The following is a 54,557-nucleotide window of genomic DNA, read 5'->3' as shown; positions in this document are numbered from 1 at the left end:
GCTTCGACTTCTCGGCGACGGTGTCGCTGGAGTCCGAGCCCGAGAAGTACAAGCGGCCCGAGAAGGTGGCCTCCGCGTTCGCCGACGGCGCCGTCACCGACGGCCGCCGGCAGGTCGGGGTGGGCGACAACGTCATCCGCAAGACCGCGTCGGTGACCGGCCCGGTCGCGCTGATCTCCAAGATCGAGCAGGTCATGGGGTTCCTCGCCGACGGCGTCCCGGACGGCACGATCGCCGTCATCGACGACTCCGGCGGCACGCTCACCGCCCCGATCATCGAGGGCTTCGCGGGCGTCATCTGCCTGGGCGGCTCCGTGCGCTCGCACCTCGGGATCCTCGCCCGCGAGTACGACGTGCCGACGCTCATGAACTGCACGATCGACACCCTCGTCGACGGCGACGTCGTCGAGATCGAGGTGACGGCGGCGCCGCCGGCGGCCGACGCGTACGAGACCGGGAACACCGGGCACGCCCGGATCTGGAAGATCGAGGGCTGAGTGATGGCGGACCTGAGCTACAAGAGCCTGCTGGAGACCAACAACTACCTCCGGCAGCTGAGCGACACGACCTACTGGCTGTGCATCACGCGCACGGTGCAGGAGTCGAAGTTGTTCCCGATGAACCCGTACATGCTGCTCAGTTACCTCAACACGTTCTACCGGCTGCCCACGCAGCTCCGGGAGATCGACGCCGCGACGCCGGCCGAGGAGCTCGGCGACCGGGCCCGCGAGGTGAGCCTCAAGGTCGACACCGTCAACGCCGCCTGGGGCATGCCGGCCTTCTACCTCATCGGCCGCGAGATGCTCATGAACTGGGGCCTGCTGGGCCCGGCCGACGCCGTCGAGGACGTCGTCGACGTGCTCGACTTCTCGCGCCGCTTCAACCTGGCCTACCACCGCAACGACGGCCACATGACGAACAAGGAGTTCGGCGACCGCAGCCAGTTCCTGCCCGAGCGCACGCTGCAGGTGTTCGAGTCCGACCTGCACGGCGTCGTCCCCGGCGACCGGCTGCACACCGCGGCCACCAAGCTCGTCGCGCAGCTGTCGCAGTACGCGTTCCTCGCGCACTGCGAGTGCCGGATCGGGCTGCACAACAGCGGTCCGTACAACTTCGGCGACAACCGCCAGCTCATCGTCCGCGACTTCTTCGAGCTCACCGAGGGCGACTATCCCTGGCTCGACGGCATCGCCACGCAGCTCCCGTTCGGCAACCTCACGATCCCGATCGTCTTCAAGGACACCAACTTCAACCTCATGGACGACTGGGCCTCGTTCGAGGCGGAGCCGTCCTACGACGCGTCCAACATCGCGGCCGTCGGCATGTACACCTCCGACGCCCTCACCGACGGCTACCAGCCCGTCGGGATGGAGAACGCGGAGAAGCTCGCGGAGACGATGGAGTCCTACCGCGAGATCCTCAACGCGGCCACGGCCGACCTGTGGAAGCGCATCGCGGGCTGGTCGCGCGAGCAGATGATCGACGCCGGCGCCCTGGTCTACTCGTCGGTGGCCAAGGACTTCGCGCACCTCGCCGGGACCTACCGCCAGGACGACTGGTTCCAGCTCGACGACCGCGTGCAGCGGTTCAAGCCGCTCATGAACGACGAGTACGGCCGCGACGACCTCGGCGAGATGGTCGGCCTGCTGGGCTTCCCGCACCAGAAGACCAGCGAGTACACGATGGCGCGCTACTCCGGCCTCAACCAGAACATGCTCACCGGCGTGCCGTACTCGGTGCTCACCGACGACGACTTCGCACCGACGGCCGGCTCCAGCCTGTCCGGCTCGTCGAGCCTCGACCCCAAGACCGGGCTGTGGACGACGAGCGCGGGGCGCCTGGAGCTCGACGAGTACAACCGCAGGGCCCGTGGCTTCACCCCGTCCGCGCAGGCGCCGGAGTTCCGCTACCTCGACGAGGAGTGGGTCAAGCGGCACTACACCTCCGACCGCGCGAACGCGCTCTACGAGCTGGCGCAGCGCGACAGCCGGACGCTGCAGGGCAAGGGGGCCGGGCTGCTCCGGGCCGACCTGCAGGGGAACGGCTGACCGTGCAGATCGGCGACCTGATCCGGCGCGCGGGGCGGCAGTTCGGTGCCGCCCCCGCGCTGGTCCACCCGGATGACGACGGCGGGGCCCGGACGGTGAGCTTCGCCGAGTTCGACGCACTCACCGACCGGCTCGGCCACGCCCTGCTGGCCCGGGGGCTGGAGCCGGGGGACCGGGTGGCGGTGCTGCTGCCCAACGGGATCGACGGCGTCGTCGTCTACTACGCGCTGGCCAAGGCGGGGCTCGTGCGCGTGCCGCTCAACACCCGCGAGACGCCCCACGAGCACGCGTTCAAGATCGAGGACTCGCAGGCCAGGGCGCTGGTGCACGCCGGCGACCCGCCCGCCGCCGTCGAGGTCATGATCATCTCCGACGAGCTGCCGGGCATGATCGCCGGCGCGCCCGACGGGCCGTGCGACGTGCGCCGCGACCTGGACGCCCCGCTGCGCCTGGCCTACACCGGCGGCACCACGGGCCGGCCGAAGGCGGTCGTGCTCACGACGCGCAGCGAACTGGCCGAGGTGGCGAACTTCCTCGTCGACCTGCTGCCCAACCTCACGCCGTCGTCGGTGATGCTGCACGCCGCCCCGATCACCCACGGCAGCGGCGCGTTCTTCCTGCCGCACCTGGTGAAGGGGGCGCCGAACGTCCTCGTCACGAAGTTCTCGCCCGCCGCGTTCCTCGAGGCGGCGCAGCGGCACCGCGCCACGTCGACGTTCATGGTGCCGACGATGATCGCGATGCTGCTGGAGGACCCGGCGACCGCGGCGCTCGCGTCGTCGGGCGGGCTCGCCCTGGAGCGCCTCTGCTACGGCGGCGCCCCCATCGCGACGACGGTGCTGCAGCGTGGGATCGACGTGCTCGGGCCGGTGTTCGCCCAGCTCTACGGGCAGGCGGAGGCGCCGCTGGCGATCACCTGCCTCCAGCCGTGGGAGCACACCCCCGAGCGCCTGACCTCGGCGGGCAAGCCGTACACGTTCGTCGAGGTCGACGTGCGCGACGCCGCCGGTCGGTCCCTGGGCCCCGACGAGGTGGGCGAGATCCTCACCCGCGGCCCGCACACCATGCACCACTACTGGCGGCGGCCCGAGGCGACGGCCGAGACCCTCGAGCCCGACGGCTGGCTGCACACCGGCGACATCGGCCGCTGGGACGGCGAGGGCTACCTGCACCTGCTCGACCGGCGCCACGACGTGATCATCAGCGGGGGCTTCAACGTGTACCCGCGCGAGGTCGAGGACGCGCTGCTCAGCCACCCGGCGGTGGCGCAGGCCGCCGTCGTCGGCCTCCCCGACGAGACGTGGGGCGAGCGGGTGGCCGCGGCCGTCGTCCTGCGGGCGGACGTGGAGCCCGCCGAGATCGTCGCCCACTGCGCGGAGCGCCTCGCCGGCTTCAAGCGCCCCCGGGCCGTCGAGATCTGGCCCGACCTGCCCACCAGCCCGGTCGGCAAGTCGCTGCGCCGCGAGGTGCGCGACCGCATGACCGCCGCCGCGACCACCCCCTGAGAGGACCTGCGATGCTCGACCCCCACCTGCTCACCCTGCACACCCTCACGATGAAGCAGCTCGCCACGGCCGAGGAGCTGGCCGGAGTCTCCGGGCAGCCCGCCACCGAGGTGGAGGCGGAGCTGGAGAAGGCGGTCGCGGACGGCGCGGTGATGGCGGCCCGCGGCAAGTTCATGATCACCCCGGCCGGGCGGGAGCAGCTCGACGCGGCCTACCCGGTGGTGTTCGGGGCGCTGCGGTCCGACCCGGCCGTCGCCGCGGCGATGGACGCGTTCGAGAGCGGCGTCAACAAGCAGGTCCTCAAGGTCACCACCGACTGGCAGACCGTCGAGGTCGGCGGGGAGCGCGTCACCAACGACCACTCCGACGCCGACCACGACGCGAAGGTCCTCGACCGCCTCGGACGGATCCTCGACAAGCTGCCCGCGGTCCTCGGGCCCGTCGAGGACCCGCTGGTCGGGCGGTTCGTCGAGCGCCTGGGCACCGCGCTCACCCGCGCCGAGGGCGGCGAGACCGACTACGTCAGCGGGGTGCGGGTCGACTCGTTCCACACCGTCTGGTTCCAGATGCACGAGCACCTGCTGCGGCTGACCGGGCGGGAGCGGGAGGAATGAGCACCACGACCGGGTTCCGGTGGATCGTCGTCCCCGACGACCCGGCGGTCGAGCCGAGCCGGGACCTGGTGGGCGGCAAGGCGTGGAGTCTGTGGCGGATGCGCTCGCTCGGGCTGCGGGTGCCACCGGCGTTCGTCGTCACGACCGAGGCGTGCGCCGCGCACCTGGCCTCGGGCGGGCTGCCCGACGGGCTCGCCGAGGAGCTGGAGGCGGGCATCCGGCTGCTGGAGCGGTCGCTGGGCCGCACCTTCGGCGGGACCGAGCGGCCGCTGCTGGTGTCGGTCCGGTCCGGGGCGGCGGTCAGCATGCCCGGGATGATGGACACGATCCTCGACCTGGGCTGCACCGACGCCGTCGAGACCGCGCTGGCCGCGGAGAGCGGCGACCCGGCGTTCGCGGCCGAGGTGCACCGCCGGTTCACCGGCTTCTACGGGCGGCTCGTGCTCGGCTGCCTCGAGGAGCTCGACGACCTGCCCGACACCGCGGCCGTGCGGGCGGCGATCGCCCAGGACGGCGCCGGTGAGGTGCCCGCCGACCCGCGGGAGCAGCTGCGCGCGGCCGTCGCGGCGGTGTTCGCGTCGAGCCGCTCGCGCCGCGCCGTCGCCTACCGGAACCACCACGGCATCCCCGATCTGGGCACCGCCGTCACCGTGCAGGCCATGGTGTTCGGCAACCTCGACGACGACTCCGGCACCGGCGTGCTGTTCACCCGCAGCCCCGTCGACGGCGCGCGCGAGCCCTACGGCGAGTACCTGCCCCGGGCGCAGGGCGAGGACGTGGTGTCGGGCCGGGTCACCCCGGAGCCGCTGGCGCACCTCGCCGCGTCGCACCCCGACGTGCACGCCGAGCTGCTCGCCGCCGCGGAGTGCCTCGACACCGAGGGCCGCGACGCCCAGGACATCGAGTTCACGGTGCAGGGCGGCGAGCTGTACCTGCTGCAGTCGCGCCCGGCCAAGCGCACCGCCCGTGCCGCCGTCCGGATCGCGGTGGCGCTGGTCGACGAGGGCGCGATCACGCCCGCCGAGGCCGTCGGGCGGGTCACCGCCGAGCAGGTCCGCACGCTGCTGCGGCCCTCGATCGACCCCGCGGCCGCAGACGTGGCCGAGCTGCTCGCCGCCGGCGCCGCGGCCAGCCCGGGCGTCGCCACGGGGCTCGCCGTCGCCACCCCCGAGGAGGCGCGGCCGGGCACCGTCCTCGTCCGGCGGGCGACCAGCCCCGACGACGTCCAGGGCATGATCGCCGCGGACGCCGTCGTCACCGAGCAGGGCGGGGCCACCTCGCACGCCGCTGTCGTCAGCCGGGCGCTCGACACCCCGTGCGTCGTCGGGTGCGGCGCGGGCACCGTCGACGCGCTCGTCGGGCGGACCGTCACCGTCGACGCCACCGCGGGCCGGGTCTACGCAGGCGAGGTGGCGACCACCGCCGTCGACGAGACCGGCGACGACGACCTGCGTCGCCTGTGCGACTGGGCCGAGGCCGCAGCCCCGGTCCGCGTTGTCGCGCCCGGCGCCGACGTTCCCGCGCCGGTGTTCGACGCCGACGCCGCAGCGCCCGAGGAGCTGGGGGAGCGGCTGCCCGATCTCCCTCCCGGCACCCGCACCGTCCGCGGGGCCCTGTTCACCACCGCCGACGGCGTGCGCCACGCCCTGGACGGCGGCGTCGAGGTGATCGTCGCGGCGCACCGGCTCCCGGTGCTGCTGGCGGCCGCCGCCCACGCCGCCGCGCAGTCCGGCGCCGACGAGAGGAGACCGGCATGAGCGGGCCCGACGTGCCCGACGTGCCCGACAGCGTCACCCACCGCGGGGTGCGGGAGGTGCTGCGGACCTTCGCGGCGTCCGACTGGACCGCCATGACCCTGGAGATCGGGGGCATGACGATCACGGTGGGGAAGAACGGGCCGCCCACGGCCGTCGCCGCTCCGGCGCCCGCCGCACCCGCCCCCGTCTTGCAGGAAAGCCACGTTCCTGCCACCGGAGTGCGGGAAAGTGGCTTTCCTGCAACTCCGGAGGGCCCCGCCGCAGCCCCCTCGCCCCCCGCCCCGGCCCCGCCGGGCCCACCCGTCGACACCACCGGCCTCGTCGAGGTCCGCTCGCCCGCCGTCGGGGCGTTCTGGGTCGCTCCGAGCCCGGGGGAGCCGCCGTTCGTCGAGGTCGGCAGCAACGTCGGCGAGAACGAGCAGCTCGCCATCGTCGAGGTCATGAAGCTGATGAACCCCGTGGTCACGCCGCGGGCCGGGGTGGTCGTGCAGGTACTCGCCGCGAACGCCGAGATGGTGGAGTACGACCAGGTGCTCTTCCTGATCCGGCCGAGCGATGCCTGACACCGACCTGCGCGAACGGCACCCTCGCCCAACAGGGTTGGGTGGAGGTGCCGCTCGCTCGACCCCGATCCGCAGGGTGTTCATCGCCAACCGCGGCGAGATCGCCGTGCGGGTGGTACGGGCGTGCCGGTCGCTGGGACTGGAGTCGGTCGTCGCCGTCTCCACCGCCGACCGCGGCTCGCTCGCCGCGCGCCTGGCCGACCGCGCCGTCTGCATCGGCCCCGCCCCCGCGGCGCAGAGCTACCTCGCGATCCCGTCGGTGCTCAGTGCTGCGCTCGGCTCGGGGTGCGACGCGCTCCACCCCGGCTACGGCTTCCTGTCGGAGAACCCGGACTTCGCGGCGGCCTGCGTCGCCGCGGGACTGGTGTTCGTCGGGCCCCGGCCCGACGCCGTCGCGGAGGCCGGGGACAAGGCGCGGGCCCGCGAGCTGGCCCGGGCCGCCGGGATCCCGGTGCTCGACGGCTCGCCGATCCTCGACTCCACCGACGCCGCGGTCGCGGCGGCACGCGAGCTGGGCTACCCGGTGCTGGTCAAGGCCGCGGCGGGCGGTGGCGGGCGCGGCATGTCGGTCGTCGAGGACGACGAGGGGATGCGCGCGCGGTTCCCCGCGGCGGCCGCGGAGGCGCAGTCGGCCTTCGGTGACGGGCGGCTCTACGTCGAGCACTTCGTACGCCGGGCGCGCCACATCGAGGTGCAGGTGCTCGGCGACCGCCACGGCCACGTCGTCCACCTCGGCGAGCGCGACTGCACGCTGCAGCGCCGCCACCAGAAGGTCGTCGAGGAGTCGCCCGCCCCGAACCTGCCCGAGCCCGTGCGCCAGGCGATCCGCGCGAGCGGCGTCGCGTTCGCGCGGGCGCTGGGGCTCGACAGCGCAGGCACGGTCGAGTTCATCCTCGACTCCGACACCGGGGAGTTCGCCTTCCTGGAGTTCAACGCGCGGATCCAGGTCGAGCACCCGGTGACCGAGATGGTCACCGGAGTCGACCTGGTGGCCGAGCAGCTGCGCGTCGCCGCGGGGGAGCCGCTGCGGATCACCCAGGACGACGTCGTGCTCACCGGCCACGCGATCGAGGCCCGGATCACCACCGAGGACCCGGCCCGGGGGTTCGTGCCCCGCCCCGGCACCGTCGGCGTGTGGGTTCCGCCCACCGGCGACGGCGTCCGCGTCGACACCCACTGCGAGCCCGGCCACGTCGTCAGCCCGTACTACGACTCGCTGCTCGCCAAGATCGTCGCCCACGGGCCGGACCGCGACACCGCCGCCGACCGCCTCGGCGCCGCACTGCGCAGCCTGCGCGTCGAGGGCGTGCCGACCACGGCCGCCTTCATCCGCGACGCGCTCGACCACCCCGACTTCCGCGCCGGCGACGTCACCACCGACTGGATCGCCGTCCGCGGCCTGCCCGACCACCTGGAGAAGCAGGGACTGACATGACCTACCTCGACCGCGCCCCCCGCAACGCCGACGGCAGCCGCCGGAAGGTCGGCGTCATCGACCAGACCCTGCGCGACGGCCCGCAGAGCTGGTGGGGCATGCGGCTGCGCAAGGACATGGGCCTGCCGATGGCCGCCGAGCTCGACCGCACCGGCTTCCACACGATCGACCTCGTCGGCAGCTCGATCTTCGAGGTGCTCGTGCGCCACTGCCGCGAGGACCCCTGGGACCAGCTGATCTCGCTGTCGTCGGCGATGCCGCGCACGACCGTCCGCGCCGGGGCCCGCAGCAACGGCATCGTGACCTTCGGGCTGACGGCCGACAGCGTCATGGACCTGTGGGTGCAGCGCCTGTGCGCGCACGGCATCGGCAGCTTCTGGATCTACGACGGGCTGTTCAACACCGACAAGATCGGCCGGCTCGTGAAGACCGCGCAGGCCGAGGGCGCGGCCGCGATCCCCTGCATCCTCTACGCCGACAGCCCGTTCCACACCGACGAGTACTACGCCGCCCGCACCCGCGAGCTGGTGGCGCTCGGCGCCGACGGCATCGAGCTCGAGGACGCCGCCGGCCTGCTGACGCCCGAGCGCACCCGCACGCTCGTGGCCGCGATCAAGGCCGCGGCGGGGGAGCTGCCCGTCGAGATCCACTTCCACTCCAACAACGCGCTGGCCCCGATCAACTACCTGGAGGGCCTGCTGGCGGGCGCCGACGTCGTGCACACCGCGAGCCGCCCGCTGGCCGCCGGGGTGTCGCTGCCGTCGACGGAGAACACGATCGCGAACCTGCGCTACGCCGGGTTCGACGTCGACCTGGACGAGTCCCGGCTGTCCCCGGTCGAGCAGCACCTGCTGCGCGTCGCGGAGTACGAGGCGCTGCCGGTCGGGCAGCCCGCCGAGTTCTCGCTGTACCAGTACCGCCACCAGCTGCCCGGCGGGATGGCGGGCACGTTCAAGGACCAGCTGCGCGCCCGGGGGATGGAGGAGCGGTTCGAGGAGGTCCTCGACGAGATGTCGCGCGTGCGCGAGGAGCTCGGCTACCCCGTCATGGCGACGCCGTTCTCGCAGCTCGTGGGCACGCAGGCGGTGCTCAACGTCGTCACCGGCAAGCGCTACTCCGTCGTGCCGGACGAGGTGCTGATCTACGCGCACGGCTTCTACGGTGACCCGGTCGCCCCGCTCGACCAGAACGTGCTCGACACGATCATGGCGACGCCCAAGGCCGCGTCCTACACCGACTGGCAGCCCCCGCAGCCGAGTCTCACGGAGCTGCGCGAGCGGTTCGGCGGCGGCATCTCCGACGACGAGCTGATCCTGCGGCTGCTGGTGCCCGAGAGCGAGATCGACACCATGCGCGCCACCCCGGCCCGCAGCCGCGACTTCGCGCCCACGACCAAGGAGATGCAGTTCGTCCGCGAGCTGGTCGAGACGAGCGTCGGGGCGTACCTGCACATCGAGTCGGCGGACTTCTCGCTGACGCTGGAGGGTGATCACTGATGACGTCCGAGCTCGGGGTGGGCCGCCCCACGAAGCGCCGCCCGGGCGCGGCGGTCGGCGGCCTGCCCGTCGCCGACTCCCGCCCGGTCCTCGACCGTTCCGACGACGGGGGCGACGCCGTGCTCGGCGTCCGCTGCACCGCCTGCCGCTACCCGGCCGCGCAGACCGGCATCCCGTGGTGCCCGGCCTGCTACGCGCCCGTCGCGCCGGAGCGGTTCGCGGTGACCGGCACCGCGTGGTCCTCGACGGTCGTCGCGATCCGGGTGGGGCAGCGGCGCCCGCCCTTCGGGCTCGCGTACCTCGACCTCGACGACGGCCCGCGGGTGCTCGTGCACCTCGCCGAGCCCGCGGTCGTGCCGATCGGGACGCGGCTGCGCATCACCGGCACGGACGACGGAGACCTGGTGGCTTCGGCATGAGCACAGCGATGGTGTGGGGCGTCGGCACGTCGGACTACGGGCTGTTCCCGGAGCGCCGGGTGGAGTCGCTGGCCTGGGAGGCCGTCGCCGAGGCCGTCCGCGACGCCGGGATCACCCCCGGAGAGATCGACGCGATCGTCGTCGGCTCGGTGTTCGGTCCGCCCGGCGTCGCGACGCGGGTGCAGCGCGGGCTGGGCATCCCCGGCGTGCCGGTGTGGACGGTGGAGAACGCCTGCGCGAGCAGCACGAGCGCTTTCCACGAGGCGGTGGAGGCGGTGCGGTTCGGACGGTTCGGGTGCGTGCTCGTGCTCGGCGTCGACCAGATGTCCACGCTGTTCTCCGGGGCCATCGTGCCGGAGGCCACCGATCCCGAGGGCGCGTCCTCGCTGCCGCTGCCGGGCCTCTACGCGCTCGCGGCGCAGCGCTACGTCGGCGAGTTCGGCGTGACGCCCGAGCAGCTCGCCGCCGTGGCCGTGAAGAACAAGCGCAACGGCCTCGACAACCCGCGCGCGCAGCTGCGGACCAGCGCGCCGACCACCGAGGAGGTGCTCGCCTCCCGCATGATCGCCGAGCCGCTCACGATGCTGCAGTGCTGCCCGACCAGCGACGGGGCGGGGGCCGCGATCGTCGGCGGTGACCGGGGGAACCGCGATGACCTACTGGTCGAGGCGTCGGCGATGGTGTCCGGGGCGCTGTGGGACCACCGCAGCGACGACGTCTGGGGCTACGCCAGCGTCGCCCGCGCGGCGGAGAAGGCGTTCGCGCAGGCCGGGCGCCCCCCGTCCGAGATCGACGTCATGGAGGTGCACGACGCCTTCACCATCGGCGAGATCCTCACGCTGGAGGCGCTCGGGATCGCCCCGCGCGGGAAGGGCGCCGAGCTCGCGCCGGCCGGGCACACCACCCGCGACGGCGCGCAGCCGGTGAACCCCAGCGGCGGGCTGCTCTCGCGCGGGCACCCGCTCGGAGCGACCGGCACCGCCCAGATCGCCGAGGTCGTCTGGCAGTTGCGGGGCCGCGCCGGCCCGCGGCAGGTCGCGCGGCACGGCGTCGGGCTCGTGGAGACGATGGGCGGCGGGGCGGCCGGCATGGACGGCAACGCCTGCGTCGTCACGATCCTGTCCACGCAGCCGTGACTGCTGCCTACGCGGGCCTGCTCGGCTTTCGGGAGGTCGGGGGGCTGCTCACAGCGTCGGGCGGGCGGGTGCGGCCGGGACTGCTCTACCGCAGCGGCACTCCCCAGTTCCTGACCCCGGCCGACGCGCGGGCGCTCGTGGCCGACACCGGCATCCGCACCACGGTCGACCTGCGCCTGCCCCACGAGGTGGAGCGGGAGGGCCGCGGCCCGCTCGCCGACCTCCCCGTCCGGCACGTGCCGCACCCGTTCACGATCCGGTCACTCGTCGCCGAGGGCTCGTCGGTGGCCCCGATGCCGGGCGACGACCCGCTGCTGGAGACCTACCTCGGCTACCTGCGCGACGACGCCGCCGCGGTCGTCGGCGTGATCGCCGAGCTGGCCCGTCCCGGCGCGCTGCCGGCGCTCGTGCACTGCACCGTCGGCAAGGACCGCACCGGCGTGGCCGTCGCGCTGCTGCTCGAGGCGGTCGGCGTGCTGCGCGAGGAGGTCGTCGCCGAGTACGCGGCGGGGGAGTCCGACGTCGCCCCGGCGATGGAGCGGCTGCGCTCGATGGCGACCTACGGCGACGCCGTGGACGTATACCCCCGCGCCGCGTGGTCCGCGCCGCCGGACGTGATGCGCGCCTTCCTGGCGGAGGTCGACGCGCGCCACGGCGGCGTCGCCGCGCTGCTCACCACCCACGGCGTCGCTCCCGACGCTGTGTCCCGGCTGTCCGCACTGCTCGTCGAACCCGCACGTCCCGTCGAAGAGGAGAACCCGTGAACGTCCGCGAGTCGATCGTCGTCCCCGCGAGTCCCGACGCCGTCTGGCGGGTCGGCGGCGACGTGGGCAACATCGCCGACTGGGTGCCGGCGATCGAGAAGTCGCACCTGGAGGGCGACGTCCGGCACGCCACGTTCGCGGGCGGGGGTGGCGACGCGCAGGAGCGGATCGTCGAGCGCGACGATGCGGCCCGCGCCTACGTCTACGAGTACCTCTCCGGCCCGCTGGCGCTCGCCCACTACCGCTCGCGCTTCGCGGTGCAGGAGCACGCCGACGGCTCCGAGGTGGTGTGGACGGCCGACTTCGCCGCCGAGTCGCCCGACGAGGAGCCCGGGCTCGCCGAGGCGATCTCGGGGATCTACGCGTCCGCGCTGACCGAGCTGAAGGCACGCCTGACGACATGACCTGTCTCCCCGGCGCAGCCCTAGCCCGCGGAGCGTCGACGCGGGCCGGCGAACCGGGATCGCCCGACGAGCACCGCGGCGAGACGGGAGGCTGTGCTCAGCCCGAGACCGCCTCGTGGAGCAGGAGGATCACCGGCGCCGACGGCGCGAGCAGTTCCAGGTGCCCGCCCGCCGCGTCGATCCTGTCCTGCAGGCGCAGGAGGACGTCGAGCCCGGGGGCCGTGACGGCGCTGACCCCGGAGAGGTCGACGGCGACGCGGTGTCGGGGGTCGTGGGGCTCCGACGGCAGAGCGCGGGCCAGGAGGTGTTCCGCCTGGGCCGCGGTCTGCTCGACCAGCTCGCCGCGCACCACCACGAGCAGGATGCCGGATCGGGGGTGGACGACCTCGACGACGAGCCCGTCGACACCGGACACCGCCGCGCCTGCGGGCGCCGGCGGCGGCCCACCGAGCCGTTCGTCCATGCGTCCTCCCCCGCGCTGACGTCCCGTCCAGTGTTCGGACGCGAGCGGCCCGGGGCCGCCGAAGGGGGTCGCGCGTCGGTCGGCGGCGGTCTGCGGACGCTCAGTGGCCGGTGGCCGCACGGGGGTGGCGCAGCATGACGTCCACCGCCTCGCGCAGCGCCGCCACCCGGCTCACCTCCGCGTCGACGCCGTGGAGGGCTTCCGGCTCACCGGTCGGTGCCCCGCCGATGGCGACGGCGACGTGCGGCGGGAGGGTGGCGAGCAACCCGGGGACGCCGCCGTCGACGAGCTCGCGAGCGGGGATCCGGACGTAGCCGAGCGCGTCACCGAGCTCGACGACCAGCTCCTCGACGTCGGCCGGACCCTGCGAACCGGGGGAGACGTCGAGCACGACGCCCCCGGTGGTGCCGTCGACGATCGCCAGGGCGCGGTCCAGGGTCGCGACGGGCGAACCGGGGACGACGGTCATGAGCGGGCGGAGGCGGTAGCGCGCCGCCAGCTCGGCGAGGACGGCGAACAGCTCGGCCGGGTCGTCGGCGGAGTCCTGCACGGCCCGGGCGGTGACGAACTGGGCCCCCAGCCGCACTCCCAGCTCCAGGACGCGCGTGTAGGCGTGGCTGCTGTCGAGGACGCGCAGCTCCGGTCCGAGGTGGACGCGGCCGACGTCGAGCACCGTCACCCGGGCCTCCAGCAGCGCCGGGACCAGTGCGTGCAGCATGGCGGACCCGATGCCCTTGGACCACCACTGCTCGACCTCGTCCACGGCGGCGATGCGCAGTCCGATCGACGGGATCCCTGCGCGGACGGCCAGGCCGACGAGGCCGACCGGGTCGAGCGGGTGCACGGTCGACTGGTGCAGCGCGATGCGGTTCACGGGACCTCACGCTAGTGGGGGTTCGCCGGTGGTGGGCCGACCGCGGCCGTCGATCCCGGCCTGCACGAGGGAGCGGAAGTGGCTGCGGGTGTGCTCGGGCAGCAGGGCCCAGGGCCGCGCCCCGTAGCGCCGGTAGAGCGCCTCGGCCTGGTCGTCGAGCGTGGCCCGGTCGGTCGTTCGAGATGCCTCGTGCACGTCCTGTCCAACCGGGCCGACCGGCCGGCCGTTCCGCCGCGCTCCCGCTGACCGGGAGGGATCGGCTCGGGCGACCGCGTCCCGGGCGCGCACGCGGGCACCGGGAAGACGGCGACGCCCCGCCGGTGCGGCCGGGCGGGGCGTCGGGGGTCGAGCTCGATCAGGCGGTGCGGGACGCGCCGTTGCGCGGGGCACGGGCCTTGGTGAGGGTCTCGGCCGCGGCGCCCGCGGTGGCGGCGACCTTCTCGGTGAGCGTGCTGGTGGCGGCGCCCGCCTGCTCGGAGAGCGTGGTCACGGCCTCGTGGCCGCGGGTGACCAGGGCGGTGGTGGCGGTGCGCTGGTCGGCGAGCAGCTGAGCGGCCATGTCGAACCACGAGTCGACGAGCGCGAGGGTGTGCTCCCGGGTCGGCACGGGGTGCTCGAGGGTGACGGAGCCGGCGGCGTTCTGCAGCGCCTCGCCCCAGTGGCGCGCGGCGGCCGTGAAGGTGCGCCGGCTCTCCCGGGCGATCCGGGTGAACTCGTCGGTCGGTGCGGTCATGGTGGTCCTCCTGGGGTGCCCTGTCGTCACGTGATTGAAATACTATGCACCCCCGATAACTATGTCAATCGCCTGAGGAGTCCCTCGAGCCGTCCCGTCGGCACCTGCTCCCGCCACTCGTCGGCGGCGAGGTGGAGCACGACCTCCTCGCCGTCGACCACCACCTCCCGCAGGCGCAGCCCGCGGGGGAGTGCCGGCAGGGCGATCCGTCGGCCGGGGCACCAGGACGGCAGGCGGACGCGCCGCGGTCCGACGACGAGCTCCCGGGGACGGACGAGGAGGGCGGTGCCGCTCACCTCGGCGGTGACGGTCACGTGGCCCCACGACGGACGGCGCGCCCACCGCAACCGGGCCAGCCCGGGTCCGGCGGGCTCCAGCAGCCAGTCGCGCCGGGCCGCAGTCAGCATCCCGGCGAGGACGGCGATGTCCACGGCCACCTCCAGCGTCACCGGGGCGGCCACGGCGACGGGTGCCGGGAACGGCCGGACGTGCACGTTGCGGCACACCAGGACCAGGCGGTGGCACCGCAGGTCGCGCCAGCGGACGTCGGAGGCGACCAGTCGCAGGTCGTCGAGCTGGCCCAGGGCCAGGCCCACGGGGTCGGGGCCGAGCGACAGGGAGTCGAACCGCAGGGAGAGCTCGCCTCCCGATCCCGGCACCGTCACGCGCGTGCCGACGAGCCGGCGCCCCGCCGCCCGCAGCAGGGCCTCGAGCGCGCCCACCGGCGTCAGGGCCGCCCCGGCCCGCAGGAGGGTGCTCGGATCGAGCCAGGCAGCCCACGGGTCTCCGTCCACCACCGCAGTATCGGCGCGCCGGTCGCACCTGTCGCCACATCGCTTCCGTCGTGCGGGAACTCCCGCGCGGACCGCGCGCCGCCGCACCGGGCGCACCATCCTGGCGGCGACGGGAGCGGAGGCCGGGGTGGACCAGTACGCAGCGTTCGCGGAGGTGGCGCTCGCGGGTGCGACCGACAACGTCGTCCCCGCACGCCTGCAGATGGGCGTGTCACTGGGCTGGCACATCATCTTCTCGTGCTTCGGCGTGGCGTTCCCGGCCATCGTCGTGTTCACCGAGTGGCGCGCCCACGTGCGGGGCAACGCCGACCTGCGCAACCTCGCCCGCACCTGGTCCAAGGCCATGGGCGTGCTGTTCGCGGCCGGGGCGGTGTCGGGCACCCTGCTGTCCTTCGAGATGGGCATCCTGTGGCCGGGCCTGATCGAGCGCTACGGCGAGGTCGTCGGCTTCCCCTTCGTGCTGGAGGGCTTCGCGTTCTTCATCGAGGCGATCTTCGTCGGCATCTATCTGTTCGGGTGGGACCGCATGTCGCCGCGCGCGCACATGCTCAGCGCGCTGCCGATGATCGTCTCCGGGGTGGCGGGAGCCTTCTTCGTCATCGCCGCGAACGGCTGGATGAACAACCCCACCGGCTTCTCCGTCGACGCCACGGGCCGGGTCGTCGACGCCGACCCGGTCGGCGCGATGTTCGGCCCGTCGACGTGGGCCCAGTTCACGCACATGCTCATCGCGGCGTACATGGTCACCGGCTTCACGGTCGCGTCGGTCTTCGCCGTGGCGATGCTGCGCGGGCGGCGCGACCGCTACCACCGCTCCGGGCTCCTGATCCCGTTGACGGCGGCCGCGATCGCCACTCCCTTCCAGTTCGGGGTGGGGGACTGGATCGCCAACGTCGTCGCGGAGAACCAGCCCGTGAAGCTGGCGGCGATGGAGGGCCACTTCGAGACGGGGACGGCGGTGCCGCTCTCGCTCGGCGGGCTCTACGTCGACGACGAGCTCCGGTGGGCCCTCGAGGTGCCGTGGGGGCTCTCGCTGCTCGTGACGCACGACCCGAACGGCGAGGTGGTGGGGCTGGACAGCGTGCCGGCGGAGCAGCGGCCGCCGGTCAACGCCGTGCACCTGGCGTACAACGCCATGGTCGGCATCGCGTCGGCGCTCGTGCTGGTCGCGCTGTGGCTCGGCTGGTCGTGGTGGCGACGCCGGCGGATACCGCGCTCGGACTGGTTCCTGCGGGCCGTCGCCGTCTCCGGGGTCGCGGCGGTCGTGGCGATGGAGGCGGGCTGGCTCACCACCGAGATCGGCCGCCAGCCCTACATCGTCTACGGGCTCCTGCGGACGGCCGACGCCGTCAGCCCCGCTCCGGGCCTGTTCCTCGGTTTCTACGCGGTCGTCGTGATCTACGTGCTGCTGACGGTGCTCACGGTCGTCGTGCTGCGCCGCCTGGCCGGTTCGCACGACACGCCCGCCCCGCAGGAGGGGTCCCCGGAGCGGCAGGAGGTGTTCCGGTGACGCTGCCCGAGGTCGTGCTCGGCGTGATGTTCGTCGGGCTGATCGCCTACGGCCTGTTCGGCGGGGCCGACTTCGGCGCGGGGGTCTGGGACCTGCTGGCCGGCGGCACCCGGCGCGGCAGGCGGCAGCGCGAGCTGATCGAGCACTCGATCGGGCCGGTCTGGGAGGCGAACCACGTCTGGCTGATCTTCGTGCTCGTCGTCCTGTGGACGGCGTTCTCCGGCGCGTTCGTCGCGATCACCACGACGCTCTACGTCCCGATGACGCTCGCCGCGTTCGGGATGATCGCCCGCGGTGCCGCGTTCGCGTTCCGCAAGAGCGTCACCACCCTCCCCCTGCGCCGCTTCCTCGGCGCGTCCTTCGCGCTGTCGTCCCTGGTCACCCCGTACTTCCTCGGCGCGACCGTGGGCGGGGTGGCGTCCGGGCGGGTGCCCCCGGGGATCGCCGCCGGCGACGTGGTCACCAGCTGGGTCAACCCGACCTCGACGCTGGGCGGGGTCCTCGCGGTGCTGGTGTGCAGCTACCTCGCCGCGGTGTTCCTCTGCGGCGACGCCCGCCGCGACGGCCACGACGACCTGGCGTCGCAGTTCCGCGCCCGTGCGCTGGTCACCGCCGCCGTGACGGGGCTCGTGGGACTCGCCGGGCTGTTCGTCCTGCGGGCCGACGCGCCCCTGCTGTTCGACGGTCTCGTCGGGCGCGCGCTGCCCGTCGTCGTCGTCTCGGTGCTCGCCGGCGGCGCGGCGATCGTGCTCCTGCTGCGGCGCAGCTACGTCCCGGCGCGGATCGCCTCCTCGGTGGCGGTCGCGACGATCCTCGTCGGGTGGGCCGTGGCGCAGTACCCGTACGTGCTGCCGCCCGCGCTCACGATCGGCGACGCGGCCCGCGGCGAGGCCACGTTGACGGCGATGCTCGTGTCGCTCGTCCTCGGGTCGCTGGTGCTGGTCCCGTCGCTGGTCTACCTCTACGTGCTGTTCCAGCGCCCCTCGTCCGTCGGGGACCCGGCCGGGCCCGGTCCGCTTCCGTCGAGCGGGAACGGCGGCCCGGTCGCGCGCAGCGGCCCGATGATGGGCTCGTGAGCGTGCAGAAGGCGGTCGACCTGATCGGTACGGGCGACACGATCCAGGACGCCGTGACCGAGGCGCTGGACCGCGCGCGCCTGTCCCTGGAGGGCATCACGTCGTTCGAGGTGCAGCGGGTCTCCGGCACCGTCGACGGCTCCGCGACGGCCTACCGCGTGGAGCTGCGGGTGTGGTTCACGCTGCTCGAGCGCATGCACGGATGATCAGCCGGATCGCGCTCCCCATCGGCGTCAACGCCGTGGAGAGCGTCAACTGCTACGTGCTCCCCGACGGCGACCGCGTGACGATCGTCGACTGCGGCGTCTGGCGCCCGGACCTCGCCGACGGCGGGCTCGGGGCGCTGGAGGCGGGCCTGGAGGGCGCCGGGTACGCGCTGCGTGACGTCTCCCGCATCGTCGTCACGCACGCCCACATCGACCACTACGGGCTGGCCGGGCGGCTGATGGAGGTCACCGGCGCCCAGCTGGTCATGCACACGATGACGGACCTGGACTGCGAGAAGTACCGGCACCCCGACACGGCACGGGCGCGGCGCCGCGACACCTACGCCGACCACGGCGTGTCGGAGACCGAGCGCACCGACCTCGCCGACCACCTCACCCGGTGGCTGCCCTACCTGCACTCGGTGGTGGAGGCGTCGCAGCGGCTGCGCGGCGGCGAGGAGCTGGTGATCGGCGGGGACCGCTGGGAGGTGATCCACACGCCGGGCCACTCGCTCGGGCACGTCTGCCTGTTCTCCGCCTCCACCCGCGTGCTGCTCTCCGGCGACCACCTGCTGCCCGGCATCACCCCGCCGGTGACGTTCGAGCGGGGCTTCGACGCCGACCCGCTGCGCAGCTACCTCGACTCGCTGCGCGCCGTCGCGGATCGGCGGCCCGACCTCGTGCAGCCCGGGCACGGGCGCCCGTTCGGCGACGCGGTGGACCGGATCGAGGCCATCGTGCGCAACAAGCTGCGGCGCCTGGAGAAGGTGCGCCGGGCCGTCGAGGAGCGGCCGAGCACGGTCACCGAGCTGGCCGACCTGCTCGTGGCCAAGGCGATCCTCGCCCACCAGCGCCAGCTCGCGATCTCCGAGACGCTGTCGCACATCGCCTACCTGCGCTGGTCGGGCGCGGTCGAGCGGCGCACCCGCGGGGACGGGGTGTACGAGTGGTACGCCACCGGTGCCCGCAGCGGGAGCCCGATGCGGTAGTCGCCGTCCTCGGTGCGCTCCACGAGGATCGGGGCCCGGAGCGGGCGCGGCCAGGACGAGCTCTCGCTCAGCGGGAGTGCCGGACGGCGAGCGGGCCGGCGAGGCGCTCCCGCTCCTGCAGGGACCGCGACGCCGCGATGGCGGCGGTGCGCACCGCCGGCCCGAGCCGTCGCAGGTCCCCGCGCCCGGACCGCAGGACGACGGCGAGCGCGGCGACGACCGTCCCGTCGGAGCCGGTGACGGGGGAGGCGACGGACTGGGACCCCAGGCTCATCTCCTCGCGGGCGTAGGCGATCCCGGTCCGCCGGGTCTCGGCGAGCGCGCGGCGCAGGTGTCCCGGTGCCACCACCGTGTGGGCCGTGTAGCGGCGCAGGCCGGCGTCGAGGATCTCGTGGAGCAGCGACTCGGGCGCGTGGGCGAGGAGCACCTTGCCCACCCCGGTGGCGTGCAGGGGCAACCGACCGCCGCGCCGGGAGCGGACGGGGACGGCGCCCCGCCCGGCGATCGTGTCCAGGTAGAGCGCCTCGCGGCCGTCGAGGACCGCCAGGTGCACGTTCTCCCTGGTGGCCTGGTAGAGGTCCTGCATGTGGGGCAGCGCGACCTCGCGCAGGGTCGCGCCGCGCGGCGCCAGGACGCCGAGCTCCCAGAGGCGCACGCCGATGCGGTAGCCGGTGCCGCTGCCGGCCCGCTCGAGCCCGCCCCACTCGACCAGCTCGGTGGCCAGCCGGTAGGTCGTCGACACGGGCAGCCCGGTGATGCGGGCGAGGTCCCCTAGGGACAGCTCCGGCGTCGACGGGCCGAACGCGTCGAGCAGTGCGACGGCCTTGCTGATCACCGACCGCCCCTGCCACCGGGTGCTTCCGCCCGCCATCCGCGTCCCTCTCCTCGACGCCCATAGTGCCCACGCCCGGCCCGGGTCCGGGGCCACTCCCACTGAGCAGGAAAGGGCCGCGAGCGCCGCTGCCGCGCCGCCGGGCGGTGTTTGACTCGCGGCGGGGAGAGCACCGGGCGGGACCCCGGCGCCGACACGAGGACGAGGCGGGACGATGGGCGGACCGATCACCCTGCAGGGCCTTCCCGGCCTGCAGGAGCAGGTGGACCAGGAGATCGGCGCCAGCAGCTGGCGGACCGTCGAGCAGGAGCACATCGACCTGTTCGCGAAGCTCACCGGCGACGAGCAGTGGATCCACACCGATCCCGAGCGGGCCCGCGGCGGCCCGTTCGGCGCCACCGTGCAGCACGGCTTCCTCACCCTCGGCCTGGCCACCGGCCTGCTGTGGGAGGTCTGCACCGTCGACGGCTTCGGCGTCGTCCTGAACTACGGGCTCAACAGGGTCCGGTTCCCCGCACCGCTCCGCGTCGGGAGCGCGATCCGGATGCACGTGCGGGTCGCGGACGTGAAGGAGCTCGCCGGCGACGGTGCCGAGGTCGTCTACCGCCTCACCTACGAGGTCCGGGGTGAGGCCAAGCCGTGCTGCGTGGCCGATCTGGTCTTCCGCTACTACGCCTGAGAGGGAGTCGCGAATGAGCACCACGGAGAACCCGGCCATCGGCGAGAGCGCCGCGGCCAACGGGATCCGCACCAACTACCTGGAGGGCGGCAAGGGCGACGAGCACGTCGTGCTCGTGCACGGCTCGGGGCCGGGGGTCACGTCCTACGCGAACTGGCGGCTGGTGATCCCCGCCCTGGCCGAGGACTTCCACTGCGTCGCCCCCGACATGGTCGGCTTCGGCTACTCCGACCGCCCCGAGGGCGTCAACTACAGCCTCGACACCTGGGCCGACCAGACCCTCGGGCTGATGGACACCCTGGGCCTCGACAAGGCGCACCTCATCGGCAACAGCTTCGGCGGCGGCATCGCGCTGCGGCTGGCGACCCGGCACCCCGACCGCGTCGGCAAGCTGGTGCTGATGGGCAGCATGGGCGTGCCGTTCCCGATCACCGAGGGCCTCGACCAGGTCTGGGGCTACGACGGGACGCTCGAGGGCATGCGCAGGGTCCTGGACTACTTCGCCTACTCCCGCGAGCTGGTGAACGAGGAGCTCGCGCAGGTGCGCTACGAGGGCGCCAACCAGCCCGGCTTCCAGGAGGCCTTCTCGTCGATGTTCCCCGCGCCGCGCCAGCGGTGGGTGGAGGCGATGACGGTGCCGGAGGAGCAGATCCGGTCGCTCCCGCACCGCACGCTGATCGTGCACGGGCGCGAGGACAACGTCATCCCGCTGCAGAACTCCTACCGGCTCCTGGAGCTGCTCGACAACGCCGACCTCGCCGTGTTCAGCCACTGCGGGCACTGGTCGATGATCGAGCGCACGGCCGACTTCAACCGCCTCGTCCGCGACTTCTTCCTGGGCGACTGATGGCCACCCGCACGAGCTCGCGCAACCGGCGGAAGGCGGCGCCCGCGGTGGGCGACCGCGACCCCGACCTGCTGCGCCGCATCCACCGCTTCATGGTCCTGACCCGCGCCGTCGAGGACCGGATGGTCGCGATGTACAAGGGCGGCGACCTGCTCGGCTCCCTCTACACCGGGCACTGGCACGAGGCGATCAGCGTGGGCGCGGCCTCGGCGCTGCGGCCCGACGACTACCTCGCACCCATCCACCGCGACCTCGGGGCGCACCTGTGGCGCGGGATGGAGCCCTGGCAGGTCATGGCCAGCTTCATGGGCAAGGCCACCTCGCCGACCGGTGGACGCGACGGCACCCTGCACTACGGCCGGCTCGACCTCAACATCTACAACCTGCCCAGCCACATCCCGGCCAACTTCCCGGTGGCCACCGGCATGGCCTTCGCCGCGAAGTACCGCGGGGAGGACCGCGTGTGCCTGGCGTTCTGCGGTGACGGGTCGACCTCGCGGGCCGACTTCCACGAGGCGCTCACGCTCGCCTCGGTGCAGAAGCTGCCCAACGTGTTCTTCGTCGAGAACAACCAGTACGCCTACTCGACGCCGCTGCGGCTGACGTCGGCGTCGGAGAGCTTCGCGGCCAAGGCGGCCGCGTACGGGATGCCCGGCGTCAAGGTGGACGGCACCGACGCGCTGGCCGTGCACGACGCCACCGCGGAGGCCGTCGCCCGGGCCAGGGCGGGGGAGGGCCCGTCGCTGATCGAGGGCGTGACGATGCGCATGCACGGTCACGCCGAGCACGACCCGGCGGACTACGTCCTCAAGGAGCTCTACGAGGAGTACGCGAAGAAGGACCCGGTCGAGCTGTTCGAGAACGTGCTCCTCGAGGCGGGCGTGCTCGACGACGCCGCGGCGAAGCAGGTCCGCGAGGACGCCCGCCAGTACGCCATCGCCGCGCGGCGCAAGGCGCTCGCCGACCCCATGCCCGACCCCGCCGACATCGAGGACGGCGTCTATGCCGACTGACACAGGGAACGCCACCTACCTCGACGCGGTGGGGCTGGCGCTCGACTCCGAGATGGACCGCGACCCGGACGTCTTCATCATCGGCGAGGACGTCGGCCAGTTCGGCGGCGCGTTCAAGGTGACGAAGGGCTTCCTCGACAAGTTCGGCCCGCGCCGCGTGGTGGACACCCCGATCGCGGAGACCGGGTTCACCGGCCTCGCCGCGGGCGCGGCGCTGGTGGGCCTGCGCCCGGTCGTGGAGTTCCAGTTCGCGGACTTCATCTCCTGCGCCTTCGACCCGATCGTCAACGTGCTCGCGCGCCACCACTGGCGCACCGGCGACCCGATGCCGGTGACGATGCGGGCGCCGTTCGGCGGGCGGCTGCGGGCCGGGCCCACGCACAGCCAGAGCGTGGAGAGCTACTTCGCGCACGTGCCCGGCCTGAAGATCGTCATGCCCGGTACGCCGCAGGACGCGGCCGGCCTGCTGATCAGCTCGATCCGCGACGACAACCCCACGCTGTACCTGGAGAACAAGTACCTCTACCGGCGCCTCAAGGCCGACGGCCCCATCTCGCTCGACCCGATCCCGCTCGGCGTGGCCAAGGTCGTCCGGCAGGGCCGCGACATCACGCTGGTGACGTACTCGGCCGGCGTGCACCAGGGGTTGGAGATCGCCGAGGAGCTGGACAAGGACGGCATCTCGGTCGAGGTCGTCGACGTGCGGACGCTCGTGCCGCTCGACGTCGAGACGATCGTCAAGTCGGTGCGCAAGACCTCGCGGGCGGTGGTCCTGCACGAAGCGGCGAAGCGCCTCGGCTACGGCGCGGAGATCGCCGCGACGATCCAGGAGGAGTGCTTCTGGCACCTCGACCAGCCGGTGGTGCGGATCGCGGCGAAGAACACCCCGACGCCGACCAGCCCGCCACTGGAGGACGCGGTCATCCCGCAGCCCGCGGAGATCGCCGAGACCCTGCGGAAGGTGGCCCGTGCCTGACTACGACCTCGTCGTCCTCGGCGGCGGCCCGGGCGGGTACGCCGCCGCGCTGTACGCCGCGTCGGCCGGGCTCACCGTCGCCCTGGTCGAGAAGGAGAAGGTCGGCGGGACGTGCCTGCACCGGGGCTGCATCCCGGCGAAGGCGCTGCTGCACGCGGCCGAGGTGTTCCGCACGGTGTCGCACGCGGCGGAGCACGGCGTGCGGGTGAGCGGCCCGCCCGAGCCCGACTGGCCCGCCGCGAACAAGCGCAAGGCCGGCATCGTCAACCAGCTCCACAAGGGACTGTCCGGCCTGCTCAAGCGCCGCAAGGTCACCGTGGTCGACGGGTTCGGACGCCTGACGGCCGACGGAGCGGTGTCGGTGGACGGCCAGGTGCTGCAGGGCCGGGCGGTGATCCTCTGCACCGGCTCGGTGCCGCGGTCCATCCCGGGCATGGAGGTGGACGGCTCGTCGATCGTCACGTCGGACCACTCCACGAACAGCTCCGACGACCGGCTGCCCGAGCGCGTCGCGGTGATCGGTGGCGGCGTGATCGGGGCGGAGTTCGCCTCGGTCTACACCGACCTCGGCGTGCGGACCACGCTCCTCGAGGCGCTGCCGCACGGCGTGCTGCCGATCGGGCCCGACCGCGACTGCGCCGACGTGCTCGCCCGCTCGCTGACCAAGCGCGGGACGTCGATCCACGCCGAGGCCCGCGTCGGCTCGCTGGAGCACACGTCGAACGGGATCGTGGTCCCCTACGAGACACCGCGGGGGTCCGACAAGCTCGAGGTGGACCAGGTGCTCGTGTCCATCGGTCGCCGTCCGGTGACCGAGGGGATCGGGGCGGAGGAGGCCGGGGTCCGCGTCGACGAGCGCGGGTTCGTCGAGGTCGACACGGCCACGATGCAGACCTCGCGCCCGGGCGTCTACGCGATCGGCGACTGCGTCGGCACCCCGGGCCTCGCCCACGTCGCCTACGCCGAGGCCGTCGTCGCGGTCGAGCACGTCCTCGGCGAGGACCCGCCGCCCGTCGACTACGCGAAGGTGCCGTGGGTGGTCTACACCCACCCCGAGGTGGCGTGGTCGGGCATGAGCGAGGCCGAGGCGCGCTCCGCGGGCTTCGAGGTCGAGGTGCACAAGCACGCGATGGCCGGCAACGGCCGGGCCATGATCCTGGGCGAGACCGACGGGCTGGTGAAGGTGGTCGCGCAGCGCGGCGGTCCGGTCCTCGGCTTCCACATGGTCGGTCCCTGGGCCAGCGAGCTGCTCCACGAGGGCTACCTGGCCGTCAACTGGGAGGCGCTGCCGGACGACGTCGGTCGCCTGGTCCACGCGCATCCGAGCCTCTCCGAGGCCATCGGCGAAACCATGATCACCTTCTCCGGCCGTTCCCTGCACGGCTGACCGGGAGCTGGGATGAGCGAGCTTGCGAGCGAGTCAACGACACAGCGCCTGCGCGCAGCGCCGAGCTCGCGCAGCGAGGGAGAGCGATGAGCGACGAGTGGGTCGTGGCCATGCCCAAGCTGGGCGAGACGGTCACCGAGGGCGAGATCACCAACTGGTTCAAGGCGGCCGGGGACGAGGTCGCGTTCGACGACCCGCTGTTCGAGGTGTCCACCGACAAGGTCGACTCCGAGATCCCCAGCCCCTACGACGGGGTGGTCGTCGAGATCCTCGTCGACTCCGGCGCGACCGTCCCGGTCGGCACCCCGCTGGTGCGGATCGGCCCGCCCGGCTCCACGCCGGCGCCGCAGGGACGGCACGCGGGCGTCGACGCGCCCGCGGCCGCCACGCCGGCGACCGCCGCGGCCGGTGGAGGATCGCTGAGCGACCCGGCCAACCCGCGGACGGGAGGCTCCGAGGCCATGCCCGCCCTGGAGGACCCGGCCGGTTCCGCGGCCGCCGGCGAGGTCCACGACATCACCATGCCCAAGCTGGGCGAGACCGTCACCGAGGGCACGATCGGCGGCTGGCTCAAGCAGGCGGGCGACACGGTCGCCTTCGACGACCCGCTGTTCGAGGTGTCCACCGACAAGGTCGACTCGGAGATCCCGAGCCCCTACGACGGCGTGCTGCTCGAGATCCTGGTGCCCGCGGGGGAGACCGTCCCCGTCGGCACGCCGCTCGCCCGCATCGGCGCGGCGGCCGCCGCGGGAGGCGGGTCGCCGTCCGGCGGCGACAGCGCCGTCAGCGGGTCGGGCCCGGCCGCGGTCGGGGCGCCCACCGAGCCGGGCGGGGCACCGAGCGGGGGGACCCCGGCGGCCGGCACCAACGGGTCGGGCCCGCCCGCGAGCGAGGGGCGCATGCTCTCGCCGCTGGTGCGGCGGCTGGTCGACGAGGCGGGGCTCGACGTCTCCACGATCACGGGCACCGGTGCGGGCGGCCGGATCCGGCGTGAGGACGTGGAGCGGGCGGTGGCGAGCGGCGGCGGTCGTGCGGCTCCTGCCCCGGCGGCTCCTGTCCCGACCGCTCCGGCCCCGGCGGCTCCTGCCCCGACCGCTCCTGCCCCGACCGCTCCGGCGGCGGCCCCGGCAGCCGTCGCCGCGCCCTCGGGTCCCGCGGACCCCCGCGACGAGGTCGTGCCGCTCTCGAAGATGCGGCTCGCCGTCGCGGCGGGGATGAAGGCGTCGCAGACGATCGCGGCCTCCGTCTGGACGTCGGTGGAGGTGGACTTCGAGAACGTCGAGCAGGTGCGGAGGACGCACAAGGACCGGTTCAAGAAGGAGACCGGGTCGTCGCTGTCGTACCTGCCGTTCATCTCCCGCGCCGTGGTCGACGCCCTGCGCGCGTACCCGACGGTCAACTCCTCGATCGACATCGAGGCGCGGACGATGACGCTGCACCCCTACGTCAACCTCGGCATCGCGGTCGACCTGGACCAGCAGGGCCTCGTCGTCCCCGTGCTGAAGGGAGCCGACGGGCTGAACATGCGCGGCATCGCCCAGGGCATCACGGCGATGGCGGCGGCGGCGCGGAACAAGAAGCTCGGCATGGCGGACATGCAGGGCTCGACGTTCACGATCACCAACCCCGGCCCGTTCGCGAGCTGGGTGTCGGCGCCGATCATCAACCAGCCCAACACCGGCATCCTGTGCACCGACGGGGTGAAGCGGCGGCCGGTGGCCGTCGGGGACATGATCGCGATCCACCCGACCGGGATCATCGGGCTGGTCTACGACCACCGCGCCTTCGACGGCTCCACGGCGTCGCTGTTCCTGATGCACATCCGCGACTCCCTCGAGCAGCGCGACTGGGCGGCGGAGGTCGGGTGAGGGTGGGTCCGGTGACATGGGCGACGCGGCCGAGCCGGTGACGGTGACGGTCGCCCGACGGGTCGCGCCGGGACGCGAGGCGGAGTTCGCGTCCTGGTGCGACGCGGTGACGGCCGCGGCGGCGACCTTCCCCGGCCACCTCGGGGCGGGCGTGCTGCGGCCGAGCCGGCTGGGGGACCCGTGGCACCTGGTGTTCCGCTTCGCCTCGGACCGGGACCTGCGCGCGTGGGACGAGTCGCCGCAGCGCGGTCGCCTCCTCGCCGCGGGCGAGCACCTCGTGGACTCCACGGACGTGCAGCGGATCACCGGGTTGGAGACCTGGTTCGCGCTGCCGGGGCGGACGTCACCGGCGCCGCCGAGGTGGAAGATGTTCGCCGTCTCGGTCTGCGGCATCTACCTGCTGCAGCTCCTGTTCCACGCCGCGATCGACCCGGCCGGGCTGCCGGTGGCGCTGCGGGTCCTGGTGGTCTCGGTGGCCGTGACGGCGCTGATGACCTGGCTCGTGATGCCCCGCGCCGCCCGGCTCCTGCAGGGCTGGCTCTACGCGCCACACCGATGAGAGGACGAGAGAATGCCGCACTTCCTGGTGTCCGGGATCGGCGAGCTGGCCGCCAAGGTCGCCGCCGAGCTCCGCGGCCACGGCCACACGGCGGTCGAGGTGGACGACATCGGCGACGTCCCCCGGGCGTGCGTCGAGGCCGGTGCCGCCGCCTTCGACGGCTACGTGCAGCTCCCGGCCACGTTCACCGTCAGCGGCTCGAACGCCGTGGACCGCGTCCACCACTTCTTCGCCGACGGCGTGCTCGCCCGGTTCCCCGCGATGACCGCGGCCCTGCCCGCGCTGCGCCCGGGCTCGCGGATCACGTTCGTGATGGGGGTGCTGCCGCCGGAGGTCTCGACCGACGACGACGTCGCGGCCCGGTCCGCGCTGGTGCGCGTGCTGGGGCACGCCGCCCGGGCCGACGGCCCGCCGGACCTGCGGGTGTCGGTGCTGGGCTCCGGGGCGTCGCCGCAGGAGATCGCCCTGACGGCACTGGGCCGCCAGCCGGAGTGGGAGGCGCTGACGGCCGGGTTCTCCGGCGGCTCCTACGCCGACTGGCGCGTGGAGCTGCTCGGCATGATGTCGGCGGAGATGTAGGGGTGGCGACGTGACCGGCGCGGGCGACCCCGCGGAGCTGGCCCGGCGGCTGCGGGAGGCCACGGAACGGGTGCTGTCCGGGTGGAGCGGGGTGCGCCCCGTCCCGCCCGCCACCCTCTCGGCCCGGCAGCTGCAGGCCGTGCTCGACGACCTCGCCGCCCGCCGCGCCCAGGTGCAGGCGCTGCAGGCGCAGCTCGGGGTGTTCGACGAGCAGCTCGCGACACTGGAGACGAGCCTGGGCCCGCTGATGGAGTGGACCCGCACCTGGGCGGGGGTGGAGGGGGCGATCACGGACATGTGGCGCCTGCCCGGCAGCCGCCGCTCCGAGGACTGACGGGTCCCGGCCCGCGCCGCTGTTCCCGGCCCGGTCGGGTGGGGAACGCGGTGCCGGTTCTGGGTTCCGCCGGGGGCGGTGGGGCTGTGGGGGGCGGGCGGTCGTGCGTTCCGCGGAACGCGATCCCGCGCGGTGGTCGCGCCCGATCCGCGCACGCTCTGGCTCTCCGCGCACCTCCTGGTCGTTCGCGCATGTCCTGGCGTGCGCGATCGGCCATCGGGTGCGCGGGGTCGGGTTGCGTCTGCGTTCCGCGGAACGCGGGCAGGCGCGCTGGTCGCGTCGGTGTCGGGCGTGCCGCGGGACGCGATTGCGCACCTCCTGGCTGTTCGCGCTTGTCCTGACCTGCGCGATCGGCCGCCAGGTGCATGGATCGGGTCGTTCTGCGTTCCGCGGAACGCTGGCAGGTGCGGTGACCACGCGTGCCGCGGGACGTCCCGCAGCAGGTCGCGCCGGTCCGCGCACTTCCTGGCTGATCGCGCATGTCCTGACCTGCGCGAGCCGCCTCCATGTGCGCAGATGGGGTTGCGTCTGCGTTCCGCGGAACGCAGGGAGGTGCGCGGATCGGGTCGGGTCTGCGTTCCGCGGAACGCAGGAAGGTGGGGGTGGTCGTCTCGGCGTCGCGCGCGCTGTGGGGCGTGATCCCGCAGCCGTCGCGCCGGTTCGCCCACCTCGTGGCTGCCCGCGCATGTCCTGACCTGAGGGATCGGGCGCCGGGTGCGCAGATGGTCGGCTCGGCGTCGCGCGTGCCGCGGGAAAGCGATCCCGCAGCCGGCCGCGCCGGTCTGCACCTACTGGTCGTTCGCGTATGACGTGCTCGATCGGCCACCGGGTGCGCGGGTCGGAATGCGTCTGCGTTCCGCGGAACGCGGGCAGGTGCGGTGGTCGCGTGCGCCGCGGAACGTGATCGCGCAGCTGGTCGCGCCGGCCCGCGCACCTTCTAGGCGTTCGCGTATGTCCTGGCGTGCGCGAACGCCACCGGGTGCGCGGGGTCGGACCGTATTGCGTTCCGCGGAACGCGGGAAGGCACAGCCGGTCGCGTCCGCGTCGCGCGTGCCGCGGAAAGCGCGCGCAGCTGGTCGCGCCGGTCGGCGCACCTCCTGGTCGTTCGCCTATGTCCTGGCGTGCGCGAATGGCCACCGGGTGCGCGGGTCGGGCCGGTTCTGCGTTCCGCGGAACGCGGGGGAGGTGCGGTCGTCTCGGCGTCGCGCGCGCCGCTGAACGCGATCCGGCAGCCGGCCGCGCCTCAGTGGGGCACCTGGAGACCCAGCAGGCCCGCGGCGTTGTCCCACAGGATCGCCCGCTCGGCGGACCGGTCGAGGCCGATCGCCCGGACGGTGTCCAGCGGGGTCCGGTCGCCGAGCTCGAAGGGGTGGTCGGTGCCGAGCAGGACGTGCTCGGCACCCACGTCCTCGACGAGCCGGCGCAGCAGCACGGGGGAGAACACCGCCGTGTCGTAGAGGAGCCGGTCGGTGAGCTCGCTCGGCTTCACCGCCGTCGTCCGGGCGACGTCCTTGCGCTCCCAGCCCATGTCGAGGCGCCCCCGCAGGGACGGGAGGCACCCACCGCCGTGGGCGAGGCAGAGGTTGAGCGGGAAGCGCTCCAGGACGCGGCCGAACACCATGCGGGCGACGGCGAGCGCGGTCTCCATCGGGTAGCCCACGAGCTGCGGGAGCCAGAAGTCGGCCTGCCGGTGCGGGTCGGGCACGCCGCTGGGGTGCAGGAACACGAACGTCCGCCGCTCGGACAGCAGCGCCCAGAGGTCGTCGTTCACCGGATCGTCGAGGTCGCGGCCGGCGCCGCGGCTGCCGATGGCGATGCCGGCGAGGCCGAGGTCGTCGAGCGCACGACGGGCCTCGTCCGCCGCCTCCGGCCAGCCCAGCGGTACGGAGCCGAGCCCGAGCAACCGGTCGGGGGCGTCGGCCACGAAGGTCGCGAGCTCGTCGTTGCCCGCCGCGACGATGCCGGTCGCGAGCTCCCGGTCCTCGGCGGTGGAGCAGAACAGGAACGGGGGCAGCGAGACCGCGTGCCGGTCCACGCCGACGGCGTCCATCTCGGACACGCGCACGTCGACGTCGTACTGGGAGCGCGCCAGCGGCAGGGGAGCCCGGGGTCCGACGCCGCTGACCCTCGGGTCGAGCCGGACCACCCCGTCGGCCACCCCGCCGAGGTCGGCGAGGTCGCGGTCGGACAGCGTCTGCAGCAGCGGGAGCGGCATCGCGTGGCTGTGCACGTCGACCGCCGCGCCGTGCGCGGCGACCGGCCCCACCCCGCCCGCGCCGGACGAACCGTTGTTCCCCATCCGCCCACTGTCACCGCCGGCGGCCCCCGACGGCAGCGGCTCTCACTGGTCGGAAGAGCGCTGTCCGGACGTGGGACGGGTGCCGGGCGCCGTGTCAATCTGCCTCGGGGAAGGGAGCCGCGATGAGCAACTACCAGCTCCACCGCCTGGTCTACGACTGGGTCCGGGCCGGTGAGGTGAACAGCGCCGCCGGCGGCGACGGCCGGCAGGGGTTCGACGCCTCGGGCTACGAGCTGACCGACGACGAACGCAAGGCCTTCGACACGAAGGACGTGGCCGCGCTCTACCAGCTCGGGCTGCACAGCGTGCTGCTCAACCGGTTCTGCCGGGCCGCGGGGTTCGCCCGCGACGACTACCGCAAGCTCCTCGAACCGTTCGGGGAGAAGGAGGAGAGGAGGGGCCGGTGGCAGAGATAGTCCTCGCCTACTGCGCCTCGCACGCCCCGATGATGTCCTCGGCGCGGATGGCCGCGCCCGAGGAGCAGCGCAACAACTTCTTCGGCGCGCTGGAGTACGTCAAGGCCGAGGCCGTCGCGCGCGACGTCCAGGCGTGCGTCGTGCTGTCCAACGAGCACTTCACGAACTTCTTCCTGGAGAACTTCCCGCAGATCTGCATCGGGGTGGGGGAGAAGAACTGGGGGCCGACCGAGGAGTGGCTGCCGATCGACAAGGTGTGGATCCCCGGCCACGAGGGCCTGGCGAACCACATCGCCGAGCAGACGCTGCGCTCGGGCTTCGACCCCGGCTTCTCGCACCTGCTCGAGCTCGACCACGGCATCATGACCGTCTACTACGAGCTCGACAACGACATGCGACTGCCGCTCGTGCCCATCGTGCAGAACTGCGCGGTGCCGCCGCTCGTGCCGGTGCGCCGGGCCTACGAGTTCGGCAAGGCCCTCGGTGACGCCATCCGCTCCTACACCGGGCTGGAGCGGGTGGCGGTCGTCGGAGCGGGAGGACTGTCGCACTGGATCGGCACCCCGCGGGTCGGGGACATCGAGGAGGACTTCGACCGCTGGTTCCTGGAGCGCCTCGAACGCGGGGAGCTGGAGCAGATCCTCGACATGCCCGACGAGGAGATCGAGCTGGCCGGCAACGGCAACCACGAGATGCGCAGCTGGCTGGCCGTCGCCGGCGCCGTGGCGCCGATCAGGGCGACCAAGCTCGCGTACGAGCCGGTGTACCCGTGGATCACCGGCATGGCCGTGGCGCACTGGGAGACCCGACAACAGGAGGAGACAGGCACATGAGCACACCACCGGACACCGGCGACCTCGAGGCCACCGCCGAACGCGTCAGGAAGCTCTCCGAGCAGGTCATGGCGAAGGCCAGGGAGAACGGCCTCGCCTGGCTCGAGGGCTACGAGCGCCTCCTCACCACCATGCTCGACTTCGAGGAGCAGGCGGCGAAGAACACGGGCGTCGACTGGGCCACGAAGCTCGCGACGACCCACGCCGACTTCGTGAGGCAGACCTCCGAGGTGGTCCTCGGGACGCTGCGCAACCAGCTCAAGTCCTGACCCCGCCGGGGACGCCTACCGCCCGCGGGCCAGGAAGAAGGCCACCATCGCGGCGGAGGCGTCGGGACCCTGCGGGTCGGTGTGGGTGCCGGCCGGATCACCGCCGGCCCACGCGTGGCCGCCGCCGTGCACCGTCCAGCTCTCGGCGATCACGCTGCCCGCGGGATCCCGGACGACCGTGAGCGTGGCCGGGCGGCGTCCCGGCTCCGCGACCCGTGTCGCGGTGGGCGTGCCCGCCCGGCGCGACGCGACCAGCCGCTGCGCGTTGACCGGGGCGACCAGCCGGTCGGCGTCCCCGTGCACGACGATCAGCGGGACGTCGGCACCCGGCCGCGAAGCGCCGCCGGTGCGCATCGCGCTGAACGCGGACATCGCGTCGTGGGCGCAGCCGAACGCGAGCCCGGAGTGCACGCCGACCGCCGCGTAGACGTGGGGATGGGTCGCCGCCATCACCTCGGCCATGGCCCCGCCCGCCGAGAGGCCCGCGACGTAGGTGCGAGCGGGGTCGCCGCCGTGCTCGGCGAGCACCCGGGCCGTGATGCCCGCGATGATCGACGGCTCGCCGGAGCCCGCGCGCTGGTCGGCGGGGGAGAACCAGTTCCAGTACCCGCCGGAGTTCGCGGAACGCGACTGCTCGGGATAGGCGACCAGGAACCCGTGCTCGTCGGCGAGCGCGTTCATGCCGGTTCCCGCCGCGAAGTCGGCGGCGTCCTGCGAGCCGCCGTGGAGCATCACCAGGAGCGGGCGCGGCCGTCCGGTGTGACCGGGCGGGACGTAGAGGTCGAACTGCCGCGTGCCGGCGGCCTCGGTGTGGTGGAGCCGCACGGTCTCGCCGGCTCCCGGGGATGCGGGTCGGCCCCTGCCGCCGCGGGCCCGGGGTGCACCGCTCCCCATGACGGCGCGCAGCCGGTCGGCCACGGCGGTGGGCAGAGCCGACGGCAGGCCGGCCGGGCCACCGGAGTTCTGCAGCACCGCCACCGCCTCGGCGAGCCGTCCGGAGCGGGTCAGCCGCAGTGCTTCGGGCATGGCGGTGCCGTAGTGGTGTCGCATGGGGTTCCTCTCGGAGAGGGTCAGGTGGTGCGGGTGGCCAGCGCGGCCTTGACGGCCCGCGGCGCGCGGAAGGCCCCGAGGACCTCCACCCGGACGATGGTCGCGAGCGCGAGCTCGGGATCGACGTCGTCGGCGATGGTGGCGAGCCCCAGCACCCGGAGCTCGATGGTGCGGCCGGTGTCCCGGAGCTCCTCCAGCTCGCGGCGCGTGACGTGCTGCGAGCCGAGCACGAGGGTCCGCCGCGCCACCGTGTCCGACACGGCGACCGCGGTCACCTCGAGCTGACGCCGGATCGCCGTGCGGATGAAGTCGGTGCGGTTGGTGTAGAAGCCCTCGTCGACCAGCAGGTCGATCTGGCCGAGGTCGACCGGACCGAGGTTGATGGTGATCTTCTCGGTCCTGTCCACCTCGGCCATGCCCCCGACGCTACACGCCATCCCGTGGGATGGCGAGTGGATGGTGGGCGACGCCGGCGTCTTCCCACTGGACAGGAAGGGCCCCGGCGCCACCGGCGCGGGGACCACGATGGGTCGACCGGAGCACAGGAGGATCGTCATGATCAGCGGGAAGACGACTCTGATCGCGCACATCGGCTACCCCACGTTCGCGTTCAAGGCGCCCCTGATCTACAACCCCTGGTTCGAGAAGAACGCCATCGACGCGGTGGTGGTGCCGATGGGTGTGAAGGCCGAGGAGTACCGCGAGCTGTTCCCGCTGCTCTTCCGCATGTCCAACATCCGCGGGGCGCTGGTGACGATGCCGCACAAGGTGGTGACGTGCGAGCTCGTCGACCAGCTCACGCCGATCGCCGCGGTGGCGGGCGCCACCAACGCGGTCCTGGTCCGCGACGACGGGTCGCTGGTGGGCGACCAGTTCGACGGGGCCGGCTTCGTCCGCGGGGTGCAGCGCAAGGGGTTCCCGCTCGACGGCGCGCGCGCGCTCGTCGTGGGCAACGGCGGGGTCGGGTCGCCGATCGCGGCGTCGCTGGCCGCCGCGGGCATCGGCTCCATCGGGCTGTTCGACCCGCACACCGCGGCGTCGGAGGCGCTCGCCGGCCGGCTCGCCGAGCACTTCCCGGACCTGGAGATCGGCATCGGGTCGAAGGACCCCGAGGGCTACGACCTCGTCGTCAACGCCACGCCCCTGGGCATGAACGACGGCGACCCGCTGCCGGTGGACGTCGACCGCATCGCACCGAGCACCTTCGTCGGCGAGGTCGTCATGAAGCAGGAGATCACGCCGTTCCTCGCCGCCGCGCGGGCCAAGGGGTGCCCGATCCAGGTGGGCAGCGACATGCTCTTCGAGATGATCCCGGCCTACCTGGAGTTCTTCGGCTTCGGCACGGCCACACCGGAGGAGCTCCGCGCCGTCTCGCAGATCCCGGGCTGATGCGTGCCGCGGCGCCCGAGGTGACCGAGGTGGCGCCGGGCGTGCACCGGCTGGCCCTGCCCCTGGGCATCCACGGCGTCCCCACCGTGAGCGCCTACCTCCTGCACGACGACGACGGCGACGTGCTCGTCGACTGCGGTGTCGCCGCCGGGGGCGCGGGGAGCGGGGTGGACGACCCGTGCGGCGCGCTCACGGTCGCGCTGCGGGCGGCGGGGAGCGCGCTCGACCGCGTCCGGCGCCTCGTCGTCACCCACGCCCACATCGACCACTTCGGCCTCGCGGGCGAGGTGGTGCGCCGCAGCGGCGGCGAGCTGTGGATGCACGAGGCGACCCAGCTCGACATCGAGAAGTACGGGGACCCGGCGGAGGCGGTGGACCGCCGCGAGCTGATGCTGGCCGACCACGGGCTCTTCGGCCCGGAGCTCACGGCGAGCTCCCGGGGCCTGCAGGACTGGATGCCGGTGATGCCGTCGGTCGGGTGGCCGGACCGGCTGCTCGTGGGCGGCGAGCGGTGCGTCGCGGGCGGACGGGAGTGGCAGGTGGTCCCGACCCCGGGGCACTCGCCGGGACACGTCTGCCTGTGGTCGCCGCAGGACCGCATCCTGTGCTCGGGCGACCACCTGCTCCAGGTCGTGTCGCCGCCCGTCACCTTCGAGCGCGGCTTCGAGCGCGATCCGATGGGGTCCTACCTGGAGTCGCTGGAGCGCGTCGCGGAGCTGGAGCCCGAGGTCGTGCTACCCGGGCACGGACCGCCGTTCCGCGACGGCGCACGGCGGGCGCGCAGGATCGCGAGCGGCAAGCGGCGACGGCTCGACCAGGTGCGGGAGCTGGTGGACTGCCGGGAGCGCACCGCCGTCGAGATCACCGCGGTGTTCTTCCGCGGCGAGCTCACCGGAGCGCAGCGGCACTTCGCCGTGGCCGAGGTCCTCGCCGACCTGGCCTGGTTCGAGGCGCGGGGGTCGATGACGAGGACGCGGCGCCCGGACGGGGTGTTCGTGTGGCGGACGGCCGACCAGGAGGTCGCACCATGAGCGAGGAGCAGCGGCACCGGGTCGTCGTCGTCGGCGGCGGCTTCGGTGGTCTCAACGTCACGAAGGCGCTCGCGCACGCGGACGTCGACGTGACGGTGGTGGACCGCACCAACCACCACCTCTTCCAGCCGCTGCTCTACCAGGTGGCGGCCGGGATCCTGCCCCCCGGTCTCATCGCGCCCGCCCTCCGCGGCGTGATCAGGAAGCAGAAGAACGCGCGGGCGCTGCTGGCCGAGGTGACCGACCTGGACCTCGACGCGCACGTGGTGCGGGCGTCGGGCCCCGACGGGCGCCCGCTGGAGCTGCCCTACGACACGCTCGTCGTGGCGGGCGGGGCCACGCACTCCTACTTCGGGCGCGACGAGTTCGCGCGGTACGCGCCGGGGATGAAGACGGTCGAGGACGCCCGGCACCTGCGCGACCAGATCCTGCTGGCGTTCGAGATGGCCGAGCTGGCCACCGACCCGCAGGAGCGCGCGGAGTGGCTCACGTTCGTCGTCATCGGGGCGGGCCCGACCGGGGTGGAGCTCGTCGGGCAGGTCGCGGAACTCGCGCACACGGTGCTGCCGCAGGACTACCGGGCCGTGGACACGCACGAGGCACGGATCCTGCTGCTGGAGGGGGCGGGCGCGGTGGTCCCGCCGTTCGCCCCGAAGCTGCAGCGCTACACGCAGGGGCGGCTGGAGGCGATGGGCGTCGAGGTCCGGCTGCACTCCCTCGCCGTCGGGATGGACGGCGAGTCGGTCACCCTGAAGGGCCCCGACGGGGAGGAGACGATCCGCACGCGCACCCGGATCTGGGCCGCCGGGGTGCAGGCGTCACCGCTGGCGGCGCAGCTCGCCGAGCGCACCGGGGCCGGGACCGACCGCGCCGGGCGCATCGAGGTGAACCCCGACTGCACCGTGCCGGGCCGGCCCGAGGTGTTCGCGATCGGCGACATGGTGTCGCTCGACGGGCTGCCCGGCGTGGCCCAGCCGGCGATGCAGGAGGGCAAGTACGTCGGGAAGCTGATCAAGGCCAGGCTCGCGGGTGACGAGCGAACGGCGCCCTTCCACTACTTCGACAAGGGGTCGATGGCCACCATCGGGCACCGCGCCGCCGTGGCCGACGCCTTCGGGATGAGGTTCACGGGCGTGCTGGGCTACACCATGTGGGGGTTCGTCCACGTGCTCTACCTCATCGGCTGGGGCAACCGCCTCGGCACGGTCTACACGTGGGCGCGCGCCCTGACGTTCTCGCACAGCCGTGGTCACCGGATCATCACGTTCGAGCAGGCCCACGAGCGGGCGTTCCGCGGGCCCGGACCGGTGGAGGCGCCGGTGCGGGGCCCGAGCCGGGCGGGCTGACGCGACGGCGCGCGGGAGCGGGGATGCACGGCCGGGCCGGACGGGGGGCCCCGTCCTCGGCGCCCGCCGCAGGTGCAGCACCTGCTGCCGCCCGGCGCGGCCCCCGAGTCGTGACGCGCCCGTGCCACCCAGCGGAAAGCAGCAGGGGACTCGTTGACCGTGTGGGCGGCGAAGACTGCACTGTCACGACAGCCGCCGTGGGTGACGCGGGGCCCCGCCGTCAGGAGGTCGCATGAAGGACGAGATCAGGGAGCCATCGGGCTCGCACGAACCCGCGGAGTACGTGAAGCAACCGAAGAAGGCGGCGGCGAGCGGCTGGATCGGCAGCGCACTCGAGTACTACGACTTCTTCATCTACGCGCAGGCCGCGGCGCTGGTCTTCCCGAACATCTTCTTCGCGAAGACGGACCCCCAGGTCGCCATCGTCGCGGCGTTCGCGACGTTCGGTGTCGGCTACGTCGCTCGGCCCATCGGCGCCTTCGTGCTCGGGCACCTGGGCGACACGCACGGCCGCAAGAACATGCTCGTGCTCTGCATGATGATGATCGGCGTCTCGACGCTGCTGGTCGCCTTCCTCCCGACCTACGACCAGGTCGGGATCCTCGCCCCGACGCTCCTGGTGATCCTGCGACTGATCCAGGGCTTCGCGGTCGGCGGGGAGATCTCCGGCGCGAGCGCGATGATCATCGAACACGCGCCGTTCGGCAGGCGCGGGTACTACGGCAGCTTCACGCTGCAGGGCGTGCAGGCCGGCCAGGTGCTCGCCGCGGCCGTGTTCCTGCCGCTGTCGGCCGCGATGTCGCCCGAGGCCTTCCAGTCCTGGGGCTGGCGCATCCCGTTCCTGCTCAGCGTGTTCGTCGTCATCGCCGGCATCATCATCCGCCGCCGCGTGAACGAGACGCCCGCGTTCCAGGAGGAGGCCGCCCACGGCGAGCTGCCCAAGGCGCCGATCGTGCAGGCCGTCAGGGAGAGCGGCTCGGACATGCTCCGGGTGGTCTGCATGGCCCTGATGAACGTCGTCCCGATCACCGTGAACACCTTCGGCGCGACGTTCGCCACGAACGAGTCCTACGGCAACGGCTTCTCGACGACCACGTACCTGTGGATCTCCGTGACGGGCAACATCGTCGCGGTGATCCTCATCCCGTTCGTCGGCAGCCTGTCCGACCGGATCGGGCGGCGCCCCTGCATGATCGTCGGGGCGCTGGGTTCGGGCGTCATGGGGTACCTGTACCTCTACGCGATCGACTCGGGGAACACGGTGCTCGCCTTCGTCAGCGCCCTGCTGATGTGGGGTGTCGTGTACCAGGGCTACAACGCCACGTTCCCGGCCTACTACCAGGAGCTGTTCCCGACCCGCACCCGCGTCACGGCCTTCGCCGTCTCGCAGAACCTCGGCACCCTGATCACGGCCTTCCTGCCGGCGATCTTCGCGCTGGTGGCGCCGCCGGAGTCGAACGTCCCGCTCATCGTCGGCAGCCTCTGCCTCGGGATCGCCATCATCGCCGCGGTCGCCGCGTACAGCGCCCGGGAGACGCACCGCCTGCACATGAACGACCTCGGGGTGAAGGGCACGACGCCGGTGCCCAAGGAGGAGTACGACCGCATCCGCGCGTCGGCCTGACCCGTGACCGGCCCGGCCGGGCAGGCCCGCCCCGCCTGCCCGGCCGGACCATCCGCACCCGGAGGTGCCCGCATGACGTCCGTGCTCGTGCTCAACGGCCCGAACCTCAACCTGCTCGGCACCCGCAAGCCGGAGGTGTACGGGACGACGACACTGGCCGACGTCGAGGAGATGTGCCGCAAGACCGCGGCCGAGCTCGGGCTCGAGGTGGTGTTCCGCCAGTCGAACCACGAGGGGCAGCTGATCGACTGGATCCACGAGTGGGGAGGCGAGGTGAAGGCGGGGCGATCGATCGGGGCCGTCTACAACCCGGGCGCCCACACCCACACCTCGATCGCGCTGCACGACGCCATCGAGGGGGCCGAGCTGCCGGTGGTCGAGTGCCACATCTCGAACGTGCACCGCCGCGAGGAGTTCCGGCACCACTCCTTCATCTCGCCGGTCGCAGCGGGCATCATCGTGGGGTTCGGCGTGCACGGCTACGTGCTCGCACTCCGGGGCCTGCACCAGCTGGCGCCGGCGGCACGGACGGAGGTCGGGTCATCCAACTCTTCATGAGCTGCGGCACGCTCGTACTGGGCCTGGTGCTCGCGCTGGTGCTCGACTCCGGCCCGGAGTTCGGGCTGTTCGGATGGGTCGTCGCGGCGCTCGGGGCCGTCGGCGTCGCCCTGCACTTCCTGATGCCCGCGTCCGCGCGGTCGTCGACCAGGCGACGCCCCTCCTGAGCCGGGAGGTGCGGGGATGAGCCGGGTGCGGATCGCGGTGGCGGGCGCGGGGCTGATCGGGAAGCGCCACATTGAGGAGATCGACGGGAGCCCGGCCGCCGAGCTGGCGTCGATCGTCGACCCCGGTCCGGCCGGCCCGGAGCAGGCCGAGAAGTACGGGGTGGCGCTGCACGCCTCGCTCGCCGAGGCGTTCGCCGCCGACCGGCCCGACGGCGTCATCCTGGCGACGCCGAACCGCCTGCACGTCGACGGCGGGCTGCAGTGCGTGGCCGCGGGCGTGCCGGTGGTCGTGGAGAAGCCGATCGGCGACAGCGTCGAGGCCGCGACGCGGCTCGTCGAGGCGGCGGAGGCGGCGGGGGTCCCGCTGCTCACCGGCCACCACCGCAACTACTCCGCGATCATGACGGCGGCCCGGTCGGTGGTCGCGAGCGGCGTCCTGGGGCGGATCGTCGCGGTGAGCGGCACGGCGCTGTTCCACAAGCCCGACGACTACTTCGAGGCCGGTGGTGGCTGGCGGCGCGAGCCCGGCGGCGGGCCGGTCCTGCTCAACCTCGTGCACGAGGTGAACGCCCTGCTCGCGCTGGTCGGCGACGTCGTCCGGGTCCAGGCCGTGACGTCGTCCGCGACGCGGGGGTTCCCGGTGGAGGACACGGCGGCGATCCTGTTCACGTTCGCGAACGGGGCGCTGGGCACCTTCCTGCTGTCCGACACCGCCGCATCGGCCCGCAGCTGGGAGCACACCTCGCGCGAGAACTCGGACTACCCCACGCACGCCGACGAGGACTGCTACCACATCGCGGGCACCACGGGATCGCTGTCGATCCCGACGATGCGGGTGCTCGAGTACCGCGGGAGCCGCTCCTGGTACGAGCGGTTCCACGCCTCGCGGGTGAGCCTGCAGCGGACCGACCCGCTGGCCGCCCAGATCGCGCACTTCGCCGCGGTCATCCGCGGCGACGCCCGGCCGATCTGCAGCGGGCGCGACGGGCTGCGGACCCTGCAGGTGGTGGACGCCGTCCTGGAGGCCGCGCGCACCGGGCTCCCCGTCGAACCGGCCGCCTGACCGACCCGGCGGGACGGGCCGCCGCGGCTCAGGGCGTCGGGACCGTGATCGTGCGGGGACGCAGGCGCCAGGACAGCCACAGCACGGCGGAGTCGACCCAGCGGGCCACCGCCACCGCCTGGGCCGCGGAGGCGTAGCCGGGGGTGCGGGGGTCGACCCCGGACAGCTCCCGGACGAGGTCCGCGCTGTCGAGGGCGTTCTCGGTGCCGACCCGCAGCAGGGTGTCGCTGACGCGTTCGCGGAGGTCGGGTCCTGGACGGGTGGGCATGGTCGCTCCCGGGGTCTGGAGTCTCGGCAGGGGTGTGGCCGGAGCCGCAGGTGCCGACACAGCGCTGGGGAGCAACCCGGGACACCGTCCCGGACCCGAGGATAGACCCGGTCGCCGGCGGGTCAGGGCGCGACGCGGGGGACCGGCCGCCGCATCCGGCGCGGACGGTGGGCCCGCATGAACGCGTACCAGCCCGTCCGCAGGCCGCTGACGTGGGTGTTCGGGAACTGCAGGCGGGTCATCCGCACCACCTGCGCTCCGAGGACCATGGCGTCGGTCACCACGACGGCCAGTGCGGCCAGGCCCACGGTCAGCAGGATGCTCCGCAGCTCCGACGGCGGGCTCTGCCAGGAGATCAGCGCGCAGGCGAACGCGGGCATGAACAGGCCCACGAGCCGCCGCCGGGCGTCGACGACGTCCCGGACGTAGGCGCGGACCGGTCCCCGGTCGCGCACGGCCAGGTGCTCGTCCGCCGTGCTCCGCCCGGTCCGGTCGGCCGGCTGGAGCCGGACCGCGGCCCGCTCCCGGGTGCGGGGGGTGGCACCGGTGGTCCGGTGCGCCCCGCGGCGGTTGCGCGGCGGCGGGCGCCGCCCGGTGCGGGTCACCGGTCTCCCGCCCGGGCGCGCTGACGCCGGTGCGCGGCCATCCGGACCGGGCCGTTGAGCTCGCCGTACCCCGCGTACCCGGCGACCCGCTGCACGACCTCGAAGAACACGCGGCCGCCCAGCACCTCGGTGTAGAAGTGCAGGAACTCGCCGTCGGCGTCGCGGTCGAGCAGCACGCCCAGCTCGCGCATCCGGGCCAGCAGGTCCGGCGGCGGGGCGAGGCGGGCGTCGAGGTCGTCGTAGTAGTTGTCCGGGATGTCGAGCACGGGGGCGCCCGCCGCGCGGGCGGCGCGCGCCACGGCCAGCACGTCGTCGGTGGCGAACGCGACGTGCTGCGGGTCCGTGACGGCGGGCCCCCACTCGCCGCGACGCAGCACCGACACGCTCAGGCACAGCCGGACGGTGCGCGCGGCGTCGCTGACCGCGCGGTTGCGGACCAGTCCGAACGGGGCCGCCACCTCGGAGGCGTGCTGCGTGCGGAGCCCGAGCAGCCCGCGGTAGAACAGCGCGGCCTCGTCGAAGGAGTCGAACGGCTGCGTCAGCGCGACGTGGTCGATGTGCGTGATCCCCGCGTCGCCGGCGTCCGTCCCGGTGCCGGTCGGGACGAAGTCCGACAGCCAGCTCGTGGCGTCGTCGGCACCGGTGCGGCAGAAGAAGACCTCGGTGCCGTCCGGTGCCGCCACGGCGGACAGGTCGGCCTCGGCGGGCCCGTGCGGCTGCGGGTGGGCGGGGGCGAGCAGGGCCTCCGCGCGTCGCAGGGCCGCGCCCGGGTCGGCCGTCTCGACCCCGATCGCCGCGACCGCGGCACCCGGCCGTCCGGAGGCGTTGACCAGGACCGTCGCCGCACCGTACCGCCACAGCTGCACCGGCTTGGAGCGGTGCTGCCCGGAGTGGGTGAACCCCAGCGCCGCGAGGGTCGCGGCCAGCGCGGGAGCGCTCCCGGCGTCGACGGCCAGCTCGGCGAACGCGTACCCGCGCAGGGTCGGCTCCGGGGGCAGGGCGGTCGACGCGAGCGTTCCGCGCACCGCGGGCGGCACCCGGTCCGTGGTCGCCTCGGCCAGCGCGAGCAGCGACCGCCGTGCGTCGACCGCGGTCCGGCGGGGGTCGGACTGGCGGAACACGTCGTTGAAGACCTCGAGCGACAGCGGCCCGTCGTACCCGGCGCTGAGCACGTGGCCGAGGAACGCGGGCAGGTCGAACGTGCCCTGGCCGGGGAACAGCCGGTGGTGGCGGCTCCACTGCAGCACGTCCATGTCCAGCATCGGGGCGTCGGCGAGCTGGAGGAAGAACAGCTTGTCGGCGGGGATGTCGCGGATCCCGGCCGGGTCGGAGCCGCGCGAGAGGATGTGGAAGCTGTCCACGCACAGCCCGAGTGCCGGGTGGTCGGCCCGCCGGACCACCTCCCAGGAGCGCTCGTAGGTGTTCACCTCGCGGCCCCAGGCGAGCGCCTCGTAGGCGACCCGGATGCCGCGGGCGGCCGCGCGGACCGCCAGCCGGTGCAGCTGCTCGGCGATCCGGTCGTCCTCGGCCACGGCCGTCGGGATGCACGACGAGCACACCAGCACCAGGTCCGTGCCGAGCTGCTCCATCACGTCGAACTTGCGCTCCGCCCGCCGGAGGTTGGCCTCGACGACCTCGGGGCGGACGTCGTCGAAGTCGCGGAACGGCTGGTAGAGGTCGATCGACAGCCCCAGGTCGGCGCACCGGGAGCGCACGGCGGCAGGCGACGACGAGGACGCGACCAGGTCGGGTTCGAAGATCTCCACGCCGTCGAAGCCCGCCGCGGCGGCGGCGTCGAGCTTGTCCTCCAGGGTCCCGGAGATGCAGACGGTCGCCAGCGCCGTGCGGACGTGCGTGGCCGGTCCGGCCGGTTGCGGTGCCGCCGTCGGGCGGGCGGAAACGGTCATCGTCGCCCCCAGGGGTGTCGTCCCGTCCAGGGTGACGGCGGGCCGGGCGGGGGCGCCACGCCCCCGGCGGGGGTTCCGACCAGCGGGAGAACCACGCTCCCGGGGTCCGCGCCCGTGACGATGGGGGCATGTCGCAGGAACCGGTGCACGCCGCACGTGAGATCGCCGAGCGCGCCGCGGGCGTGCTGGGGCCCGAGTCCGGGCTGGTGGAGGACATGGACGCCGCAGGGCTCGGCGGCGCGCTCACCCGGGCCCTGCGCTCGAGCCTGTGGAGCCCCGCGGTACCCGCCCGGGCCACCCTGCGGCTCGCGGGCGACCTGGCCCAGATCCCGCTCGTGGCGACGACCCGGTTCCTCGGCGGCACCAGTGAGCCCCCGTTCGAGGTGGACGCCAGGGACCGGCGCTTCGCCGACCCGGCGTGGAGCACGAACCCCGTCTACTACTCGGTGCGGCTCGCCTACCTCGCCGCGTGCCGCTTCGCCCGGGACGTCGTGGGGTCCTCGGCGGTGGAGGCCGACGCCGCCCGCAAGGCGGTGCTCGCGATGGACCTGCTGCTCGACGCGCTGGCACCCACGAACTTCCTCGCCACCAACCCCGCCGCGCTCAAGCGCGCGTTCGACACCGCCGGCGCCAGCCTGGTCAAGGGCGCGCGGACGTTCGTCGACGACCTGCTGCACAACGGGGGCCGCCCGCGCCAGGTCGACACCAGCGGGTTCACCGTCGGGGGCAACCTGGCGGCGACGCCCGCGAAGGTCGTCTTCCGCAACGACCTGATGGAGCTGCTGCAGTACGAGCCGCAGACCGAGCAGGTGCACGCGGCGCCGCTGCTGTGCAGCCCGCCGTGGATCAACAAGTACTACGTGATGGACCTGGCGCCGGGCCGCAGCTTCATCGAGTGGGCGGTGCAGCACGGTCGCACGGTGTTCGCGATCAGCTACCGGAACCCGACGGCGGACATGTCCGGCACCACCCTGGACGACTACCTCGTGCACGGCCCGCAGACCGCCCTCGACGTGATCACCGAGATCACCGGCGCCGACACCGTCGACATCGTGGGACTGTGCCTGGGCGGTGCGCTGACGGCGATCACCGCGGCGTACCTGACGCAGGCGGGGGACGACCGCGTGGGCACGCTGACGCTGCTCAACACGATGCTGGACTACGCCGACCCCGGAGCGCTCGGCACGTTCACCGACCGGGAGACGGTGGACAGGCTCGAGAGGAAGATGCGGAAGGAGGGCACGCTCCCGGGCGCGTCGATGGCCGGCACGTTCGACGTCCTGCGCGCCAACGACCTGATCTTCAACTACGTCGTGTCCAACTGGTTGATGGGGCAGGACCCGCCCGCGTTCGACATCCTCGCCTGGAACGCCGACAGCACGCGGATGCCCGCCGCCATGCACGCGTTCTACCTGCGCAACTTCTACCTCGACAACAAGCTGGCCACGGGGCAGCTGGAGATCGCGGGGCGGACGATCGACCTCGGCGCGATCAAGGCCCCGACCTACGTCGTGAGCGCGATCAACGACCACATCGTGCCGTGGGAGTCCGCCTACAAGACGGTCGGGATGGTCAGCGGACCGGTGCGGTTCGTGCTGGGCAGCGGCGGGCACATCGCCGGCATCGTCAGCCCGCCCGGGCCCAAGGCGTGGCACATGGTGACCGAGACCGAGTCGGCGCTCCCGCCGACCGGCTCGGCGTGGCGCAGCGCCGCCGAGCGCCGCAGCGGGTCGTGGTGGGAGGACTGGACGCGCTGGTCCGAGGCGAGCTCCGGGCCGCTGCAGGCGCCGCCGCGGACGGGCAGCCAGGAGCACCCGGTGATCGGCGACGGCCCGGGGACCTACGTCCTGGAGTGAGCGTCACGCCCGCTGCGGCACCGGAGGTTCGAGGTCCGCCGTGCTCGGCGCCGGCAGCACGGAGCGCTCCGGGCGCCCGGCGAGCTCCCGGGACAGGCTGCGGGTGGCGATCGACAGGGCCGCCATGACCGGTGACACGTCGTGCCCCAGGTCGCGCACCGTCAGCTCGATGGCGGCCACCACCTCGCCCCCCACCCCGAACACGGGCATCGCGACCCCGGACGTGGAGGCGTCCAGCTCCCGCCGGGTCATCGCGACGCGGGTGAGGCGCGTGACGGCCAGCGCCCGGCGGAAGCGGTCGGGCGAGGTCACGGTGTGGGCGGTGTAGGGACGCAGTCCGCGGATGATGGCCATCTCGACGGTGCTGGCGGGCGAGAACGCCAGCAGCGCCCGACCCAGCGCGGTGGGGTGCGCGGGCAGGGTCGCGGCCGCGGAGAACGCGGTGACGGGTCGCTGGCCGGGTTCCTTCTCGATGTAGGCCACCTCCAGCTCGCGCAGCACCCCCAGCCGCACCCGGCAGCGGGTGGCCGCCGCGAGGTCCTCCAGCACGCAGGGAGCCCGTTCGGGGATGCTCGGCGCGCAGGCCTCCGCGGCGCCGATCACGCGCAGCGGCAGCCCGGCCCGGTAGTGGCCGTCGTCGGTGCGCTCCAGCAGCCGCCACGACGCGAGCTCGGACGCGAGCCGGTGGGCGGTGGAGATCGGGAGACCGGCGAGCCGCGCGATCTCGGTGAGGGAGTGCTCGCTGCCCTCGGTGAACGTCATCAGGATCGAGGTGATCTTGCTGGTGACGGACCGTCCCGGCTCGGTCGAGTTGCCGGCCATGTCGCTCTCCTCATCGTCGTGGAGACCGTCCACTCGGACGTGTGATCGAACTCACCGCCCAGCCAACACGGATCGGCTGCCCCGTAGCAGAGCGTGCTTCGGAGGATCCGATGCGTAAATCGGATGGACTACCCACGGCCTGGGGTTTGGAACAACGGAACCAGGGTCGTGCACTGGGGCGGACCCCGGGCCGCGGCCGGATGATCGCGGGCATGGAGCTCGACTGGCTGGAGACGTTCCTCGCGGTGGTGGACCGCGGGGGGTTCACCGCCGCGTCCGAGCAGGTCCACCGCTCCCAGTCCCGGGTGAGCGCCCACATCGCCGGTCTGGAGCGCGAGCTCGGCGTGCGGCTCGTCGACCGCAGTCGCCGCCCCGCCACCGTGACCACCGCGGGGCGGGTCTTCGCGCGCCACGCCCGGGAGATCGTCGCGGGAGTCGGGAGCGCCCGGGCTGCCGTGGGTGCTCTGCGGGCCATGGACCAGGAGTCGCTCGTGGTGCTGACGACCCCGTGCATCGGCACGGCGCTGTTCCCCGGCGTGATCGAGGCCATGAGCCGCGACCACCCCGGCGTGCGGGTCACGCTCGCCGAGCAGAGCCGGCACGACGTCGAGCGCAGGTTCCCCGCCGACGGCGTGGTCGTCGCCGTGCTGCCGACCCTCGGCCACCCGCTGGCCCCCGGTCTCCGGGAGCGGGTGCTGTGGCGCGAGAGGATGCAGATCGTCGTCGGGGCCGACCACCCCCTCGCCGGTGGCGGTCCCGTGACGCCGGACCGCCTCGTCGCGCACCCGCTGGTCGTCGCGGGCACCGCCGCGGAGGCCCCGGCGGAGGTCCTCACCCTGCTGGCCGCGGCGGGACTCGCCGTGCAGCCCCGCGTCTGCGTCGACGCCCCGCAGTCGCTCGTCGCGATGGCCCGGGCCGGGGTCGGGGTCGGGGTGGCCAACGCGGTGGCGCTGCAGCACGCCGACACGCGTGGCCTCGTCCTCCGTGACGTCACCGCCCCGGACTTCGTGCGCGAGGTGGCGGCCTACTGGTTCGAGGTGCTCGTCAGCACCGACGTCGGGCGCGCCCTCCTGCAGACCGTCCTCGACGCCCCGCTGCCGCGCGGTGCCGACGCCGTGGCGACGCGCCCCGCGTCCGTCCGGCGGGATGGTGCAGGGCCGTTCCAGCGGTAGGATCCGGTCCTGCCACCTCGCGACGCCGGCGCCCGTCCCCGGGCGTCGTCGCGGCCGTGCCGGAGGACCGGATGTCGCTGTTCGTCGGCCGAGGGCCCGAGCTGGAGGCCCTGCGGGCGCGGCTGGCCGAGTCGATGGCCGGGAAGCCGCAGGTCGTGCACATCGAGGGCCCCGCGGGCATCGGCAAGACCGCGCTGATCGAGCAGTTCCTCGGCGGGCTGGACCCCGCCCCCGTCGTCGTGCGCTCCAGCGGGGAGGACACCGAGTCCCGCCTCGCCTACGGCGTCGTCGAGCAGCTCGCGCGGTCGGCGGGCGAGGCCGGCGCGTCGCTGCTCGAGTCGATGCCGGGTGCGGCGTCGCCGGTCGAGGATCCCGTGCGGGTGGGCACCCGCCTCCTGGACCTCGTCGACCGGCTCGGGTCCGGCCCACCGGTCGTCGTCGTCGTCGTCGACGACGTCCACTGGGCCGACCTGCCCTCGGTGCAGGCGCTCGTGTTCGCCTTGCGCAGGCTCGTCGCCGATCCCGTCCTGACGCTGCTCGCGGTGCGCGACGACTCGGTCGCCGGGCTGCCGGAGAGCCTGCGCCGCCTCGTGACGGGGCACCGGGGCAGCGTGCTGCCGCTGCGCGGTCTCGACGCCGCCGACCTGCGGGCGCTCGCCGCGGGGATGGGCATCGGCGAGTTCGCGGCGCGTGCGGCCGAACGGCTGTGCGACGGCACGCAGGGCAACCCGCTGCACGCCCGTGCGCTCCTGGAGGAGTTCCCCCCCGCCCGCTGGGGTCCCGCGGAGCAGCCGCTGCCGCCGCCGCGGTCGTTCCGGATGCTGGTGCGCGACCGGTACGAGGACTGCGGGGCGTCCGCGCGCCTGCTCGTCGACGCCGCCGCCGTGCTCGGGCCGCACAGCACGCTCGCCCGCGTCGCCGCGCTCGCCGGGGTCGAGCAGCCGCTCGCCGCCGTCGACGAGGCGGCGAAGGTCGGGATCGTGCGGCTGTCCTCGTCGAGCCCGCCGTGGACGGTGTCGTTCCCGCACCCGCTCGTGCGGGCGGCCGTGTACGACGAGCTCGGGCCGGCCCGCCGGCACGACCTGCACCTCGCCGCCGCCGGGCTCGCCGACGACGAGGCGGCGGCCCTGCGCCACCGGGTGGCCGCCGCCACCGACCCGGACGCGCGGCTGGCCGACGACCTGACCCGGTTCGCCGACGGTGAGGCCCACCGGCAGGCGTGGCAGAGCGCGGCCGCGCACCTGATCGACGCGAGCAGGCTGGTGCCGGACCCGGCGGAGGCGCGGATCCGGATCCTGCGCGCCGTGGTCTGGACGCTGCTGCGCGGCGACGCGACGACGGCCGCGACCTTCGGGCCGGAGATCGCGGCGTTCCCCCCGGGTCCGTTGCGGGACGCGGTGCTGGGCGGGCTCGCGATCGCCGCCGACGACCTGTCCTCCGCGGAGCAGCTCCTCGCGTCGGCGTGGGCATCGCGGCGTCGTGGCAGCGACGCCGACCACGAGGTGGACGCCGTCGTCGCCGTGATGACGGCGATCCACTCCTACGGCCGGCTCGACGCCGCGGCGACGGTCGTGTGGTGCCGCCGGGCCCTGGACGTGCTGCCGCCCGACGACACCGCGCTGCGCGCCGTCGCGCAGACCTACCTGCTGCACGGGCTGGGGTACGGCGGGTACGCCGCGGAGTCGTCGGCGGAGTCCGCGTCGGCCGACGAGCAGCCGCTCGACCGGGACCACCTCTGGCTGAACCCGCGGTCGGCCCGCGGCGTGCTCCGACTGGTCGACGACGACCTCGACGGCGCGCGGGCCGACCTGGTGTCCGTCGCGGCGGTCGCCTCGGAGCGGGGGATCCTCAACACCGCGGCGTTCGGCCTCGCCTACCTCGCGCGGGCCGAGTGGGTCGCCGGGGACTGGGACGAGGCCCTGGTGCACGCGGAGCGGGCGGTGGCGATCAACATGGAGTCCGACTTCGGCTTCATGCGGGCGGCCGTCGTCGGGATCGCGGCGCTCGTCCCCGCGGCCCGGGGCGACTGGGACGCGGCGGAGGGCTTCCTGGCCGGCGTGGTCGCCCGTCCCGACGGGTACGAGCGGTCCACCGTCGCGCTCGCGATGGCCAGGGCCCGCATCGGCGAGGCATGCGCGGATCCCGCCGCCGTGCTGTCCGCGCTCGAACCGGTGCGCCGCTTCGCGCACCGCGACGCCGTCGACGAGCCGGGCTTCTGGACCTGGCAGGACCTCTACTCGGATGCGCTCGTGGCGGTCGGCCGCGCGGAGGAGGCCGACGGGTTCCTCGTCCCGCACGAGGAGCTGGCGCGGCTCCGGGGCCGACGGTCCGCCCTCGGCCGGCTGGCCAGGGCGCGGGGCCGGATCGAGGCCGCCCTCGGCCGTCCCGAGCAGGCCGAGGCCGCCTTCGAGCGGGCCGTCGCCGCCGTCGAGGGTCGGGGACTGCCCTTCGAACAGGCGCGCATCGAGCTCGCGGCCGGGCAGTTCCTGCGCCGGGCCGGCAAGCGCAGGCGGGCCGCCGACCTGCTCACCGCCGCCCAGCGCCGCTTCACCGGCCTGGGGGCCAGACCCTTCGCGGAGCGCTGCGAGGCCGAGCTGGCCGCATCAGGGCTGCGACCGGCGACCGGGCCGGACCGCGACCGGGCCGGGCTGACCTCGCAGGAGCTGGTGGTGGCCCGGCTCGCGGCGGGGGGACGCAGCAACCGCGAGGTGGCCGACGAGCTGGTCGTCAGCATCAAGACCGTCGAGTACCACCTGCGCAACGCGTTCCAGAAGCTCGGCGTCAGCTCCCGCCGGCAGCTGCCGGACCGGCTCGCCGCGCTGGAGGCGTAGTTCCCGCTGCACGGAAGCGGCCCCCGGCGTCCTTGCCCGGGTCGCGGTCGGGCGGACACCGTGGACCGGTGCACCCATCCGCGCTCCACCGAGAACTCGCCGACGAGCTGTGGGAGGCCGACCGTGCCGCGAAGCCGGTGCCGCCCCTGACCGAGCGGCACCCCGACCTGGTCGTCTCCGACGCCTACGCCGTGCAGACGCTCAACATCGAGCGGCGCGTCGCCGCGGGGCAGCGCGTGATCGGACGGAAGGTCGGTCTGACCTCCCTCCCGATGCAGCGGATGCTCGGGGTCGACGAGCCCGACTTCGGCGTGCTGACCGACGAGATGGTCGTGGAGGACGGCGACCTCATCGACCTCGGCCGGCTCGTGCAGCCGCGCGTGGAGGCCGAGCTGGCGTTCGTCATGGCCGAGGACCTCGCCGGGCCGGGCGTCACCACCGCCCGCGCGCTCGCGGCGATCGAGGGTGCCCTGCCGGCCGTGGAGGTCGTGGACAGCCGCGTGGCCGACTGGCGGATCACGCTCGTCGACACCGTGGCCGACAATGCGTCGTCGGGCCTGATCGTCCTGGGCGGGCGGATGCGGCCGGTGCGCGAGCTGGACCTGCGACTGCTCGGCGTGGTCGTCTCCCGGCACGGCCAGGTGATCGACTCCGGCGCCGGGGCCGCGGCGCTGGGGAACCCGGCCCGCTGCGTCGCCTGGCTGGCCAACACCCTCGGCGCGTTCGGCGAGGGGCTGCGCGCCGGCGACGTGGTGCTGCCCGGCGCGGTCCACAAGATGGTGCCGGTGGCGCCCGGCGACGTGTTCCGGGCCGAGTTCGCGCACCTCGGCGCCGTGACCGTCCGCTTCTCGAACGGGGACCAGGCATGAGCATCACGGCCCGGGAGATCGCCGACACCCTCATCGCCTCCGAGCGGGAGAGGAGGGGCATCGCCCAGTTCAGCGAGCAGCACCCCGACATCCCGGTCGACACGGCCTACGCCGCCCAGAAGGCGTTCGTGCAGTCCAAGCTGGACGCGGGGGAGGTCTTCGTCGGGTGGAAGCTGGGCCTGACCAGCCGCAACAAGCAGCAGGCGATGGGGCTCGACGCGCCGCTGTACGGCCGGGTCACCAGCGGCATGCTGTCGGCGTACGGCGACCCGGTGCGCCTGGACCGCTTCATCCACCCGCGCGTCGAGTGCGAGATCGCGTTCCTGCTCGCGCGCGACGTCGAGCCCCCCGCCACGATCACCTCGGTGCTGGCGGCCACGGACGTCGTGTTCGGCGCGGTCGACGTGCTCGACTCCCGCTACGAGAGCTTCCGGTTCACGCTGTCGGACGTCGTGGCCGACAACGCCAGCGCCGGGGCCTTCTACCTCGGGCCGATCGCGCGCCGCCCCGACGAGATGGAGGACCTGCGGCTGCTCGGCGCCGTCGTCCGGGTGGACGGCGAGGTCGCGATGACCGCGGCCGGAGCGGCCGTCATGGGCCACCCGGCGGCGTCGGTCGCGTGGCTGGCCAACCAGCTCGCCGCCGAGGGCGAGCAGCTGCGGGCCGGGCAGATCGTGTTCTCCGGCGGCGTCACGGCACCGGTGCCGGTGGTGGCCGGGCGCAGCGTGACGTTCGAGTTCGACGGCCTCGGCGCCATCGAGGTGTACGGGGCGTGACGCTGCGGTCCACGGCCTCCGTCACCACCGACGCGCCCGCGCGGTACGCCAAGCAGCTGCTGTCGCACCTGGGCCGGAAGAACACCGTCGAGCCGCTCGACGGCGCACCGGAGGGTGGACGGCTGGTGTTCGCCTACGGCGTCGGGACCGTGCAGCCGGGTGACGGTGCGCTGCTGCTCGGGGCCGAGGCCGAGGGGGCGGAGGACCTCGCCCACGTCGAGGACGTCCTCGCGCGCCACCTCGAGCGGTTCGGTGCCAAGCGGGAGCTCACCGTGACCTGGGAGGCGGGATGAACGTCATCCACACCGACCGCGCCCCGTCGCACACCGGTCCCGTGCCGCAGGCGGTGGAGGCGGGCGGCTGGGTGCACGTGTCCGCGCTGTTCGGCGCGGACCCGGACGGGCACGCGATCCCCGGTGACGCGCGCGCCGAGGCCGAGCAGCTGTTCGACAACCTCGCCGCGATCCTCGACGCCGCAGGGGCGGGCCTCACCGACGTCGTGCGGGTCGGGATCGTCATGCGTCACCTGCAGCGGGACCGCCCGGTGTTCAACGCCGTGTGGACCGAGCGCTTCGGCGACCACCGGCCGGCCCGGTCGGCCGTCGGGTCGCCCGACTTCGGGAGGGCGGGGGAGGAGCCGCGCTTCATGATCGAGGTGACGGCGTACGTGGCCCACCTGAGCCGCCGGTAGCCGCCGCGGGTGCGGCGGGCCCCGTCGAGTCCCGGACGCGCAGCGGGGTCGGCAGGACCACCTGCCGGTCGGCGCGGGCGCCCAGCAGCAGGTCGATGAGGGTGCGCCCGGCCTGGTCCACGGGGCTGGTGACGGTCGTCAGCGGGGGGTGGCAGAAGTCGGAGCCGAAGACGTCGTCGAAGCCGACGACGCTGACGCGCCCCGGCACGGCGATCCCGAGCCGCTCCAGCCGGCGCAGCACGCCGATGGCGAGCAGGTCGTTGAAGGCCACCAGCGCCGTGGCGCCGGAGGCGAGCCCGACGTCGGCGGCGGCGGCCCCGTGGTCGACGGTCGGGGAGAACGGCCCGAGGCGGGCGATGCCGACACCCGCCCGCTCCGCGTGGGTCGACAGCGCGCGCCACCGGACGCCGTCGGTCCACAGGTCCGGCGGGCCGGCGAGGTAGGCGATGGAGCGGTGGCCCAGCGCCACGAGGTGCTGCACGATCTGGCGGGCACCGTCGGCGGAGTCGGTGACGACACCGGGGAAGCCGTCGACCTCCCGGTTGAACAGCACGACGGGCCGGCGCGACGCCAGTGCGTGCAGGTCGGCCTCGGCGAGCCTGCTCGCGGCCAGCACGATCCCGTCGACGACCGAGCCCAGGCGCTGCGCGTGCACCGACTCCAGCTCCGGGCTCTCCTGCGTGTCCCCGATGACGAGGGTGTAGCCGGCGGCCCGCGCCTGGGCCTCGGCCCCCCTCACCAGGCCGAAGTGGTGCGGGTTGGTGATGTCCGGGACGAGCAGCGCGAGCATCTGGGTGCGCCCGGACGGCAGCGCCTGCGCGATGCGGTTGGGCTGGTAGTCCAGGCGCTGGGCCACGGCCCGGATGCGGTCGCGGGTGCGCGGGCTGACGCGGCCGGGGTTCGACAGCGCCCGAGACACCGTCGACACCGCCACCCCCGCCTCGCGGGCCACGTCGTGCAGCGTGACGGCCCGCGCCTCCCTGTGACGCATGGCCCAGTTCCTACCGCACGCTGGCAATCGATGGCAAACGTTTGCCACACTCGACGGGCGAGCGAGGAGGAGCCGTGACGACGATCGACCCCGGGCCCGTGACGCGGGTGAGCCGCACCGCCTGGGCGGTGTGGTCGGTGGGCGTGCTCGCCTACGTGCTCGCGGTCATGCAGCGCACCTCGTTCGGCGTCGCCGGTCTGCAGGCCGCGGAACGCTTCGACATCAGCCCCGGCACGCTCTCGGCGTTCGTGTTCGTCCAGGTCGCGGTCTACGTCGCGGCCCAGATCCCGGCCGGCCTGCTGGTGGACCGCTTCGGTTCGCGCACGATGCTCGCCGTCAGCGGTGTGCTGCTGGGGGGTGGCCAGCTGCTGCTGGCGTTCGCGCCCGCGCTCGGCGCGGCGGTGTCCGCCCGGGTGCTCGTGGGTGCGGGGGACGCCGTGGTCTTCGCCGCCGTGCTGTCCCTGGTGCCCCGCTGGTTCCCCGCACGGCGGGTGCCGCTGATCACCCAGCTGACGACGATCCTGTGCCAGACCGGCCAGATCCTCTCCGCCGTGCCCTTCGCGGCCGTCCTGGCCGGTGCGGGGTGGTCGACGGCGTTCGGGCTCGCGGCGGCGGCCGGCACCGCCGTCGCGGTGCTGGCCCTGGCCGTGGTGCGCAACGCCCCGGGCCGGGCCTGGACCCCGGCGCCGCCGGTCTCGGCCCGGGAGATCGGGCGGCAGCTCCGGGCGGTGTGGGCCCGCCCCGGCACCCGGCTGGGCTTCTTCGGGCACATGGGCACGCAGTTCCCGATGATGGTCTTCACGCTGCTGTGGGGTGTGCCCTACCTGGTCTCCGCGCAGGGCCTGACGACGGCGGCGGCGGGGGCGCTGCTCTCGCTGCTCGTCGTCGCGACGATCTGCGTCGGCCCGCTGATCGGCGTGCTGACCGTGCGGCACCCGCTGCGCCGGTCCTGGCTGCTGCTCGGCGTGATCGCGGCCGAGGTGGTCGTGTGGACCGCCGTGCTGGCGCTGCCCGGCCCGGCGCCGTCCTGGCTGCTCGTCGTGCTCGTGCTGGTGCTCGCCGCGGCCGGGCCCGGCTCCGTGGTGGGCCTGGACATCGGTCGCACCGCGAACCCGTCGCCGAACCTGGCCGTCGCGCAGAGCATGGTCAACCTCGGCGGCTTCCTGGCGTCGCTCGTGGTGCTCAGCGCCATGGGGGTCGTCCTGACGGCGCAGGGCGGCTTCACCCCGGAGGCGTTCCGCGTCGCCTGGCTCGTGCAGTACCCGGTGTGGGCCCTGGCCGTGGTCGGGATCCTCGTCTCCCGCCGCACGGCCCGACGGCTCGACGCCACCCGCGGCGTGGTGCCCCGCCCCCTGCGGGACCTGCTGCCGACCCGCGGGCGGTGACCGTCGGCGGGCGGTGACCGTCGGCGGGCAGCGCGCTCCCGCGCAGCGGAACCCGCCCCCGCGGCGACGGCGTCCGGGGTAGGCATGGGGCATGGCGGTACTCGACCCGCGGCTGCTGCGGAGCACCCGCGCGGTCCGCGTGCACCTGGTGGTCTCCGTGGTGTGCAGCCTCGCGCTCGCCGCGCTGACCGTGGCGCAGGCGTGGCTGCTGGCGCGGGTCGTCGCCGGGGCCACGGCGGGGGAGCCCGACCTCGGTGCGGCCGTCGCCGCCGTCGGGCTGGTCGTCCTGGCCCGCGCCGGGCTGGCGTACGGGGCGGAGGGTGCGGCGCTGCGCAGCGCCGCGCTGGTGACGTCGGACCTGCGGCGCCGGCTCGCGTCGCACGTCACCGGCGCGGCCGCCGACCCGGCCGCCACCGACCCCGGTGAGCTCGCGACGCTCGCGACGCGCGGACTCGACCCGCTGGACGCCTACGTCGCCC

Annotated in this window: 58 protein-coding genes (2 of these 58 only partly in view); 44 read left to right on the top strand and 14 right to left on the bottom strand. The window is 73.9% G+C overall.

What is annotated here, in order from left to right:
• From HOP40_RS26865 to HOP40_RS26810, 12 genes are all read left to right on the top strand, one after another.
• A protein-coding gene (locus tag HOP40_RS26865) for a PEP-utilizing enzyme (RefSeq protein ID WP_205346931.1) crosses the window boundary here: on the top strand, positions 1 to 497 show its 3' portion. 226 nt of this gene lie to the left of the window's left edge; the window shows 497 of its 723 coding nt (coding positions 227–723); its start codon lies off the left edge, out of view; the stop codon is at positions 495 to 497.
• A 3-nt stretch (positions 498 to 500) separates the two neighbouring features.
• On the top strand, positions 501 to 2,048 hold the full coding sequence (locus HOP40_RS26860; RefSeq protein WP_172163644.1) for a hypothetical protein: 1,548 nt from the start codon (positions 501 to 503) through the stop codon (positions 2,046 to 2,048).
• A 2-nt stretch (positions 2,049 to 2,050) separates the two neighbouring features.
• Positions 2,051 to 3,553 (top strand): class I adenylate-forming enzyme family protein, encoded by a 1,503-nt coding sequence (locus HOP40_RS26855; protein WP_172163641.1) that lies wholly within the window; start codon positions 2,051 to 2,053, stop codon positions 3,551 to 3,553.
• Positions 3,554 to 3,564: 11 nt separating this feature from the next.
• Positions 3,565 to 4,167 carry a hypothetical protein gene (locus HOP40_RS26850; RefSeq protein ID WP_172163638.1) on the top strand — a complete coding sequence of 201 codons (603 nt, stop codon included), beginning with the start codon at positions 3,565 to 3,567 and terminating at the stop codon, positions 4,165 to 4,167.
• Positions 4,164 to 5,924, top strand: coding sequence for a pyruvate, phosphate dikinase (locus HOP40_RS26845; protein ID WP_172163635.1), 1,761 nt, complete (start codon positions 4,164 to 4,166; stop codon positions 5,922 to 5,924). Before HOP40_RS26850 ends, HOP40_RS26845 begins: the two co-directional genes overlap by 4 nt.
• Positions 5,921 to 6,487, top strand: a complete 567-nt coding sequence (locus HOP40_RS26840) for a biotin/lipoyl-containing protein (RefSeq protein ID WP_172163632.1) — start codon at positions 5,921 to 5,923, stop codon at positions 6,485 to 6,487. Before HOP40_RS26845 ends, HOP40_RS26840 begins: the two co-directional genes overlap by 4 nt.
• Before the next feature lie 76 nt (positions 6,488 to 6,563).
• A complete protein-coding gene (locus HOP40_RS26835) occupies positions 6,564 to 7,922 on the top strand; it encodes an acetyl-CoA carboxylase biotin carboxylase subunit (RefSeq protein WP_338053036.1) in 1,359 nt (452 codons plus the stop codon).
• Complete coding sequence (locus tag HOP40_RS26830) at positions 7,919 to 9,418, top strand: carboxyltransferase (RefSeq protein WP_172163626.1); 1,500 nt, start codon at positions 7,919 to 7,921, stop codon at positions 9,416 to 9,418. Before HOP40_RS26835 ends, HOP40_RS26830 begins: the two co-directional genes overlap by 4 nt.
• The gene (locus HOP40_RS26825) at positions 9,418 to 9,837 is read left to right on the top strand and encodes a Zn-ribbon domain-containing OB-fold protein (protein WP_172163623.1); all 420 of its coding nucleotides are present in this window, start codon (positions 9,418 to 9,420) and stop codon (positions 9,835 to 9,837) included. Before HOP40_RS26830 ends, HOP40_RS26825 begins: the two co-directional genes overlap by 1 nt.
• On the top strand, positions 9,834 to 10,973 hold the full coding sequence (locus tag HOP40_RS26820; RefSeq protein WP_172163600.1) for a thiolase family protein: 1,140 nt from the start codon (positions 9,834 to 9,836) through the stop codon (positions 10,971 to 10,973). Before HOP40_RS26825 ends, HOP40_RS26820 begins: the two co-directional genes overlap by 4 nt.
• Positions 10,970 to 11,737 carry a tyrosine-protein phosphatase gene (locus tag HOP40_RS26815; protein WP_172163597.1) on the top strand — a complete coding sequence of 256 codons (768 nt, stop codon included), beginning with the start codon at positions 10,970 to 10,972 and terminating at the stop codon, positions 11,735 to 11,737. Before HOP40_RS26820 ends, HOP40_RS26815 begins: the two co-directional genes overlap by 4 nt.
• Positions 11,734 to 12,141: an SRPBCC family protein gene (locus HOP40_RS26810; RefSeq protein ID WP_172163594.1), complete on the top strand. Its 408-nt coding sequence runs from the start codon at positions 11,734 to 11,736 to the stop codon at positions 12,139 to 12,141. The genes HOP40_RS26815 and HOP40_RS26810 overlap by 4 nt, the downstream gene beginning before the upstream one ends.
• Positions 12,142 to 12,238: 97 nt before the next feature.
• Here HOP40_RS26810 and HOP40_RS26805 read toward each other — a convergent pair whose 3' ends face one another.
• From HOP40_RS26805 to HOP40_RS26785, 5 genes are all read right to left on the bottom strand, one after another.
• Entirely contained in the window at positions 12,239 to 12,604 is a 366-nt protein-coding gene (locus tag HOP40_RS26805; protein WP_172163590.1) for an STAS domain-containing protein, read from the bottom strand.
• A 100-nt stretch (positions 12,605 to 12,704) separates the two neighbouring features.
• Complete coding sequence (locus HOP40_RS26800) at positions 12,705 to 13,478, bottom strand: hypothetical protein (RefSeq protein WP_172163586.1); 774 nt, start codon at positions 13,476 to 13,478, stop codon at positions 12,705 to 12,707.
• A 6-nt stretch (positions 13,479 to 13,484) separates the two neighbouring features.
• The gene (locus HOP40_RS26795) at positions 13,485 to 13,673 is read right to left on the bottom strand and encodes a hypothetical protein (protein ID WP_172163583.1); all 189 of its coding nucleotides are present in this window, start codon (positions 13,671 to 13,673) and stop codon (positions 13,485 to 13,487) included.
• Positions 13,674 to 13,833: 160 nt separating this feature from the next.
• On the bottom strand, positions 13,834 to 14,211 hold the full coding sequence (locus tag HOP40_RS26790; RefSeq protein ID WP_172163580.1) for a hypothetical protein: 378 nt from the start codon (positions 14,209 to 14,211) through the stop codon (positions 13,834 to 13,836).
• A gap of 59 nt (positions 14,212 to 14,270) precedes the next feature.
• Positions 14,271 to 15,005 carry a hypothetical protein gene (locus tag HOP40_RS26785; RefSeq protein ID WP_172163577.1) on the bottom strand — a complete coding sequence of 245 codons (735 nt, stop codon included), beginning with the start codon at positions 15,003 to 15,005 and terminating at the stop codon, positions 14,271 to 14,273.
• 127 nt (positions 15,006 to 15,132) lie between these two features.
• Between HOP40_RS26785 and HOP40_RS26780 the strand changes: the two genes are divergently transcribed.
• The 4 genes from HOP40_RS26780 to HOP40_RS26765 are packed head-to-tail and all read left to right on the top strand — an operon-like array spanning position 15,133 to position 18,786.
• Positions 15,133 to 16,515 (top strand): cytochrome ubiquinol oxidase subunit I, encoded by a 1,383-nt coding sequence (locus HOP40_RS26780; RefSeq protein ID WP_240157294.1) that lies wholly within the window; start codon positions 15,133 to 15,135, stop codon positions 16,513 to 16,515.
• Positions 16,512 to 17,591 (top strand): cytochrome d ubiquinol oxidase subunit II, encoded by a 1,080-nt coding sequence (locus tag HOP40_RS26775; protein ID WP_172163574.1) that lies wholly within the window; start codon positions 16,512 to 16,514, stop codon positions 17,589 to 17,591. The genes HOP40_RS26780 and HOP40_RS26775 overlap by 4 nt, the downstream gene beginning before the upstream one ends.
• Positions 17,588 to 17,797, top strand: coding sequence for a dodecin family protein (locus HOP40_RS26770; protein ID WP_172163571.1), 210 nt, complete (start codon positions 17,588 to 17,590; stop codon positions 17,795 to 17,797). Before HOP40_RS26775 ends, HOP40_RS26770 begins: the two co-directional genes overlap by 4 nt.
• Positions 17,794 to 18,786, top strand: a complete 993-nt coding sequence (locus HOP40_RS26765; protein ID WP_172163568.1) for an MBL fold metallo-hydrolase — start codon at positions 17,794 to 17,796, stop codon at positions 18,784 to 18,786. The genes HOP40_RS26770 and HOP40_RS26765 overlap by 4 nt, the downstream gene beginning before the upstream one ends.
• A gap of 67 nt (positions 18,787 to 18,853) precedes the next feature.
• On the opposite strand, the gene HOP40_RS26760 is transcribed toward HOP40_RS26765, so the two are convergent.
• Positions 18,854 to 19,657 (bottom strand): IclR family transcriptional regulator, encoded by an 804-nt coding sequence (locus HOP40_RS26760; RefSeq protein ID WP_172163565.1) that lies wholly within the window; start codon positions 19,655 to 19,657, stop codon positions 18,854 to 18,856.
• 175 nt (positions 19,658 to 19,832) lie between these two features.
• Here HOP40_RS26760 and HOP40_RS26755 point away from each other — a divergent pair, with 175 nt between their 5' ends.
• The 9 genes from HOP40_RS26755 (at position 19,833) to HOP40_RS26715 (ending at position 27,860) form a co-directional block, all read left to right on the top strand.
• Positions 19,833 to 20,297: a MaoC family dehydratase gene (locus HOP40_RS26755; RefSeq protein WP_172163562.1), complete on the top strand. Its 465-nt coding sequence runs from the start codon at positions 19,833 to 19,835 to the stop codon at positions 20,295 to 20,297.
• Positions 20,298 to 20,310: 13 nt separating this feature from the next.
• Entirely contained in the window at positions 20,311 to 21,144 is an 834-nt protein-coding gene (locus HOP40_RS26750; protein WP_172163559.1) for an alpha/beta fold hydrolase, read from the top strand.
• Positions 21,144 to 22,157: a thiamine pyrophosphate-dependent dehydrogenase E1 component subunit alpha gene (locus HOP40_RS26745; RefSeq protein ID WP_172163556.1), complete on the top strand. Its 1,014-nt coding sequence runs from the start codon at positions 21,144 to 21,146 to the stop codon at positions 22,155 to 22,157. Before HOP40_RS26750 ends, HOP40_RS26745 begins: the two co-directional genes overlap by 1 nt.
• Positions 22,147 to 23,133 carry an alpha-ketoacid dehydrogenase subunit beta gene (locus tag HOP40_RS26740; RefSeq protein ID WP_172163553.1) on the top strand — a complete coding sequence of 329 codons (987 nt, stop codon included), beginning with the start codon at positions 22,147 to 22,149 and terminating at the stop codon, positions 23,131 to 23,133. Before HOP40_RS26745 ends, HOP40_RS26740 begins: the two co-directional genes overlap by 11 nt.
• On the top strand, positions 23,126 to 24,520 hold the full coding sequence (gene lpdA / locus HOP40_RS26735) for a dihydrolipoyl dehydrogenase (RefSeq protein ID WP_172163550.1): 1,395 nt from the start codon (positions 23,126 to 23,128) through the stop codon (positions 24,518 to 24,520). The genes HOP40_RS26740 and lpdA overlap by 8 nt, the downstream gene beginning before the upstream one ends.
• An 86-nt stretch (positions 24,521 to 24,606) precedes the next feature.
• On the top strand, positions 24,607 to 26,388 hold the full coding sequence (gene sucB / locus HOP40_RS26730; protein ID WP_172163547.1) for a 2-oxoglutarate dehydrogenase, E2 component, dihydrolipoamide succinyltransferase: 1,782 nt from the start codon (positions 24,607 to 24,609) through the stop codon (positions 26,386 to 26,388).
• Between the two features lie 16 nt (positions 26,389 to 26,404).
• Positions 26,405 to 26,947 (top strand): antibiotic biosynthesis monooxygenase, encoded by a 543-nt coding sequence (locus HOP40_RS26725; protein WP_172163544.1) that lies wholly within the window; start codon positions 26,405 to 26,407, stop codon positions 26,945 to 26,947.
• Between the two features lie 12 nt (positions 26,948 to 26,959).
• Positions 26,960 to 27,526 carry a hypothetical protein gene (locus HOP40_RS26720; protein WP_172163541.1) on the top strand — a complete coding sequence of 189 codons (567 nt, stop codon included), beginning with the start codon at positions 26,960 to 26,962 and terminating at the stop codon, positions 27,524 to 27,526.
• A 10-nt stretch (positions 27,527 to 27,536) separates the two neighbouring features.
• Positions 27,537 to 27,860, top strand: a complete 324-nt coding sequence (locus HOP40_RS26715) for a hypothetical protein (RefSeq protein WP_172163538.1) — start codon at positions 27,537 to 27,539, stop codon at positions 27,858 to 27,860.
• A gap of 1,243 nt (positions 27,861 to 29,103) precedes the next feature.
• Here HOP40_RS26715 and HOP40_RS26710 read toward each other — a convergent pair.
• Positions 29,104 to 30,159: an amidohydrolase family protein gene (locus HOP40_RS26710; RefSeq protein WP_172163535.1), complete on the bottom strand. Its 1,056-nt coding sequence runs from the start codon at positions 30,157 to 30,159 to the stop codon at positions 29,104 to 29,106.
• A 122-nt stretch (positions 30,160 to 30,281) separates the two neighbouring features.
• Between HOP40_RS26710 and HOP40_RS26705 the strand changes: the two genes are divergently transcribed.
• Genes HOP40_RS26705 through HOP40_RS26695 form a run of 3 tightly spaced genes read left to right on the top strand, consistent with a single transcriptional unit; the run spans position 30,282 to position 31,677 of the window.
• Positions 30,282 to 30,575, top strand: a complete 294-nt coding sequence (locus HOP40_RS26705) for a hypothetical protein (RefSeq protein WP_172163532.1) — start codon at positions 30,282 to 30,284, stop codon at positions 30,573 to 30,575.
• A complete protein-coding gene (locus tag HOP40_RS26700; RefSeq protein ID WP_172163529.1) occupies positions 30,563 to 31,408 on the top strand; it encodes a DODA-type extradiol aromatic ring-opening family dioxygenase in 846 nt (281 codons plus the stop codon). Before HOP40_RS26705 ends, HOP40_RS26700 begins: the two co-directional genes overlap by 13 nt.
• Entirely contained in the window at positions 31,405 to 31,677 is a 273-nt protein-coding gene (locus HOP40_RS26695; protein ID WP_172163526.1) for a hypothetical protein, read from the top strand. Before HOP40_RS26700 ends, HOP40_RS26695 begins: the two co-directional genes overlap by 4 nt.
• A gap of 15 nt (positions 31,678 to 31,692) precedes the next feature.
• Here the strand turns inward: HOP40_RS26695 and HOP40_RS26690 are convergent, their stop codons facing one another.
• Positions 31,693 to 32,727 carry an extracellular catalytic domain type 1 short-chain-length polyhydroxyalkanoate depolymerase gene (locus tag HOP40_RS26690; protein WP_172163523.1) on the bottom strand — a complete coding sequence of 345 codons (1,035 nt, stop codon included), beginning with the start codon at positions 32,725 to 32,727 and terminating at the stop codon, positions 31,693 to 31,695.
• Positions 32,728 to 32,747: 20 nt separating this feature from the next.
• Positions 32,748 to 33,143: a CopG family transcriptional regulator gene (locus tag HOP40_RS26685; RefSeq protein ID WP_172163520.1), complete on the bottom strand. Its 396-nt coding sequence runs from the start codon at positions 33,141 to 33,143 to the stop codon at positions 32,748 to 32,750.
• A gap of 139 nt (positions 33,144 to 33,282) precedes the next feature.
• Between HOP40_RS26685 and HOP40_RS26680 the strand changes: the two genes are divergently transcribed.
• From HOP40_RS26680 to HOP40_RS26650, 7 genes are all read left to right on the top strand, one after another.
• The gene (locus HOP40_RS26680; protein ID WP_172163517.1) at positions 33,283 to 34,116 is read left to right on the top strand and encodes a shikimate dehydrogenase family protein; all 834 of its coding nucleotides are present in this window, start codon (positions 33,283 to 33,285) and stop codon (positions 34,114 to 34,116) included.
• Positions 34,116 to 35,147: an MBL fold metallo-hydrolase gene (locus HOP40_RS26675; protein WP_172163514.1), complete on the top strand. Its 1,032-nt coding sequence runs from the start codon at positions 34,116 to 34,118 to the stop codon at positions 35,145 to 35,147. The genes HOP40_RS26680 and HOP40_RS26675 overlap by 1 nt, the downstream gene beginning before the upstream one ends.
• On the top strand, positions 35,144 to 36,493 hold the full coding sequence (locus tag HOP40_RS26670; RefSeq protein ID WP_172163511.1) for an NAD(P)/FAD-dependent oxidoreductase: 1,350 nt from the start codon (positions 35,144 to 35,146) through the stop codon (positions 36,491 to 36,493). Before HOP40_RS26675 ends, HOP40_RS26670 begins: the two co-directional genes overlap by 4 nt.
• A gap of 232 nt (positions 36,494 to 36,725) precedes the next feature.
• Entirely contained in the window at positions 36,726 to 38,117 is a 1,392-nt protein-coding gene (locus HOP40_RS26665) for an MFS transporter (protein WP_172163508.1), read from the top strand.
• A gap of 72 nt (positions 38,118 to 38,189) precedes the next feature.
• Positions 38,190 to 38,675 carry a type II 3-dehydroquinate dehydratase gene (aroQ, locus tag HOP40_RS26660; protein WP_172163505.1) on the top strand — a complete coding sequence of 162 codons (486 nt, stop codon included), beginning with the start codon at positions 38,190 to 38,192 and terminating at the stop codon, positions 38,673 to 38,675.
• A complete protein-coding gene (locus tag HOP40_RS26655; RefSeq protein ID WP_172163502.1) occupies positions 38,672 to 38,842 on the top strand; it encodes a hypothetical protein in 171 nt (56 codons plus the stop codon). Before aroQ ends, HOP40_RS26655 begins: the two co-directional genes overlap by 4 nt.
• Before the next feature lie 16 nt (positions 38,843 to 38,858).
• Positions 38,859 to 39,905, top strand: coding sequence for a Gfo/Idh/MocA family protein (locus tag HOP40_RS26650; protein ID WP_172163499.1), 1,047 nt, complete (start codon positions 38,859 to 38,861; stop codon positions 39,903 to 39,905).
• 28 nt (positions 39,906 to 39,933) lie between these two features.
• On the opposite strand, the gene HOP40_RS26645 is transcribed toward HOP40_RS26650, so the two are convergent.
• The 3 genes from HOP40_RS26645 to HOP40_RS26635 form a co-directional block, all read right to left on the bottom strand.
• Positions 39,934 to 40,173: a hypothetical protein gene (locus HOP40_RS26645; protein ID WP_172163496.1), complete on the bottom strand. Its 240-nt coding sequence runs from the start codon at positions 40,171 to 40,173 to the stop codon at positions 39,934 to 39,936.
• A 122-nt stretch (positions 40,174 to 40,295) separates the two neighbouring features.
• The gene (locus HOP40_RS26640) at positions 40,296 to 40,778 is read right to left on the bottom strand and encodes a DUF3043 domain-containing protein (RefSeq protein ID WP_172163493.1); all 483 of its coding nucleotides are present in this window, start codon (positions 40,776 to 40,778) and stop codon (positions 40,296 to 40,298) included.
• A complete protein-coding gene (locus HOP40_RS26635; RefSeq protein ID WP_172163491.1) occupies positions 40,775 to 42,685 on the bottom strand; it encodes a bifunctional sugar phosphate isomerase/epimerase/4-hydroxyphenylpyruvate dioxygenase family protein in 1,911 nt (636 codons plus the stop codon). The genes HOP40_RS26640 and HOP40_RS26635 overlap by 4 nt, the downstream gene beginning before the upstream one ends.
• Positions 42,686 to 42,813: 128 nt before the next feature.
• Here HOP40_RS26635 and HOP40_RS26630 point away from each other — a divergent pair, with 128 nt between their 5' ends.
• Positions 42,814 to 44,541 (top strand): PHA/PHB synthase family protein, encoded by a 1,728-nt coding sequence (locus HOP40_RS26630; RefSeq protein ID WP_172163489.1) that lies wholly within the window; start codon positions 42,814 to 42,816, stop codon positions 44,539 to 44,541.
• A 3-nt stretch (positions 44,542 to 44,544) separates the two neighbouring features.
• Here the strand turns inward: HOP40_RS26630 and HOP40_RS26625 are convergent, their stop codons facing one another.
• Positions 44,545 to 45,363, bottom strand: coding sequence for an IclR family transcriptional regulator (locus tag HOP40_RS26625; RefSeq protein WP_172163487.1), 819 nt, complete (start codon positions 45,361 to 45,363; stop codon positions 44,545 to 44,547).
• Between the two features lie 212 nt (positions 45,364 to 45,575).
• Between HOP40_RS26625 and HOP40_RS26620 the strand changes: the two genes are divergently transcribed.
• The 6 genes from HOP40_RS26620 to HOP40_RS26595 all read left to right on the top strand — a co-directional run bounded on the left by HOP40_RS26620 (position 45,576) and on the right by HOP40_RS26595 (position 51,702).
• On the top strand, positions 45,576 to 46,535 hold the full coding sequence (locus tag HOP40_RS26620; protein ID WP_172163485.1) for a LysR family transcriptional regulator: 960 nt from the start codon (positions 45,576 to 45,578) through the stop codon (positions 46,533 to 46,535).
• A gap of 71 nt (positions 46,536 to 46,606) precedes the next feature.
• Entirely contained in the window at positions 46,607 to 49,366 is a 2,760-nt protein-coding gene (locus HOP40_RS26615) for a LuxR family transcriptional regulator (RefSeq protein ID WP_172163483.1), read from the top strand.
• A 68-nt stretch (positions 49,367 to 49,434) separates the two neighbouring features.
• Positions 49,435 to 50,235: a 2-keto-4-pentenoate hydratase gene (locus tag HOP40_RS26610; protein ID WP_172163481.1), complete on the top strand. Its 801-nt coding sequence runs from the start codon at positions 49,435 to 49,437 to the stop codon at positions 50,233 to 50,235.
• The gene (locus HOP40_RS26605) at positions 50,232 to 51,011 is read left to right on the top strand and encodes a 2-keto-4-pentenoate hydratase (protein ID WP_172163463.1); all 780 of its coding nucleotides are present in this window, start codon (positions 50,232 to 50,234) and stop codon (positions 51,009 to 51,011) included. Before HOP40_RS26610 ends, HOP40_RS26605 begins: the two co-directional genes overlap by 4 nt.
• Complete coding sequence (locus tag HOP40_RS26600) at positions 51,008 to 51,304, top strand: DUF2218 domain-containing protein (RefSeq protein ID WP_172163444.1); 297 nt, start codon at positions 51,008 to 51,010, stop codon at positions 51,302 to 51,304. The genes HOP40_RS26605 and HOP40_RS26600 overlap by 4 nt, the downstream gene beginning before the upstream one ends.
• Complete coding sequence (locus HOP40_RS26595) at positions 51,301 to 51,702, top strand: RidA family protein (protein WP_172163441.1); 402 nt, start codon at positions 51,301 to 51,303, stop codon at positions 51,700 to 51,702. Before HOP40_RS26600 ends, HOP40_RS26595 begins: the two co-directional genes overlap by 4 nt.
• On the opposite strand, the gene HOP40_RS26590 is transcribed toward HOP40_RS26595, so the two are convergent.
• Entirely contained in the window at positions 51,656 to 52,693 is a 1,038-nt protein-coding gene (locus HOP40_RS26590; RefSeq protein ID WP_172163438.1) for a LacI family DNA-binding transcriptional regulator, read from the bottom strand. The genes HOP40_RS26595 and HOP40_RS26590 overlap by 47 nt on opposite strands.
• 74 nt (positions 52,694 to 52,767) lie before the next feature.
• Here HOP40_RS26590 and HOP40_RS26585 point away from each other — a divergent pair, with 74 nt between their 5' ends.
• Together HOP40_RS26585 and cydD are read left to right on the top strand one after the other, a co-directional pair.
• On the top strand, positions 52,768 to 54,078 hold the full coding sequence (locus tag HOP40_RS26585; RefSeq protein WP_205346929.1) for an MFS transporter: 1,311 nt from the start codon (positions 52,768 to 52,770) through the stop codon (positions 54,076 to 54,078).
• A gap of 91 nt (positions 54,079 to 54,169) precedes the next feature.
• Positions 54,170 to 54,557 carry the 5' end (the start) of a thiol reductant ABC exporter subunit CydD gene (gene cydD, locus HOP40_RS26580; RefSeq protein WP_172163435.1) on the top strand. Its footprint extends 1,319 nt past the window's final position, so only the first 388 of its 1,707 coding nucleotides appear in the window; it begins with the start codon at positions 54,170 to 54,172; its stop codon lies beyond the right edge, outside the window.

The organism is Pseudonocardia broussonetiae (assembly GCF_013155125.1).
Taxonomy (GTDB): Bacteria; Actinomycetota; Actinomycetes; order Mycobacteriales; family Pseudonocardiaceae; genus Pseudonocardia; species Pseudonocardia broussonetiae.
This window is presented reverse-complemented; position numbering and strand designations above follow the sequence as displayed.

Excerpts from the sequence above, each read along its gene's own strand:
- HOP40_RS26860 (WP_172163644.1), top strand. The coding sequence starts at position 501 with ATGGCGGACCTGAGCTACAAGAGCCTGCTGGAGACCAACAACTACCTC.
- HOP40_RS26850 (WP_172163638.1), top strand. The coding sequence starts at position 3,565 with ATGCTCGACCCCCACCTGCTCACCCTGCACACCCTCACGATGAAGCAG.
- HOP40_RS26845 (WP_172163635.1), top strand. The coding sequence starts at position 4,164 with ATGAGCACCACGACCGGGTTCCGGTGGATCGTCGTCCCCGACGACCCG.
- HOP40_RS26840 (WP_172163632.1), top strand. The coding sequence starts at position 5,921 with ATGAGCGGGCCCGACGTGCCCGACGTGCCCGACAGCGTCACCCACCGC.
- HOP40_RS26830 (WP_172163626.1), top strand. The coding sequence starts at position 7,919 with ATGACCTACCTCGACCGCGCCCCCCGCAACGCCGACGGCAGCCGCCGG.
- HOP40_RS26825 (WP_172163623.1), top strand. The coding sequence starts at position 9,418 with ATGACGTCCGAGCTCGGGGTGGGCCGCCCCACGAAGCGCCGCCCGGGC.
- HOP40_RS26820 (WP_172163600.1), top strand. The coding sequence starts at position 9,834 with ATGAGCACAGCGATGGTGTGGGGCGTCGGCACGTCGGACTACGGGCTG.
- HOP40_RS26805 (WP_172163590.1), bottom strand. The coding sequence starts at position 12,604 with ATGGACGAACGGCTCGGTGGGCCGCCGCCGGCGCCCGCAGGCGCGGCG.
- HOP40_RS26790 (WP_172163580.1), bottom strand. The coding sequence starts at position 14,211 with ATGACCGCACCGACCGACGAGTTCACCCGGATCGCCCGGGAGAGCCGG.
- HOP40_RS26765 (WP_172163568.1), top strand. The coding sequence starts at position 17,794 with ATGATCAGCCGGATCGCGCTCCCCATCGGCGTCAACGCCGTGGAGAGC.
- HOP40_RS26760 (WP_172163565.1), bottom strand. The coding sequence starts at position 19,657 with ATGGCGGGCGGAAGCACCCGGTGGCAGGGGCGGTCGGTGATCAGCAAG.
- HOP40_RS26755 (WP_172163562.1), top strand. The coding sequence starts at position 19,833 with ATGGGCGGACCGATCACCCTGCAGGGCCTTCCCGGCCTGCAGGAGCAG.
- HOP40_RS26750 (WP_172163559.1), top strand. The coding sequence starts at position 20,311 with ATGAGCACCACGGAGAACCCGGCCATCGGCGAGAGCGCCGCGGCCAAC.
- HOP40_RS26745 (WP_172163556.1), top strand. The coding sequence starts at position 21,144 with ATGGCCACCCGCACGAGCTCGCGCAACCGGCGGAAGGCGGCGCCCGCG.
- HOP40_RS26740 (WP_172163553.1), top strand. The coding sequence starts at position 22,147 with ATGCCGACTGACACAGGGAACGCCACCTACCTCGACGCGGTGGGGCTG.
- sucB (WP_172163547.1), top strand. The coding sequence starts at position 24,607 with ATGAGCGACGAGTGGGTCGTGGCCATGCCCAAGCTGGGCGAGACGGTC.
- HOP40_RS26725 (WP_172163544.1), top strand. The coding sequence starts at position 26,405 with ATGGGCGACGCGGCCGAGCCGGTGACGGTGACGGTCGCCCGACGGGTC.
- HOP40_RS26720 (WP_172163541.1), top strand. The coding sequence starts at position 26,960 with ATGCCGCACTTCCTGGTGTCCGGGATCGGCGAGCTGGCCGCCAAGGTC.
- HOP40_RS26710 (WP_172163535.1), bottom strand. The coding sequence starts at position 30,159 with ATGGGGAACAACGGTTCGTCCGGCGCGGGCGGGGTGGGGCCGGTCGCC.
- HOP40_RS26705 (WP_172163532.1), top strand. The coding sequence starts at position 30,282 with ATGAGCAACTACCAGCTCCACCGCCTGGTCTACGACTGGGTCCGGGCC.
- HOP40_RS26695 (WP_172163526.1), top strand. The coding sequence starts at position 31,405 with ATGAGCACACCACCGGACACCGGCGACCTCGAGGCCACCGCCGAACGC.
- HOP40_RS26690 (WP_172163523.1), bottom strand. The coding sequence starts at position 32,727 with ATGCGACACCACTACGGCACCGCCATGCCCGAAGCACTGCGGCTGACC.
- HOP40_RS26685 (WP_172163520.1), bottom strand. The coding sequence starts at position 33,143 with ATGGCCGAGGTGGACAGGACCGAGAAGATCACCATCAACCTCGGTCCG.
- HOP40_RS26680 (WP_172163517.1), top strand. The coding sequence starts at position 33,283 with ATGATCAGCGGGAAGACGACTCTGATCGCGCACATCGGCTACCCCACG.
- HOP40_RS26675 (WP_172163514.1), top strand. The coding sequence starts at position 34,116 with ATGCGTGCCGCGGCGCCCGAGGTGACCGAGGTGGCGCCGGGCGTGCAC.
- HOP40_RS26670 (WP_172163511.1), top strand. The coding sequence starts at position 35,144 with ATGAGCGAGGAGCAGCGGCACCGGGTCGTCGTCGTCGGCGGCGGCTTC.
- HOP40_RS26665 (WP_172163508.1), top strand. The coding sequence starts at position 36,726 with ATGAAGGACGAGATCAGGGAGCCATCGGGCTCGCACGAACCCGCGGAG.
- aroQ (WP_172163505.1), top strand. The coding sequence starts at position 38,190 with ATGACGTCCGTGCTCGTGCTCAACGGCCCGAACCTCAACCTGCTCGGC.
- HOP40_RS26655 (WP_172163502.1), top strand. The coding sequence starts at position 38,672 with ATGAGCTGCGGCACGCTCGTACTGGGCCTGGTGCTCGCGCTGGTGCTC.
- HOP40_RS26650 (WP_172163499.1), top strand. The coding sequence starts at position 38,859 with ATGAGCCGGGTGCGGATCGCGGTGGCGGGCGCGGGGCTGATCGGGAAG.
- HOP40_RS26645 (WP_172163496.1), bottom strand. The coding sequence starts at position 40,173 with ATGCCCACCCGTCCAGGACCCGACCTCCGCGAACGCGTCAGCGACACC.
- HOP40_RS26635 (WP_172163491.1), bottom strand. The coding sequence starts at position 42,685 with ATGACCGTTTCCGCCCGCCCGACGGCGGCACCGCAACCGGCCGGACCG.
- HOP40_RS26630 (WP_172163489.1), top strand. The coding sequence starts at position 42,814 with ATGTCGCAGGAACCGGTGCACGCCGCACGTGAGATCGCCGAGCGCGCC.
- HOP40_RS26625 (WP_172163487.1), bottom strand. The coding sequence starts at position 45,363 with ATGGCCGGCAACTCGACCGAGCCGGGACGGTCCGTCACCAGCAAGATC.
- HOP40_RS26620 (WP_172163485.1), top strand. The coding sequence starts at position 45,576 with ATGGAGCTCGACTGGCTGGAGACGTTCCTCGCGGTGGTGGACCGCGGG.
- HOP40_RS26615 (WP_172163483.1), top strand. The coding sequence starts at position 46,607 with ATGTCGCTGTTCGTCGGCCGAGGGCCCGAGCTGGAGGCCCTGCGGGCG.
- HOP40_RS26605 (WP_172163463.1), top strand. The coding sequence starts at position 50,232 with ATGAGCATCACGGCCCGGGAGATCGCCGACACCCTCATCGCCTCCGAG.
- HOP40_RS26595 (WP_172163441.1), top strand. The coding sequence starts at position 51,301 with ATGAACGTCATCCACACCGACCGCGCCCCGTCGCACACCGGTCCCGTG.
- HOP40_RS26590 (WP_172163438.1), bottom strand. The coding sequence starts at position 52,693 with ATGCGTCACAGGGAGGCGCGGGCCGTCACGCTGCACGACGTGGCCCGC.